The sequence below is a fragment of the Pseudobutyrivibrio sp. AR14 genome (assembly GCF_900101325.1).
Lineage (GTDB): Bacteria > Bacillota > Clostridia > Lachnospirales > Lachnospiraceae > Pseudobutyrivibrio.
Genome location: NZ_FMUY01000016.1, coordinates 1 through 54,201 on the forward strand (window position 1 = coordinate 1; position 54,201 = coordinate 54,201).

Genomic DNA, 54,201 nt, shown 5'->3' on the forward strand with positions numbered 1-54,201 from the left:
GGATCTACATTTGCATGAAAACTATCCTGCATGTGAGTATATAGAGATAGTCGATTCTTATGAGCCTCTACCATTAAATCAAGTAGCTCTACCTCCTTATCGGACATATAGGATTTGGAAGCTTCGGCACTCTCCCCGCGAAACTTATCATTATTTATGAATTTCATAATCTGATTGTAATAATCACTAGCCTCATCAATGTATTTTTGAGTCTTTTTAGTCATGTCATCAATCAGATTCTCAATCTTTTCGGCGTCATAAATCAAATTTTTCATAGCATTCTCCCAATATCATATGAATATAGTTAAGATATTAACACATATTTATTGGGTTGTCTATAAATACTTTGCTATCTCACTCCAAATCTGTATAGAAATTTTTTCCCTAAAAATCTAAGAAGCTTATCTGCCAATAAGCCAATTAAGCCAAGAGTAAAAATACCAGCAAAAATCCAATCAGTTCTATAGAAAAGTCGAGAAGTATAAATCAAATATCCCAAGCCTTCTGATGCTGCAAGCATTTCAGCTGCCACAATACAGATAATGGCACTACTTAATCCAAGTCGCACCCCTGTAAAAATATTTGGAATAGCAGATGGAAAAACAACTGTAAAAAATGTTCTTCTTTTGCTAGCCCCCATAGATTCAGCGGCTTCAATCAATGAATGATCAACACTTCTAACTCCTGCAATTGTATTTACCATAACCGGGAAAATCACTGCATAAAAAATAAGGGCCACCTTAGATTTCTCCTCTACGCCAAACCATAGCAAGAATAATGTAATGAAGCCAATGGCCGGCACAAATCTAAAGAAATTTAAAAAGGGCTCAAATACATAACTTGCCCATTTAAAATTACCAACAACTAGGCCAACTGGAATTGCAAATAAAAGTCCCGCTGTCCAGCCCTTTAACACACGACTCATACTTACCAAAATATCAGTCCATAATTTACCACTTGTAACAAGGGTCTTCGCTCCATCAAGTGTAATGATAGGATTTGGTAAAAAATCTGGTGTATAAAACAATGAACCAATTGACCAAATTGCAAGTAATAATATCCAGGTAATTAATCCACTTTTTAATACTTTATTAATTGTCTTATTTATTTCCATAGCAGTCACCTCTAAATATAGTACATTTCTGGATTATCTTTAAGAATCTCATTGATTAACGTATATGCGTTATCATCATCAAAGGCATATAATCTCGTAACCTTAAAAAGAATATCATCACCCTTCTTTGCTTGGAAATCATCAATCTGATGAGCCGCCTTTAATTCAATACCTTCATATTCAATAGTAAGTTCCATACTATTGCCTCTAAATTCAGTATGTACTATCTTTCCTGGCATATATGCAGATGATTGTTCCTTGTTGCCACTGCTATGAATGACATTTACAAATTCAGGTCTAATGGCAGCTTTTGGAGCACCCTCCTGTCTCGTAAAGCCCTTTAGCTTCTCATACTCATAATCTTCAAGAATCACAGAATCACCAATAAACTGTGCCACAAAGGCTGTCTTTGGATTTCTATAAATATCAACAGGAGTGCCAATCTGCTCAACCTTTCCCTCATTAGTAATTATCAATTCATCAGCAACCTCTACAGCCTCATCCTGATCATGGGTGACAAAAATACTTGTAATTCCAAGTTTTTCTATCATTTCCTTTAGCCACCTACGAAGGTCCTTTCTTACCTTTGCATCAATAGCTGCAAATGGTTCATCCAAAAGGAGCACCTGAGGTTCTGTGGCTAGGGCTCTGGCAAAGGCAACTCTTTGCCTTTGCCCTCCTGACAACTGATCCGGAAATCTTTTACCAAGCCCTTTAAGTCCAACTAATTCCAATAACTCCTCTACTTTGCTGTCTATTTCATCCTTAGTCTTTTTTCTAATTTTCATTCCATATGCGATATTGTCATAGACATTTAAATAAGGGAAAAGTGCATAACTTTGAAATACAAATCCAATTCCTCGGTCTTGAACTGGAATTCCGTTTACAAGTTTTCCATCTATATAAATATCTCCAGAATCCTGATGTTCAAGACCTGCCAGCATCCTTAAGATTGTTGTTTTGCCGCTTCCACTAGGTCCTAGAAGCGCTACAAGCTTACCCTTTTCAATCTCTATATTTACATTATTTGATGCTTTGAAATTTCCAAAAGTCTTATTTATATTTTCTAATTTTATGTACATATGCCAGTCCTACCTTTTACACCAAATCCCTTATCTTTCTCCTATTTTTCTGTTGCTTCCCAGCTAACTCTATCAGGGAAAGCTTCTGCCAAAGCATCTGTGTTAATGTATTCTTCAATCTTGTAGTTTGTATCAAATCTGCCGTTCTCATAGCACCAATTCTTTATCTTTACCATGTCATCATATGCTTCTTGCTCAAATGAATAGTAATGACGTCTTGAATTCCACTCTGCCTTGAATATTTCCTTATCAAGACCTGTGTCTGCTTCAACCCAATCAGCAAACTCATCAAGATTTTCATCTATGTATTTAAATCCTTCTTCACTGGCCTGTAGATATTTTGCAACCTCATGCTGATGTGCCTGCAAATATGATTCATCTGCAACAAGGAATGTGTACATGTAAATTCCTAAATCATCAATACCAATAACAGGCTTCCAGCCTTTCTCCTCAAACTTTCCATAGTTTGCAGAGCCAGTCCAATATGCATCGCCACCATTATTTGCTGCAAGTGCAAGAGCTTCCTGAACACTGCCAACATTTGTAATGGTTACATCCTTTGGATCAATACCATACTGATTGAACAATTCACCATAATAATATTCGAATACTACACCTGCTTGAGATACACCAATATGACCAACCAAATCCTCAGGCTTTTTCACAGTATCAGGATTAGCGTATAGCTTGTAATTTGATGATTTATCAATCATCGCAAATGCACGCAACTTACTATCTGCTAGTGTATTTCCAATTCTATTAACACCTGCGTATGTTGCAAATAAACCTATATCAACTGTATCAGTTGTAATTGCATCAATTGTATTAATTCCTGCAGAGAACTCTGTGGTCTCTAATGTGATTCCCTTATCTTTTAAGAAATCTGTATGATTATCCAAAATCTTAAGTAAGAAATTGTTATCTAATGAATTAACGCCTATACGGATTGTAAATTCATCTGGATTGTCAGAACCAACCCCATCATTTGTTTTTGCTGAAACACTACTAGCATTACTACCGCAGCCTGTTGCTGATATTGACAAAGAAAATGCTAATAACAGGCTTAAAATCAATTTATATATTTTCATCTATATTTCCTCCTATGCTGTCTTCTCTACAGTTGCAGAACCCTCGCTTTTGCTTGCAACTGAATCTTCACCTACAAAATGAACTCTATCTGCCTCATGTCTTGGAATATCAAGGTGATCCCCATCAAGATCATAGAAGTAATCAAAGATTGAATTTTCTACATTTGCTGAGTGATATAAGTCCTTATGTGTTAAACCATTTTGTCTAAGTAAACTATATGTTTTCTGATACAAATTAAAATACCATTCTGGTGATGGAGCTCTATGGCCTTCCAGCTCAGAACCAGGATTTGGTGTCCAATGAAGTGGTATAGCCACGACGCCAAGCTCTGTAAGGTACTGAATACCTTCTAACAGAGTGGACTTAGGCTCGATACCAGCTACAAAGAATGAGCGAACATTACCTTTTCCAAATACCTCAACCTCTTTTTTAAGAGCGTTAATCCAATTTTCTCTTCCACCGCAAATCTTTTCTTTTCCAGGGCAGATTGTCTTAAAGAAATTTGCATCCCAAATCTCAAGGTTTGTTGATATAGCTCTATATCCTGCCTCCTTATATTTTTCGATAACAGACAAATCACTTGGTGCACCAACGCAAGCTGTTCCACCAAAATCTGTAAGGCCAGTAAAATCCTGAATTGCCTCAGCTACATCGATATAGTACTCTACCTCGCGACGCTCAGGAACAAATCCGCCTGTAATAGTGATTGATTCATATCCCTCTTCTCTTGCTTTAGCATAAGTTTCAGCTATCTGATATGGTGTCTTCCAAGAAATTCCTTGAATATCAGCGAAGCGGCTCTTTGTGGCATTTATATTACAGAACTTACAATCAAGACCTTTGTCCTTAAGAGCACATTCATTGCTATATGCAACTGTAACTTTTGTCTTACCTACTTCATTTGCAATAGTCTTCATATTGACACCATCAGATGTCTTAAAATTATAAAATGCAGGCTTCTCAACAAATGTTATTTCACTAATCTGATTGCCCTTTTCTGTAAGAAAATACTTTCCATTCTCATGCTCTATAGAAAATGGAGCATCATGTTTGTATGAGAATCTGATTCTGTAATTGCTATCAAGTCTTAAGGCTGTAGGAAGCTTTGATTTCAAATAAGTCTCATGATTCATATCAAAACATGTCTGCATCTGCTCCTGAACCTTATTTTCAAAATCAATTGTGGATATTACCTCTGGACTAATATATACGCCCTCATTAGTTATCCTGTTATCAAGTTCCAACTGCTGATATAACTCTTCTCTTGTAATTGCTCGTGACATTTTTTCCTCCTTATACATACATGTTTAATTTTGTCATTCAAAAAATTATTTACATAAAAAACTAGAGGCCTAAGGCCAGGATTTCTCCAAAGCCTTAAACCTCTAGTTGACTAGTCAGTATAATAATTCTCTGTGGCTTATTACCTATTCTTTTCTAAAATATACCCGCAACAACAAAGGGACTGACAACACTCCATTACTACAACTGTATTCTTTTTTATCATCATAGTTGTCTTCATGATAAATCCCCTTTCTCTGATTGCTGTTGTTTATTTTTGATTGATTGAATTATATTTTAGGACATATTGCAAGTCAATAGCTCTAGTTAATGAATATAATAATAGCCAGTTATAAATAAAAACTATATTACATATTGTAGCTTGGCATTCTCCTGAAATGCAGAGATTGCTGCTCCAAATGCACCTGCAAAAGTTGAATCCAGCTTTGTTTTTGTAATAGAACTTCCGATTTCTGTTTCAAGAGCTCTTACCATACCTTGGTTGTGGCTAACGCCTCCAGTAAATACTATGTCATTGTCAAATCCAACGCGACGAAGTAGTCCCTTTACTCTTCTTGCAGTAGCAAGATGAATACCTGCTGCAATATCCTCCTTTGATACCCCCTTTGCCTTTAAAGAGATAACCTCAGATTCTGCGAAAACAACACACTGGCTGCTTATCTCTGCTGGGCTTTCTGAGCGCAGGGCACACTCTCCTAGCTCATCTAAATCAAGGCTTAAAAGCTGTGCCACCTTTTCCAAAAATCGCCCTGTGCCTGCTGCACATTTGTCATTCATAATAAACTCTGTCACATTTCCATTGTCAGGGTCCACCTGAATAGCCTTTGAATCCTGACCACCAATATCAATAATTGTTCTAGTACCCCTATTCATATAATGTGCACCAAGAGCATGACAGGTTATTTCTGTAACACCCTTAAATGGAATATTTCCAAAATTAAGAGCCACTCTACCATAGCCTGTACCAACAATGAAATCCACATCCTTAGCAGAAATACCAGCCTCATTAACCAGTGTCTCCAACAGTTCATGAGCAGTCTCATCACTTGATACACCGCTAGCTTTAAGGACTGTGTACAGATATCCATTATTAATAAGTACTCCCTTAGCACCACGGGAACCAATATCTATTCCTGCTGCAGAGGCAACAGATAACTCTGCAGCAAAATCCTCATCTATAATGTCCGTTAATTTATATTTCATGCGGTTTTACTCTCCTTACGCTGTTTTGCCAACATCTCAACAAAGGCTCTGACTCTTGTAGTAACCTGTCCTGTGACAGTGCCTACATCAAAGGAGCCAATTAGAGAAAGTCCCGGAATGTTATGCTCCTTGAAATATTTTCTCTTAAGCTCAATATCTATTGTTGCAAAAGAGCATCCTAAATAAGCATAAAAAATTACACCTGTTGCGTTGTATTTTTCCATATCCTTTATTATGTAGCGGCTGGCATTTTCCGATGTGCCGCTAATAAGGTCACCGAGCTCAAATTCTACAAGAGCATCTATTGGATCAATTTCTGTATTAAACTCATGGACTGTGTTGTTTGGAATATTCCATGAAAGCACAGCTCCACCAGCTTCATCTATCGCCTCAAAAATATTAAACTCCTGACCACGTGCACCTGACCAGCAAAGAATTGCCTTTTCGTCATGGTACTCTCCTGGCTTTAAGTCACTAAGCTCTTCAATAAGCCTATCAAGTGTAGCCTCATACTCAAGTGGCTTGCCAAAATAATGAGCATTGCCCATTAAAAGAAGCATCATAGGAAGAGAGCCTATATATGTTGGATGATAAGCTCTTAGGTTAAATATTGTCCTTATTTTCCTCTGAATCTTATTGTAAAAAATAAGCTCTGAGCGAAGCTTTTCTGGGTCATATCTACCTGGCGCTGCCCATTCAATAGCCTTTATGTACTCATCTCTATAGTGCTTTTTAATATTATCGATTCTATCCTGGCTTGCTTTTTTAGGACCGAATCCCACATCCATAACATGGACATCATATCCATAGTCCTCTATAAGCTGAAATGCCACATTATATGGCTCACATGCCTTGCTTGAATAAAACAGTCGATTGGCAATTGTACCTCTTTGTAAGTAGAATTCTCCCAAATCTGACTTAACCATGGCACAAGTCTCATTTGGAACCTGGAAAAAATCCTCAGCGAGCACAACAGCATCTGCAGAACACAGTCTTCCAATCTCTGTAAATGAAGCAGGTATAATTCCAAGGCTGTAAAATAAGGAACTGTCTGTACCCATTCCGGAAGTCCATATTACTTCATTACCCTCCTGAAATGCTCTCTTACAATAATCTATATAATCAATACATAGATTTAATATATTCTGTGTAGCCTTAGAATGCTTATGGACTACGTCACGAGAATAAATTACATGATCAAGCTGGGTTTTGTTCTCTATGTTGGATTTGCTTTGCTCCGCCATCTCTTATACCTCCTAACATCTCTAAAAATGCCTCTGCTCTAATCTTTATCTGGCCCTCATCCCCCTTAGAATAATCACTTGTAACAACAAGTACAGGCACATTAATAGCCTGAAGGGCTTCTGTATATTTCTTAATAAACATACTGTAGGTTGGGCAGAACTTAAGATAATAAAATACTGCTCCATCCACCTTGTATTTCTTAGCTAGCTCTACAGAAGCTTCGATTACATTATCAAGTGGCTTCATTCTGGCACAAGGAGCCTGACCTCTATATCCTCTGGCAATATCCTTTTTCCAGTCTCCAGTATTTGGAATATCTCGGGTAAATGGTCTAAGTCCCGCACAGTTATCCTCTGCCACAATATCAGCTTCTAGATTCTCTATAATGGATGTTAATTTGTTATCTCCATCGGCAAGAATTCCACCTGCTAAAAGAATACGTGGCCTATGACTTTTTCCTTTGTCATATGCGTTTTCAAGCTGGTCTAAAATCTTTTGTAATTCATTTATCAAAACATCTACCGGCAAATAGAAAAAGCTGTGTGCGATAGTCTGAAATTGGCTACCAGTCAAAAGAGGAGTCCCTTTAATTCTGTACTCAGAGATTTCTCTAAGTAATCTTCTAGCCTCATTGTAGAGAGCTATATTTTTGCTTATAGTGGCATCCTCTATCTTTTCTCCTGTAAGCTCCTCTAAGTCCTTCTTGAAAGCCTCAATCTCTGTTATATAGTACTCTTCCTGGCTTTCATCTTTTAAAAGGCGAGGCATGTTGTAAATTGTAGCTGGCACGTAATTACTATTTACCGCCTCAATTGTTTTTCTCATACAGTCGCAGGTAAAAAACGTATATACGTGATCAAGAGCAGCAGCAATTGGCTTTTCAGTAATAAAGCTTCCCAAAACACTTTTTGTTAAATCACAAAAAACACTCTGAGTTAAAGACTCGCCAGCCATAATCTCATCCTGATTACCTGCATGCATAATTCTATAGTGGGCAACATTAGCTGATGCTAAAATTTCAATTGGCACGTAAGCACAGGTATAGGCTACAGTCTTTTTCTTTCCTGTATCCTTTTTTACTATGAGCTCCTTCTGATACTCTACTGCGTTTTCAATTGAAGAAATATTAAGCTTAAATGAGTTACCTTCCGCATTTTTATCAAAATCACTTTCTAAAGCATACTCATCAGCATATACAGCAGCACCTATAGCTCCCGCATATACGGTATCAATACTACTTTGTGATATTTCAAATCCAAGGAGTTCCTCAAAGGCTCTTTTTATACCTACATTTTTCGAAACACCACCTGTAAAAAGTACATTTTTTTCTATGCCAACCCTACTTAAGAGAGAATGAACTCGTCTTGCCACTGATTTATGGATTCCATAAGCGATATCACTAACCTCTCTGCCTTTTGCCCTCTCAGATACCACCTCTGATTCCGCAAATACGATACACTGGGCACTGACATCCATTGCATCATCTGACTTTAAAGACTCTGGACCAATATTATTAATATCAAGTCCTAGTACATTGGCAATTCTCTCAAGAAAACGTCCTGTGCCGGCGGCGCACTTGTCATTCATTGCAAAATCCAATACTTTTCCTGTCTGAGAATCTATTTTAATAGCCTTAGAATCCTGTCCGCCTATATCGATTACAGTTTTAATGTCATTTCCTAAATAATATGCTCCCATACCATGACAGGCGATTTCTGTCACTATACGATTTGGTATGTCATCATATTTAAGAGCGATTCTTCCATATCCTGTACTGACAATATACTTAATATCAGATCTATTTATCCCGCTTTTATCTATTAATGTTTGAATAAGTTCATCAGCAGTTTCCTGCATAAAAAAACCTGTAGGTACAAGTGCAGTATATAACTGATTATCATGAAGCAAAGCGGCCTTTGATTGCCTTGAACCAATATCAATTCCTAAAACTGTGTTATTTGACAATCTATCCACTTTTTTCTTTTCGAATATATCTATGAGCTTTCCTTGCCCGCTCCAATCATTTCGAGTCGAACTCATTTTTAGCTCCTTTCATCTATTATCTTGCTTTCAATAATTGGGTTTCTGGCATTTTGAGATAATTTGGCATATCTCAAATAGCCAGTTGCCAGCCCAACCGCCCAGCCTACTGGCCAAGCATAAGGTATATATCTTAATCCAAGGAAATAAGCCAAGGCGTATCCGCATGAAACTCTAGCAAAAAGATTTAAGGTAAAGCTTCCCATAAAGCCTTTTACATCAGAGGCGCCTCTAATAACTCCGTTATACACCTGAAGTATTCCCTGAATTATCTGAAATACACATGTGATTCGTATATATCTAAGCCCGAATCCTATAGCCTCCACATTGCTATCATTTGATATAAAGAAAGTTATAATCTGTCTTCCAAATCCAAAGACCAGTACCAGGATGAAAATTGAAAAACAGATATCTAAAACAATAGCTGCCAGTATTCCTTCCTTTACTCTATTTTTCTCGTTTGCTCCTATATTTTGAGCAGTAAATGTAGTTACGGCGTTTCCTATATCCATTACTGGCAAAGATACTAGACCAAACAACTTTGTGGCAGCTGTGTATCCTGCCATAATATTTACTCCGTAACTATTTATAAGTGATTGCATTAGTGTTACTCCAATGGCAATAACACTTCTTTGCAAAACAGCAGGAATGCTTTCATTAATTATCTTCTCCTGCTCATTAAAATCATATTTATAGACCTGGTTTCCCTTGATTTGTCTTAGAAGCTTAAAAAGCATCACAACACCAAATAAAAAACACAAGGTCTCAGCAATAACTGTAGCTATAGCGGCCCCTTTAATTCCAAGTCCACGATATTTAATCAGGTAAACATCTAAAAAAATATTTATTAATGTTGAGAGAATTAACGAACAAAATGTAGTCTTTGAATCTCCAAGAGCCTGAGAAATAGCTATGATGATGTTAAATAAAAAGAGAAATATCAAACCACAAAAATAAATACGTAAATACGTATTTGCATCTTTAATAAGTTCTATTGGTGTATTAGTTACAAGCAGTATCCATTTTGAAAATATAATTCCTAAAATTGCAAATGCTACGCCAATGACTGTGGCTATGAGAATTCCCGTTTTTATTCCATTTCTTACTTGCTGTATATTCTTTTTGCCAAAGGATGTTGCTATAACTACGTTAGTACCCATATTCAGTCCAACAGCTATATTAATCAGTAGTACAACCGAATTACTAGCTGCACCTACAGCTGCCATAGCATTCACTCCGGCATAACGTCCAAGTATATAAATATCAGCCAAATTATATAGCTGCTGGAGCATATTTCCAGCAGCTATATACAAGGAAAATTTAAATAATACTTTATACGTATCTCCCTTTGTCATATCAGATATCATAGTTTTTCCTCTATTAAACAGCTAAAGCCTCATCGATAAACTCTTCTGCTGTTATTATGCGATTTGTACCTGTTACAATCTCACTTGTAGGAATTCCCTCATATAATCTAAATAAGTCATGAGCAACAGAATCACTGCCCGCTGTAGCATCTGCAAACTGCTGCCATGTAAGTCCATTATTTCTATAAAGAGCAACTGCCTTCTCGAAAACATCCCAGTGCCACTCAGCATTAGGTGTTCTATGACCCTCAAGTGCAGAACCACAGTTAGGATTCCACTGGCTTGGAAGAGCAACAATTCCATGCTCAACAAGATACTGTAATCCTTCTAATGTATCCTGCTTTGGCTCAATACCAGATACCATAGTAGAACGAACATTGAATTTACCAAATACGTCTACCTCATATAAAAGTGCTTTAATCCAGTTTTCTCTACCACCGCAGTACTCTGTCTTACCTGGGCAAATTACATCAAACATCTTAGGATTCCATATTTCGATGTTGCTGGCAATTGTCCTAAATCCTGCCTGTTTATAGTTTTCAAAAACAGAAAAATCCTTTGTTGCACCTACGCAGGCTGTTCCATTAAAGTCCTCTAATCCAGTAGCTTCCTGAATTGCCTCTGCCACATCGATGTAGTACTCTACCTCACGACGCTCTGGAATAAATCCACCGCTGACAGTCATCTTATTGAAGCCTTCTTTGTAGCCTTCGGCAATAGTCTCGGCAATCTGCTTTGGTGTCTTCCATGAAACATGATCACGGTCACCATAGAGTGCCTTTGTAGCATTGATATTGCAGAAAAGGCAATCAAGCCCCTTATCCTTAAGGAAGCATTCATTGCTATATGAAACAAACATGTGACCATAACCATAGTCAACAGCAACAGTCTTCATAAGTGTGCCATCAGATGTCTTCTTGTCGTAATACTTAGCTCTCTTAGCAAAGCTTAGATTATCTAGAACAATAGCTCCCTGATATTCAATAAAGAATCTTCCATCTTCATACTTAAGTGTATATGGGCTGCTCTTGTCCCATACCACCCGTATTTGATATCCGCCCTTTGGTGTGATTACACAAACTGGGAAGTTATATGCCACATGTGCATGTCTATCACCAGAGAACAGTACATTTACCTGTTCCTTATACTTTGTTCCTAGCTCAAGGTCTTTAAAAATATCAGGCGGAAAATTAATTCCATAAACCTGCAATTCATTTTTCAACTGAATCTCTGCAAGTAGCTCTTTATCCAGCTCTATATTTTTCTCTGCCATTACTATCCTCCGTCTTAAATTACATACTCTGCTAACTCTTCTGTCTCCTCAAAGAATTCTGCAAATACCTGTCTTCTGATATATGCAAAATCAGTACCTGTTCTATTTCTCTTTCGAGGAAGTTCAACTGGAATTACCTTCTTTACAACACCTGGCTTGCTAGACATAACAACAACCCTATTTCCCATATAAACTGCCTCATCAATATCGTGAGTTACTATGATTAGTGTTGTTTTCTTTTTCTCCCAGATTTTTAGAACTTCATTTTGCAAGTTAATTTTAGTAAACGCATCAAGTGCACCAAATGGTTCATCCAAAAGAAGAGCCTTAGGTTCATTAATAAGGGAGCGAGCAATATTAACTCGCTGTTGCATACCACCTGATAATTGATGAGGTAGAGCTTTTTCAAATCCTGTAAGGCCTACCAAATCAATGTAATACTTAACCCTTTCCTTTTTCTCTTCCTTGCTAAGTTTATCTGTGATTCCAAACTCTATATTTTTTTCTACTGTGCTCCATGGAAAAAGTCTTGGCTCCTGAAAGACAACTCCGATATCTTTCTTTGAAGAACCATCTACCTGTTTACCGTCGATTACTACCTCCCCGTCTGTAGCTGTATCCAGGCCTGAGATAATTCTAAGCAAGGTACTTTTTCCACAACCGCTTCCCCCTACAATAGTTATTATTTCACCATCAGCGATTTTTAAATCTACATTTTTAAGTACTTCAATACTGGAATTCTTTATAGGAAACACTTTTTTTACATTTCTTATTTCAATACTCATAATGTCCTCCTATTACTTTGAGCTTGGTACCCAATAAATTGCTTTCTTTTGCAAATTGATTACCAAAAGTTCAATTATAAGTCCGTAAATTCCCATGGAGAAAACTCCAATAAATAATGTGGCTGGCTGAGCCATTTCTCGACCATATGAAATCAAATAACCAATACCAGATGAAGCTGCAATCATCTCTGCTGCCACTACGCAAGTCCAGGAGCTACTTACTCCAAGTCTAAGTCCAGTAAAAATATATGGTGCAGCAGAAGGGAAAATGATTTTAAAAAGCACCTGTCTTCTTGATTTATCAAATATTGTTCCAACTTCAAGCAGCTTAGGATCTGTTGTAGAAAGTCCAGCTATGGTATTTATAAGTATTGGCCAGAAGCTGCCAAGCACGATAACCGCAACCTTTGATGTCTCACCAATTCCAAGTGACAAAATAAAAAGTGGAATAAGTGCAATAGCTGGAATCGGTCTAAGCATACCTATAAGAGCAACCGTTGATTTCTTTGCCGCTGCAAATAAGCCAATAATTATTCCAAGAGATATACCTAGAAAACTTCCAATGAAAAAGCCCTTTATTACACGGCCAAAACTTGAAAGAACATGGGTTAAATATTTTCCATTAAGTATCATTTCCTTCCAAGCCCCAAAAAGCTTTTGAGGCGTTGGAAAAATTGAATTGCTTAGAAAATTAGTATTGGTGCCTATAGCCCAAAATACCACTAGAATTATGGGAATCCAGATTGCAAGTAAAAATGAACTTAATATGTCTTTTATTCTTGAATCTTTCATTTTTCACTCCTAACGCAAGCCTGCTAACTCTAGATATTCATAATTAATATAATCATTTACATCAAAATCATTTTCGATTAAGCCATACTTATATGATTGCTCTTCACCAGCTACAATTGCCTTTACATCTGATTCAGTTAAATCAAGATGTACTTCTGTTGTTTCGAAATATTTAAGTGTAGTTTCTTTATCTACTCCATCTGCATCATATACAATCTGTGCTGCCTCTTCCTGATTTTCATTTGCCCATTCAATGGCCTTGTTCCATGCTCTAAGAAGCTTTGCAATCTGCTCAGGATTTTCCTTAGCATAATCTGTTCTAAGAACCTCTAAGGTTACATAGTCTTTGTAGCCCTCAGCATCTGTAACTACATGGACTCCATTTTCCTCTGTAGCAACACTTGTAAAGTGTGGCTCGTAAACTACAGCTGCATCAATGTCTCCTGCAATAATACTTGTCTCAGCATCTACAACACCTAAATTTACAATCTCAACGTCGCTGTCTGTAAGTCCTGCAGACTCAAGATAAATATAAAGTAAAGGCTGTGCATTTGAACCAACTGGTACTGCAACCTTTTTACCCTTTAAATCCTCAAGTGACTCAATGCCAGAATCATCACGAGCTATAAGTCCATGTCTCTGATTTGATGAACCTACTGCTGAGAATATCTCAATTCCAACCCCATTTGAAATAGCTGAAAATGCTGGCTGATCTCCTAAAAGTCCAACATCCAAATCTCCTGATGTAAGAGCCTCTACAATTGGAGGTCCATAACTAAATACACTTACCTCAACATCAAGGCCTTCCTCTTCAAAGAATCCTTTTTCAAGAGCAATTGTTGTTACCACGTCTCCCGGTTGACGTCCAATTTTTAGTACATTATCTGAGGCATCAATTCCAGCCACCTGGTTAATCTCTGCTTCCTTCTGTGAAGTATTATCGCCGCATGCAACAAGCGAAAATGAAAGTGCTGTTGCTAGTAATAAACTTGTTATCTTTCTCATCTTGTTCTCCTTTTATCTTTATTTATTCATTTAATAAGGGGACAACACCGGCTTATACCTCCGCATGACAATTTCAAATAAGTTTTCATATATTTCTCCCTATGTAAGAAAAAACAACTAGATGCCTTGTTGAAGGCCTCTAGTTGTCTAGTCAGTCGTTTTTATTTATTCGTTTCCAAATAATCTATTATTAACTTTGCAGGTATCTTAAATACCACTTCTCTCAGTTTCTTTTCAGCTTCATTTACCTTATCTTTTTTACTGAGTAATCCTATTGTTTTCTTGTTTGCCATATCAGAAAAACTTCTGATGCCAACAAAATCGATTTTCTTTGCTGTTGCTACCTGGGCTACAGCCGCAGTTTCCATATCAAAGGCAATTGGATTAAACTCCCTTTTTATTGCCCTTCTTTTTTTTCTTTCGTATAAAACAAAATCTCCTGTGGCAATTCTGCCAGCCCTGTAGCTAATATTATTAGCCTTTGCCACCTCTAATATTCCATCAAGAATATGCTCTGGTGTAGAATCAATTACAGGACTGTTTTCTGGCAAAAGTGTCTTCATATCAACTTGAACATAATCTGTTCCAATTGCCACAGACCCCCTTTTTAAATCATCAGCCAATCCACCTGCCACTCCTACATTTACAATTAAATCAGGATTGGTATCCCTAATGGCATCGGCTGTCTGAAAGGCAGCATTTACTTTGCCTACTCCAAGGACCTTTACATAAAGGTGGATATCTTTAATCATATTTACGAAGTCTCCATCCTTCTGCTTAATCCAGTCGTTTTTATCTTTTAAATATTCCTCGATGTACTCTGTCTCCTGGGGCAAAGCACTGACTACCAATACATTTTTCATATCTTACCTACGCCAACTCACTTGCTGGAAATACAACCTGTTTATCTTCCTTTGAGAAATCAAGAACCTTTACAGACTCGCTTTCAACTCTATAGATAATATTTGCCTCTGGAGTGTATCTAAGCTGAGGTCTTCTTATTTTAATAAGGTCAACAGCCTTTTTTGTTTCCTCCTCATCAAGCTTTCTTGCCTTTCCGTATAAGGTTACATTCTTAAGCTCCTGCTGGCCCTCGTGCTGGAAAAGAAGAGCTACATTATTGTTGTTAGCAATTTCTCTAGTCTTATCAGTATCCTTGCCTGTAGAAAAAAGAATATCTTTTCCATCAATTGTATAACCACCTATGTGGCGAATCTGAGGGTTACCTGCCTCATCAACCGTTGCTAATACCAAGCTCTTGTTTTCGTATATATAATCCTTTATTGCTTTTGACTCTGCCATAACCGTCTCCTTTCTCGTACCAGATTTCTTTGTTAAGATTCTTTAAAGACTTTTGGATTTCAAGCTTTCTCTCATATTCAAAATCTCTTACAACTGTAAAGTATTCTTCAATAATAGATACTAAGCCTCTAACACCTGCATTGGACTTACCAATAATAAGCTTGTTGAAAATTGGATATGATGCTTCCACTAGTGGAATATTAAGCTTGTTTGCAATTTCTTTTTCAAGAGAGCTTCCAAAGATAACTTCTGGTCTGCTGCCTCTAATGATGTCATTTATCTCTTTTTGATCAACTGACTTATATACATTGTTTGAAAAGCTCTTTAAAATCTCTTCATTGTCAGTCTCATGCTCTTCGTCTTTTTTAAGGGCATCTGTAAGAATAGTTCCTACAATTTCTACCCCTACCTGGTTCTTAAGGAACCGGCCTATTCTAATTGCCTGCTCTTCATCTCCTACGATGATAGCCTTTTTAGAAAGACCATTTTCTATAATTTCATCTCTTACTCTATATAAGAGATTCTTCTCATAGGATTCTTCCTTTTCTATAAAGGACTGAATCTTATCCTCTTCCAAAGATAACTTGCCAATAAGAGCTTTGGCTAAATCCTTAATATCTTCTACACCTACTGGTAAAGAAGGTCTTAAAAGTACTGGAATGTCATACTTTTCATTTAAAACTTTTGCTGGAAGCTCACCCCATCTTGAAAATACAATTGAAATAGCTGCATTTTTAGCATTACCTAAATCAGCTGCATCTCCATTTGCTCCAAAAATCAAATTAGCTTCAAGTCCAAAACCTTCAAGAATTCTCTGAATCTCATCAAGATTTCCTTGCCAGTATGGATCCTTGCCTGGAATGATTCCAAAAACATTTACAAGCTTAGGATTTTTAACAGCATCTGTATGCTTTACCTGATCAATCGACTTAAAAATGTCCGCAAGTACATGCTCGTATCCAAAATGTGTACCGCCATTAAATCCAGCTACAAGAGTGTCTACAACAGGCTCACCCTGCTCAACAATTTCTCTAGTCATAGCATCTACATCATCACCTACCATAGCAGACTCACAGCTATTTAAAATAACATACAAATCACCGCTAACAACCTTGATAGTATTTTTGATTTGTTCTCTAAGTCTAGATGCTCCTCCAAAAATAACATGTCGCTCCTGAGCTGCTGTTCCTGGGATAGAATATCCTGAAAACTTTGAGTTACCACCTGATGCATTTGAATTTGCCAAATAATTAATTACACCACAACCTGCATTAGCGTGAACAACCGGAACTACTCCTTTTATTTCCTGGACTGTCTGTAAAGCACCATGGAGTGCACAGCCATTTCTTGGATTTTTTATAACACTTGACATACTAGCTTACCTCCTGCTTTACATACCAGTTACCGGATTTTTTCTTCCATGTTGCCTTATATCTGCTTTCATTTAAGGCTGCAACTTCAGAAAATCTAAGGGCTTTTAAAATGGTATCATGTAATACCTGAACACCCTTAAAGCCAAATGTGGCTATATTTTTTGTAGCTACTACTGCTACTCCTTCATCAGCAGCAAATGAGCTGCCTTCGAATTCACTAATATATATATCTGTCTCAGTCTTAGTAAGTGCATTGGCCTTTTCAAAATATTGACCATTACCGATTACAACTGTTGTACCCTTTGATAGGAAATCAAGCTTTGAAAGCTGCTTTTTATTTTCCAAATCAATAAATGGTGAACCAATACCTACCACTGTTCCACCAAGATACTTGAAGAATCTTGTTAAGGCTGGAATTTTGCTAAATGAAGCATCCACGAAAATGTTCTTTCCATCTAAAGCATCCTTAGAAAGACTTTTTGTAAGCTCTGCCTCAACTTCGTCTACATATTCAATGGCCTTATCCTCTATTCCTAAAAATGCTGCAAGCTTTAATAAGAAGTTTTTTGTACCTCTAAAACCTATAGGTGCTTCGCTTACAATGTATGGAACATCAAATACTTCCTCTAACTCCTTAGCCAGATACTCTCCTTCCTCTGGATTAAGTACCACCGTAGCCTTAGCTCTTGATGCAGCCTTAATATCATCAATTGAAGAAAAGCTTGGAATGATATGATAGTCAATTTTCAATTCCTTAAGACTTTCTACTACTGCACCTAAATCCTCAACACTCTCTGAAAAAGATACTACGTTAATGAAGTCTTCCTTTTCCTCTGGTGCCTTATCTACAAGGTATTTAAGTAAGCTATGAGTTACAATATCGTATCCTGTAACTGGAGTTTTGGACTTAAATCCATCTGTATAGATGCTAATGATTGGTACTCCAACCTCATCCTCAAGCTCTAAAATTACAGAATTAATATCATCATTATTAATAGCTACAACAGGAGTTCCAATAATGAAGATAGCTTTTGGGTGCTTCTCTTCATTAGCTCTAAGAACAGCTTCTCTAAGCTTGTCATCTCCGCCTAGGATAGTATCTCTTTCCACTAAGCTAGTACTGTACCAGCCAAAGCCTTCATCTGCATGAGAAAGGCCAAGATTTCCACATCCAACAGAGCCATTTACTATAATTGCAGCATCCTCAATCTTTGATAAAACATTAAAGGCATATATGGTTTCATCTACATGAATTTGAGAAAGAGTTCTAACTCTTTGCTTAATCTCTGTGCCAGATGTCTCATCAATAAGACCTTCTAACGTTCCATGAAAATGACTGAGGGCACTGAGTCTCTTTTCCCTTGTAAGGGCTTTTCTTTCATCTAAAAAACTCATACTATTTCCTCTTTCCTGTTAGATTGCCTCTGCAACTCCAACAACACCATTTTCAATATCGTATATACGGTCTCCCCAGCTTCTTGCCCAATCTCTTAGCTCTGATGAGCCGAGTGGATTAGGTACAACAAGATTCTCATTCTCTGCAATATATTTTGCTAAGTTTCTATAAATATCTGCCTGAGCGCTGTTTGGCTTTGCCTCAATAACTGTCTTACCGTAAAGTTCTGACTGCTGTACATCGATTGAACGATTTACATAACCTGCAATGCTTGTGCCAGTCTTTGCAACAAAGTCCTCAACGATTTCTCTGTGATATCCAGGCTTCATGCTGTTTGCAATAACGCCACCAAGCTTTGCTCCACCTGTTGGCGCATATTTGTTAATGGCTTTGAAAAGATTGTTAGCTGCATATAAAGCCATAAAATCAGATGAAGATACAACATAAGCTCTATCTGTAATTCCATCACGGATAGGAACAGCAAAACCACCGCAAACAACGTCGCCAAGTACATCATAAAGTACGTAGTCAGGCTTGAACTCTTCAAAAAGATTAAGCTCCTGAAGAAGGTTAACAGCTGCGTTAATACCACGACCTGCACATCCAACACCTGGTACTGGACCGCCTGACTCAATACAAAGCACTCCACCGAATCCCTTTACTGAAATATCATCAAGGTGGATTTTATTACCTTCTCTAAGGCTATCAAGAACTGTTGGAAGGTAGTTATTTCCACGAAGAGTATTTGTTGAATCACTCTTTGGATCACATCCAATTTGGATTACTCTATAACCAGCCTCTGCAAGTGCAGCACTGATATTTGATGTTGTTGTTGATTTTCCAATTCCGCCTTTTCCATATATAGCTATATGCTTGCCAATTTTCTCTGCCATGTCTTATTTCCTTTCTAAATAACGTAATCCTCAACTATTTCCTTATCCTCAAAGAAATAATCAAAAATTTTCTTTTTCTTCTTTACAAAATAGAACTCGTTTCTACTTCTAGGTCTAGGTAAATCTACCTCTACTATTTCTTTTATCTTTCCAGGTCTCTCTGAGAGAACAATTACTTTATCTGCCAAATACACTGCTTCTTCAATATCATGAGTTACCATTATCATGGTAGTTCCTTCTTTTTCCTTGATTGAAAGCAACTCATCCTGAAGCTGAATCTTTGTAAATGCATCAAGTGCTCCAAATGGCTCATCCAAAAGCAAAACAGGTGGATTATCTACTAAAGCTCTTGCGATATTAGCTCTCTGTGCCATACCTCCTGACAATTCCTTTGGATAAGAATTGGCAAAATCAGAAAGATGAACCAGCTCTAGAACTTCTTTTACCCTCTTTAGCTTTTCTTCCTTTGTGCCACTATCAAGGGCAAACAAAACATTTTGCTCAACTGTCATCCATGGAAATAATCTTGCTTCCTGGAATACTAAGCCTCTTGATTTAGAAGGTCCTGTAATTTCATTGTCCTTGACTAAAAGCTTACCTTCATGCTCTAGATCAAGACCTGCTATAGTTCTAAGGAGTGTGCTTTTACCGCATCCACTACCACCTACAATACAGATGAACTCTCCTTTTTTTACAGAAAAGCTTATATCATCTAAAACCTGAAGCTTATTTGAATTTTCAAGTTCAAATGATTTGTTGAGATTTTCAATATCTATTATTACTTCATTAGTATTTAAAGCCATGTTTACACCTCATCTATGACACATTCCATGCCAAAGCTTTACTTTCAATCCACTTTAGGAGCACATCCATAAGTTTTCCAACTACACCGATGGCCAACATTCCAACAATTACTGTATCCATCTGACCATAGTTTCTAGCATTTGATATCATGTATCCAATTCCACTTGTTGATGCAACAAGCTCAGCTGCAACTACACAGCTCCAACAACTTCCAAGTGATACTCTAAGTCCTGTAAATATACTAGGAAGAGCTGCAGGAATTATTACCTGTGTTACAACCTTCCACTTTGGAGTTTCAAGTACTTTTGCTACCTCAAGTATCTTGCTATCTGTGTAATATATTCCCTCACTAACATTTATTAGGTTTGTGAAGAAGCCTCCTAAGAATATTAAAAAGACCTTTGAGCCTTCACCAATTCCCATCCACAAAATTACAAGTGGAATCCATGCAATAGGAGGAATAGGTCTAAGAACTTGGATGATTATTTCTGTTAGTTTCTGCATATTTTTTGAAAGACCAACCAAAATTCCAAGTCCTATTCCAAAAAAGGCTGCTAAGAAATATCCCTGTAATACTCTTACGATACTTACCAATAATTCAGAAAAAAGAGTTCCATTTAAAACCTTTGTTGTCAGTGTGTTCCACACCATTGCTGGTGTAGGAAGCACAACTGTATTAACTTCTCCTTTTCCTGTAATGTAGAACCAGAAAAAAGCTATAACAACTATTGGTAAAAACCCTTCAAAAGTAGAGCCTAAAAATGTTTCATTCCATGTTTTTCTCTTACTCAACTAACTCAATCCCTTCATCTAATCTAAGCAAATCATGAATAACTGTATCTGGTTCCGCTGTAGCATTTCTAAGTGTCCAGAAATCTAATCCATTTCTCTGATAAATTGCCTTTGTCTTCTCGAATACATCCCAGTGCCAATCTGGATCTGGAGTTCTGTGACCTTCAAGGGCTGAGCCAACGTTTACATACCACTGACTAGGCAGAGCGCAAATTCCTTTTGAAACCAAAGTATCAATACCTTCGATTAATGACTCCTTTGGCTCGATTCCAGATACAAGTGTAGAACGGACATGGAATTTTCCAAACACCTCAAGCTCTCTATCAAGTGTTGCAATCCAGTTCTTTCTACCACCGCACATCTGTGACTTGCCTGGGCAAATTACCTCAAACATCTTCTCATCCCAGATTTCGATATTAGTAGCAATTGAACTAAATCCCGCCTCTTTGTATTTTTCAATAACAGATAAATCTTCAGGAGCACCTACGCAAGCAGTACCATTGAAATCCTCAACTCCAAGCTTGTCCTGAATAGTCTCCGCAATATCAGCATAGTAATCAACTTCACGTCTTTCTGGTACAAAACCACCACTGACAGTTAAATGATTGTATCCATTGCCATAGCATTCCTGAACTGTCTCTGCAATTTCATTAACATTCTTCCAGTTGATATTCTGATCTTCACCATACAAATCCTTTGTTGCATTGATGTTACAGAACAAGCAATCCTGGCCTTTTTCCTTTAAGCAACACTCATTTGAATATACGATAAAAATATTTCCATAACCGTAATCCTGAGCGATAGTTCTCATATCTGCGCCATCAGATGTCTTCTTTGAATAATAATCTGCTCTCTTTGCAAATCTAATGTTCTCAACTACTCTCTTGCCATCTTTTACAATATTGAATACTCCGTCTTCCTTAACAAGTACGAAATGGCTTCCTAAGTTCCATCTAATATGCACTCTGAAGTTTCCAACAGGTAGATAAAATAATGCAGGAAATTCAATCTTTTTATGTGCATGTCTATCACATGTAAATAATGCATTTACTCTTTCAGCAACATCATTTCCTACACCGGAATCATCAAAAATGTGTGGATCAAAATTAAGTCCTTCTACTTGAATTTCATTCTTTAACCGGATAGATTCTAATAACTGTTCATATGTGTAACTCATCTAAATTCTCCTCTTACTTCACTCTCTGTGCTCCATTATTTAAATCAATTGTCTCACCATTAAGATATACCGGAGCATCTGTTGCCAGCCAAACAATTGTATCTGCTATCTCATCAGCCTTTGCTATTCTTCCAAGAATAGTTCTATTCTTAATGCTTTCATATCTGTCTGCATATTTTGAACCGGCTATCATTGTTGTCTCTACAGGTCCTGGAGCTACTGCATTTACCTGCACACCATCTGGTCCCAAAAGACCAGCAAAGCTCTTTGTTGCATTTATAAGTCCTGCTTTTGTAATGCCATACCAGATATCTCTGTGGCCAACTTGTGCAGCCTGTGATGCTACATTTACAACACGTCCGTTTCTCTTTTTAAGAGATGGTGCAAATAAAGTTATTAATTCTACTGGAGTCTTTAGATTTACATTAACTATCTTTTCAATATCCTCATCAGGATAGGCATCATAGTCTTTTCTGATGCCTATACCTGCATTGTTTACAAGAACATCAATGTCACCAACTTCTTCTACTAGAGAAGGAATCTCATTAACATTGCTTAAATCAAAACTAATAGTTTTAACTCCCTCGATATCAAAATTTGAAAAATCTCTTCCAACAACAGTTACATCAAATCCAATTTCTTTTAGCTTTACTGCTGTTGATAAGCCAATGCCTTTTGTTCCGCCTGTTACTAAAGCCTTCTTCGCCATTTTATTTTTCCCCGTTTAAATAAGCCTTAACTGTTTCATCATTTACAAATGTATCAATAACGTTTTCCTTAACATTTACCTGTACACTTGCTTTGCCTGTCTCGTATAAGAAATCTGCTGTTCCCTGTAAGTCATTAATATCTGTTTCTGTAATAACGATAGGAAGATTAGCATCCTTAAGTGCCTCGTATAATAACTCTTCAGTAAGTCCGTATTTATCAGCATACTTCTTTGCATACTCTTCTTTGTTGTTAACAACTTCGTAAGCTGCACGTGCATACTGCTGAATAAAAATCTGAACAATTTCAGGATTCTGTTCTACATACTCTCTGTTACCAAAGATTGTGTTTTCAGCAAGGAAGACTCCATTTGAACCATCTGCAAGAATTACATTTTTTCCATCTGCTGTAAGCTTTGCGATTGTTGGCTGCCATGTTGCAACAGCATCTACCTGCTTAGCATCAAGAGCTGCCTGCTGCTCACTAGTAGCTAAATTAATGAGCTCTACATCTTCAATTGAAAGTCCCTCTTCCTTCAGGAGGTTGTATAAAAGATTCTCGCAAATAGAACCAACTACAAGTCCAACCTTCTTTCCCTTTAAATCTGCTACAGATTTAATATCTGAATCAGCTGGTACAATGACTGCCTCTGTCTTCTCGCCATTTTCAGAAATACCAAGGTATACTCTATCCTGGCCTGCGGCCTTTCCAAGAATTGATGGAACATTTCCCATTACACCAACGTCCTGCTGACCAGCTGCGAATGACTCATTCTCAGGTGGACCTGATTCAAATTCTGTAAATGTTACTTCAATATCTGTATAGCCTGCCTCTTTAAGAGCCTCTTCAACCCAGCCATTATCCCAAGCTACCTGAATTGGTAAATATGCTGGTGCTGGCTGTGTAGCAATATTAAGATGTGTTGCTGCGTTTAACTCACTTGATGAACCAGTCTGATTTGTACCATTTCCTTCAACACTAGCTGTTCCACCATTTCCATCTGAACTACCGCAACCAACAACTCCTACAAGAGAAAGTCCTGCAACAAGTCCTAATGCTAAAATCTTCCGTCCTACGTTACTCATTATTTAAATCCTCCAAAATTCCTTATATTCTTATACTGTTGTAGCTTCCTTAGCTTCTGAAATAAACTGAACTGCGATGTCTACCTTGATGTCATCAAAATATTTTTTAATCTCATCTACCTTATCTAAATGCTCCCAAGGAAGGTCAACATCTGTTCTTCCGAAGTGGCCATAAGCTGCAGTCTGCTTGTAGATTGGCCTACGTAAATCAAGGGCATCAATGATTGCTGCTGGTCTGAGGTCAAATACTTTTTCAATAATCCTGGCAATCTTCTCATCATCAATTACTCCTGTGCCAAATGTATCTACTGCAATAGATACTGGCTTTGCTACTCCAATGGCATATGCAAGCTCAACCTCAAGTCTCTTCGCCACACCTGCTGCTACCAAATTTTTTGCTACCCAGCGAGCTGCGTAGGCTGCAGAACGGTCAACCTTTGTTGGATCCTTTCCTGAGAAAGCACCGCCGCCGTGACGACCTGTGCCACCATAGGTATCCACGATGATTTTTCGTCCTGTCAGACCTGCGTCTCCCTGTGGACCACCGATTACAAATCTACCTGTTGGATTTACATAGTAGATTGTATCCTCGTCCAATAACTCTGCTGGAATTACCGGCTTGATAACATGCTCGATAATATCAGCTCTTATCTGTTCAAGAGTTACATCCTCTGCATGCTGTGTTGAAATAACAATGGTATGTACTCTCTTTACAGTCTGTCCATCCTCTGCAAATTCTACTGTTACCTGTGACTTTCCATCTGGTCTAAGGTATGGAAGTGTTCCATTCTTTCGAACTTCTGTAAGCCTTCTAGTAAGGCGGTGAGCAAATGAAATGGCTGGTGGTAAAAACTCTTCTGTTTCATCTGTTGCATATCCGAAGATAATTCCCTGATCTCCTGCGCCTGTTCCAAAGTCCTCTGTCGCTCCTTCCTGTTTTGATTCAAATGCCTTGTCAACTCCAAGTGCAATATCTGCTGACTGCTCATCAATTGATGTAAGTACTGCAATTGAATCCGCGTTGTATCCATCTACATTATTTACATAACCAATCTCTCTGATTGTGTCTTTTGCAACCTTTGCTATATCCACATATGCCTTTGTAGTAATTTCACCAACTACAAGTGCTAGTCCTGTTGCTACTGTTGTCTCAGCAGCTACTCTAGAATATGGATCCTGAGCAAGTAGCTCATCAAGGATTGCATCAGAAATTTGATCTGCGATTTTGTCTGGATGTCCCTCTGTTACTGATTCTGATGTGAATAACTTTCCCATGTTCTTTTTACTCCTTTTCTTGTTACATTTTTTTGTTTTATAAAAAAGAGGCCCAAAGTCACAGCTAATGGAACCGTAACTTTGAACCTCTAGTTTTCTAGTCAGTTCGATAAGTCCTACAATCTTATCTTTTCACTTTTGTCAATTTGGATGATTTTTCCATCTTGGATGATTATATTTACCGAGCCATATTTTATTGACTCTATATAATCTTTGATTTGCGCCAGTTGATTTTCACTAACCTCTTTTAATGTTGCCATTTTTTTCTCCTTTTACTTTTGTGTAAACCATAAGTGGTGCTAGTTGGATTCGAACCAACAACTTCAGTGCTGCCGCACCTATGCCATTCCAGCGGCTATAGCACCAAAAAAGCCACCGCCTAGGTGGTCCCAAGCAGTGGCTCGAAATTCGTATATACGAATTTGTTCATCATGGTGCAAGACAACAAGCCATGCACCCTTCAGCACTCACAACCTGGGAGTATAGCATTCTACACATACACATATTCATACAACAACAGTTCTCAGATTTTAATATATGTCTCATTGTTGTCTTGCTCCTTTCTTGTTATTTCTGATTCGTTGTTGATACTATATCTTTAATAACCTACTAAGTCAATAGGTTTAACAATAGTCAAAAATAATAGCTAGTTATAAATCAGATTTATAACTAGCTATATATACTACCACTTCACTTTCCAGCGATTGGAATACTCGCCATAAGAACCATCTTCACATAATGTTTTAATATGTTTTTCATGATTGCTATTTTTTATACTTTGGAGAAAATGCAAGTATTCATCTTCATCAAGTGGTAAGTTAACAAAATCATTTTTCCACCAGGATAAATAGGCGGCATTTGCCAAGCTAAGTCCATATATTCCCTCTTCACCTGGTGATATTAGCGGCTCCCCTTTTCTTATGGCATTAGAAAAGTTTTGTAAAATGCCTATGTGAGCACTCTCTGGTTCCTCTTGGATAATAGTCCTTTCGTCCACATCAATCTTTGGCATAAATTCCTTAGAATTTTTTGTGTACTCCATCAAATCTTCTTTTAAAAGAGTGATGGTAAGCTTTCCATTTTCGATAACAGCCTTGCCTCTTGTACCCGATATTTCCATTCTGTTTGTGCCAGGATATTCTCCTGTAGAAGTTTGGAAAATTCCGATTGCTCCATTTTCATATTCTGCAAAAATTTCAGCAGAATCTTCCACATCAATAGGATGAAATAATCCTTTGTGACAAAAGGCTCTTATCCTAATTGGCATACCAGTAATCCACTGCCAAATATCAAGATTATGAGGGCACTGATTCATCAGCACGCCACCACCTTCTCCATCCCAGGTAGCTCGCCAATCTCCAGATGCATAGTAGGCATCTGTCCGATACCAGTTATTAATTATCCAATTAAATCTAACAAGCTTACCTAAATCGCCATTTTTAAATACTCTTCTAAGCTCTTTATATAGAGGATTAGTTCTCTGATTATACATAATAGAAAAAACTACTCCACTCTCTTTTGCCACCTGATTCATGTGAGTAACTGTCTTAACGTCCACTCCTGCAGGCTTTTCAGTCAGCACATGAATCCCATTTTTACAAGCCTCTTCCACAATAACAGGATGCATAGGATGAGGAGTTGCAACTACAATTGCATTGACTATCCCACTATTGATTAGCTCATGATAGTCATTAAAGCACTTTACACCTTTTAGATTAGATTTCGCCCACTGAAGCCTTTTTTCGTCGCTATCGCAAACCGCCACCAGCTTACATCCCTTGACTTTATTTTTATAAAGACTCATTCCATGGGCTGAACCCATATTTCCTATTCCTACAACTCCAATATTCACTATTTGTTCCATAGCGCCCCTACTCTCCCGTTTTTATATACTATTGATTTTTATATCTTCCTCTGAAAGTTCCTCAGCAGATACTGTCTTTTCGTAAAAATGAATAGCATGTTTTTCGATTCCACCGGTACGATAATATTCATCAATCTTTTGAATTGGCAAAGATACTCTCATACCTGTAAATCCAGATTTGTAAATGGCTGTAATAAGCTCTAAAGTACGCTTGCCATCTACGCCTGTAATAAGCGGCCTCTTTCCATTTTCAAGTGCCGTTAAAACATCATCAATCTCACCTGTGTGTCCTTCATATTTTAAATCAGGAATGGAATCCATATACTGATTCAACTCAGCTAAAAGCTTTTCATTCTTTTCTTCCATAGGAAATCCATTGTCCATAGATACCTCTGCTTTTGGGTCCCAAGGAGCTGAAAGCTTAGCATCTGCACACTGGACAATGATGCTTTGCTCCTCACCGTGATGAACAACGGATGCAGTTACATCTGCAAGGCTTCCACCATCGTATGCCATAATTGATTTTGAAATATCCTCTACCTCAGAATTATCATGCATCACATTTGAAAGGATGGAAGTAACCTGATTTGGCAGTCCTCCCTCAAGCCAGTTTAAAAGGTCAATATGATGAACTGCATGATTTAAAGTAGGTCCACCGCACTCCTTTTCCCATGTGCCTCTCCACCATAAATCGTAGTAGCTATGACCTCTCCACCAGTTTGAATTGATTTGAACTGAGCATATCTTTCCTGCTTTATTACTATCAATCACTTTCTTTAATTTCCAATATGGATTTGTAAATCTATTCTGAGCAATCTGTCCTAGAACAACTCCGTTTCGCTTCTCCGCTTCAAGCATTGCATCACACTGTTCAAGTGAGGATGCCATTGGCTTTTCACAAAGTACATTGCAGCCTGCATTCATTGCGTTAATAGAAATCTCAGCATGAGAAAATGGAGGAGTTGCCACATGGACTAAATCAATGTGAATTCCAGATGCAAGCATCTTCTCATGATCGTCAAATACAGGACAATCAAGTCCATATTGTTTTTTTATTTTTTCTGCTTTTTCAGGCTTTATATCACAAAGAGCCACTATCTCACATCTCTCAGGAAATGTTTGTAGACCTTTTATGTGAGCATGACTAATTCCACCTGTTCCTACAATAGCAACTTTTATCATTTTACTTCTCCAATCCGTATACTCTTTCTGCTTGTAATTCCGCCTTAACGCAAAGCTCGGCAGCCTTGAAACAATGGGCCTGAGTCATAGCATTTTCAGTGCGATTAATACAATCCAATATCAACTCACCAAAGAATGGGAATCCAACCTTGCCCTCCACTGCAAAATGCTGTTCACCATCTTTATTTACCAAATAAACATGTTCTGCGCCCTCGTCGGTTGCAATATTAACGTATTTACGAAGCTCAATATATCCTTCTGTTCCTATAATGAAAGTTCGTCCATCACCCCAGGTAGATAGACCATCAGGGGTAAACCAATCCACTCTAAAATGCTGAGTTGTACCGTTGTCTCCAAGAAGAGTAGCCTCTCCCAAATCCTCAAGCTCGGGCTGGTCAGGATGATTGTAGTTACCTACCTGGCTGTATTGAACTGTGGCATCTTTGCAATCGCAGTAATAAAGGAACTGCTCAATTTGATGACTTCCAATGTCGCAAAGAATTCCACCATAATATTCTTTTTTAAAGAACCAATCAGGACGTCCTTTCACATCCCCAACTCTGTGAGGACCAAATCCATCTACATGAATAGGTTTTCCAATGGCACCTTCCTTTATCAACTGGCCGGCAAAAACTGCTGACTCCACATGAAGTCGCTCGCCGTAATAGCACATATATTTTCTGCCAGTTTTTTCTACCATTTCCTTAGCTTGTGCTAGCTGTTCTAGGGACGTAAGAGGCGCTTTATCTGTAAAATAATCCTTGCCTGCGGCCATTACTCTTAGACCAAGAGCACATCGCATACTTGTAACTGCTGCGCCGCATACTAGCTTTACTTCTGGGTCAGATAATATCTCCTCCTCACTGCTTGCAGCCTTTACTCCTGGATAGGCGTTGCAGAAATTTTTTACTTTTTCAGGGTCCCTGTCGTACACCCACTTAAGTGTTGCTCCTGCTTCTATAAGCCCATTACACATTCCATAAATATGACCGTGTTCAAGTGCAATAGCTGCAATAACAAATTCCCCTTCCTTTACAACTGGTCTAGGTTTTCCCACTGGTGCATAATTCATTCCGTCTTTCCTATTCATCAATCAATCCTCACATTCTATAGTTTTTTGAAGTCTAATTTGTTACTCCAAAGTACTCCATTCTCTCGTCAACAACTGTCTTGATGCCAGCATCCTCTAGCTTGCTCATATATTCATCAAATGTTTTGTCAAACTCACTAGGAGAAGCTGTTATACATTTAACCTGATACTCATCCTGAACAATCTTTAAATCAGTGATGTACTCAGATGTTGATGGCGCTGTGTAATAACTATCTGGAAGAATATTTCCTTTAAGAGCATTCTCATAGTTATTAATTACGTAGTCCTCATATCCTGGACATTCCTTTGATGTACATGCATTAAAAGCATCTACTGTATCAAAATAACCCTGATTTCCTGTAAGGAATAAATCTGTACGAATCCAATCCTTGTCCTTGGCGTTGTAATCAGAATCCTTTACAACAGGAACACCATCTACTAAATCGTAGTGTTCTCCTTCAAAGCCGTGATATAAAACATATCCGCCATCCTTTGAGCACATCCAATCAAGATATGTCATACAAGCCTCGACTTTTTCAGCGGAAGCTGTTTTTGGACAAAATGCAATGAGACCACCTGTAGCATAGGCTGCACTATTCTGCTGTCCAGTATTTACATTTTTAAGTGGCTCAATTGATACGATATCTGCATTTGGATCATTTTCCTTTAGAGTCTGAAGTAATCCACCTCGCAGTACGTCAACGTTACCATTTACGTTGTACTCACAGAATCCAATGGCACCTGAGCAGAATAAGCTCTTGAACATATCTTCATCTGTTGTCATTGTGTAGTATTCCTTGTGCAAAAGTCCCTCGTTGTAAAGAGTGTTCATGTATTTGTAGAACTCTCTCATACCATCCTGGTCATAGTAGTCCATTATGCAGTCTTCTGAAGCTGCTACCTGCCACTGATTCTCATCCTGAGTTTTTGTTGAAAATGCAGCACGCATATTCCACATTTGTACTAAATGAGCGGCAACAACATCTTTTCTTCCATCAGGATTTTCCTTTGCAAATGCTGTAAGCACCTCATGCAATTCCTCTGGTGTTGTTGGCACTTCCATTCCAAGAGCATCCAGCCAATCTTTTCTGATAAAGAAATTCGTCTTTGCGGTAGTAGCTCGGCGAGCTACAATACCATAGAGCTGTCCATCACCATTTCGTCCAATATCAAGACAATCATTTCCAATATAGGCCTTTAGATTTCTAGCCTGATCCTCTCCATCGATAAACTCAGATAAATCCCATGTTCCACCTAGATTAAAATAATCCTCTGCGTATGGATATGTGTAAGTAATTGTAATATCCGGTGCAGTCTGAGAACCTACCATAGTCTGCATCTTTGTTACCTCATCACTTCGAGGTACAGTAACAAACTCAACATTGATTCCTACCTTATTCATTTCCTGGTTCACATAATTGGTCCACTTATTGTCTGTAATAGTAGAACCCTCTGGCGCATTACTTCTATCAAACAACTCAACTGTGATAGTCACATCGTCAAATTGCTTGTCTCCATATGTGGTTTTATAATCGCCACCACCTTCATTGCTAGCTGAAGCAGTTCCTCCTCCACATCCAACAAAGGTGGACATTACCATAGCAGCAGTGGCTGCTAATGCAATAAATCTTTTTTTCATATTACCCTCCATGTTTCTTTACATTTATATATCTTTACTGGCCAGTAAAAAAACTCTATTAACCCTTCACAGAACCTACCATTACTCCCTTTACAAAATACTTTTGGAGCCATGGATATACCACGAGAATAGGCAGTGTTGACACAGCTACTGTCGCCATCTTAAGAGACTGTGACAGCACCATACTGCCTCCTCCCTCTAGGTTTGCTGTACTATTTAATTCTCCTCCGAAAAGCAGAGATCTAAGTCTAAGCTGAAGTGTGTACTTTTCAGGTGTTGTTATATATAAAAGTGCGTTGAAGTATGAGTTCCAATATTCAACTGCATAAAATAGTCCGATTGTAGCTATAATTGGAAGGGACAAAGGCAAAATAATCTTTACAAGTACCTGCAAATATGATGCCCCATCAATTCTTGCCGCCTCCTCAAGTGAAGGTGGAAGACTCTTAAAAAATGTTCTCATTACAATAAAGTTAAATACATTGATTGCATTTGGAATAAACAAAGCTCCAAGAGAATCGTATAGTCCTACATTTTTTACAACCAAGAATGTAGGAAGCAATCCACCGCCAAAGTACATAGTAAAAAGAATCATACCTGTAATAAACTTTCTTCCCACTAAGTCTTTTCTTGAAAGCGTGTATGCTGCAAAAATAGTAAGCAACATACTGACAGTTGTTCCCATCACAGTAACAAATACTGTAGTTTTCATTGCCTGCCATATTTGTTTTTTAGCTAAAATATCTCTATATGCATCCAAGCAAAAGTCCTTTGGTAAGACCGTAACGTTGCCTGTTAATACTGCATTGTATCCACTTAATGAATAAGCTATTACATTTAAAAATGGATAAATGCATACGAATGTCAGCACCAACAACAAAACACCATTTAAAACTCGCCCAATACTCAATTTATTTTTCATGTAAAATACCCTCGCCTTATAAAATTCCTTCTTCTCCTATAAACTTTGCAAACTTATCTGCAAAAAACAGAATTACAATATTTACAACTGACTGGAATAGTCCAATTGCCGTAGATTCACTATATTTTGCCTGCTCAATACCCATTCGATATGTATAAGTACTAATAACCTCTGATACTTCCATTACTTTTTTATTTCCAACTAAAAGTGGCGCATCAAGTCCAATGGTCATCATTTTTGAAATTTGAAGAATGAGCATTACCACAATTACTGATTTAATGGCAGGAAGGGTAATATATATGAGTCTTTGAAACTTACTTGCCCCATCCAAATAAGATGCCTCATATAATGTTTCATCAACCCCTGTTAGGGCTGCCAGATAAATAATTGTTCCCCAACCTATTTCTTTCCAAACATTACTGATTACATATGTAAAAATCCACCATCCATTGTTAGATAAAAATGGAATTGAGGATAACCCCATCTTGGATAAAAACAGGTTGATTGTTCCTCCATTCTGAGAAAAGAGATTTACAACAATACTTGCCACTACAACCCATGAAATAAAATGTGGAAGATATAGAATTGACTGAATGACTTTTTTAAACTTTCCGCTTACCACTTCATTAAGCATAAGGGCCACAATAATAGTGAATGGAAAACTTATTGCCAGAGTCAAAAGATTTAAAAGAAAAGTATTTCTTATACTGTTCCAAAAATTTTGATTAGAAAAGATTTTCCTAAAGATGTCAAAACCAACCCACTGGCTTCCTGATATACCTTTAAAAACGTTGTAGTCCTTAAAGGCCATTACAAGACCGTACATTGGAATGTATTTAAAGATTACAAAATACGAAATTACAGGGACAAGCATTATATATAACCACTTGTAATTCCAAATTTTATGCATAGTTTTAGACATGTGTCGCATATTCCCCCTTTGTTTATTATCTATAGCGTATCTAGATAATAGCACGTTTATCTATGCACAAATACATATATTAATGCCAAAATTATTGCGTTTTTAAACCTAGGTAAATATAATGATATCAACAGGTAAAAAATAAACTATTGTTTTTTAGGAGAAATCTTATGAAAAAAGAAATGCCAAATTACAAAAAAATAATGGAGACTCATGAAAATGATTTTATCTGCGCCTACAAGAATTCTCCTATTACAGAGACCGGTATTTATCACAGCCATGACGGTTATGAAATCTATTTATTTCTTCACGGAGACACAAAGATACTATTAGAAAATGACGGTAAAATTATGGAGCCAGGGGATTTAGTCCTGTTCCCTCCATACGTTTTTCACCATGCCTGCCCTATGGGAACTGAGGACTATGGACGAGTTGTTATTAATATAAAAGAGGAATACTTCGAGAACAAAGGGGATGACTACAAGCATTTTACTGATTGCTTCAAGCAGGAGGATATGACAAAGCTTAATATCATACACTTAAATCAAGAACAGATAGATACTTTTGTTGGCTATACTGATCTTCTAGAAAAATCACTAAATGAACATGAGCAAGAATTCGGTTCCACTGTACTTGCGGAATCTATTCTTAATATCATTCTTATCACCATAAATAGACTTGCAAATAAAAAAAAGACACCTACATACGTAGATGTCCTTCCAAAAACCATTACTGATGCATTTAATTATATCAACCTGCACCTATCAGACTCTATTTCCGCTAGCAGTGTAGCTGAAAATTTGCATTTACATCCTGTGTATCTCAATCGAATATTTAAGGCAAACACAGGCACCTCTATCCAGCAATACATAATCGAAAAGAGACTAGCACTTGCCAAAAAACTACTGAAAGAGGGAAATGCGCCAATAGATGTATGTTTCCAATCAGGCTTTAACAATTATTCCAACTTTTCACGAACATTCTCTAATCACACTGGTACATCACCAAAACAGTACCAGATGTCAGTTAGAAGTCCATTCGTAATCCACTAAGCTTTTGCTGCGCCCTCAAGCATAGCAACTATAGAATCCTCATCCATATTTGCTGAATTGATAATGAGATCAAAGTATTCTGGAGAGCCCCATTTACCGCCAGAGTGAGTGGTGAAGAATTTCTCACGCTTTTTATCGAACTTCTTCATTACCTCATCGGCTTTATCTGCTGGATTATTTTCTACATTAATAGATCTATCCATTCGATAATCATCATCGGCTGTGATAAATACCTTAAGGCACTTTTTATCCTTAAGAATCTCACTTGCGCATCGACCTACAAATACACAGCCAGGCTGTTCAGCAGCCTCTTTAATAATATCTGCCTCTGTATTGTATATCTTCTCAGCTATGGTAGTATAATCGATTCCAGGTGTCTTAAAAATAGGCTTAATCGGTGTCTGCTCATCCATATTGGCAACTTCCTCATAAGACAACCCCATTTTCTTACAAGTCTGCTCAACAACACCACGGTCATATAGACGATAACCCAACTTTTTTGCAAGCTTTTTTGCGATTTCATGACCACCACTGCCATATTTACGCTCTATGGTAATATAATCGTACATAAAAACCCTCCTCTCAATACAAATTATTATACCATATTGCAAAAATGAGTACATACAATACAAAAAAGCTACACATTTTTTTATTCGTAAGCAAATGTCTTTAGGAACTTCTTTGCTCTTTCTGTTTTAGGCTCAATAAAGAATTCCTTTACATCTCTGGTCTCTTCTACAATATCACCCTTATCTATGAAAATAATTCTGTCTGCAATAGCCTTAGCAAAAGCCATCTCATGGGTGACAATAAGCATAGTGGAACCAGCCTTAGCAAGAGCTATCATAGTCTCTAATACCTCATGAACCATCTCTGGATCAAGTGCTGCTGTAACCTCGTCAAATAATATCACCTCAGGGTGCATTAAAAGTGCACGAACAATAGCCACTCTTTGCTTTTGTCCTCCAGAAAGCTGTCTTGGATAATAATCCTTTTTGTCCACGAGTCCCACCTTATCAAGAAGTTCTATAGCCTCCTTGGTAGCCTCCTCTTTATCCCTCTTCTGTACCTTTGTAGGGGCGAGAATGATATTTTCAAGAACTGTTTTGTGAGGGAACAGCTCATAGGACTGGAAAACCATTCCAATCTTCTGACGTAACTTTGTAATATCCCTTTTACCGGCCTCAACTGGAAGTCCTGATATTGTAATCACACCTCCCTGAATCTCCTCGAGACCATTTAAACATCTTAAAAATGTGCTCTTTCCACAACCCGATGGACCAATTATTACTACTACTTCCCCCTTTTCTACAGACAGATTGATATCATTTAAAACTGTATTCTGTCCGAACTCCTTGTGTAAGTGTGTTACTTTTAATAATTCCATTTACTCCCACCTTTTCTCTAAATATGTTGCGAGCCGGCTGATTGGCCAGCATACAATGAAATATAGTAAAAATACAACTGCAAATACGCCAAAGGCTGCGTTAGGCGACGAATTTCTATTTGCCTCTATAATTTGCTGCGCCACCTTAAGCACCTCAACGATTCCAATCATAAGTACAAGAGATGTTGTCTTAATCATTCTTGTAATTAGATTTATAGAAAGTGGAATCAGTCTCCTAATTGTCTGTGGGAAAATGATGTAGAAATATGTCTGCACCTTGTTAAATCCCAAAGCCATTGCTGATTCAAACTGGATTACTGGAATACTCTTTATAGAGCCTCTTACCAGATCTCCCATCTCTGCAGTTCCCCAAAACGTAAATACGATAATTGCCGATGCTTCTGCTGAAACATCCCAACCAAAAACTCTAGTAGTTCCAAAATATACAATGAATAAAAGTACCATCTGAGGCATGATTCTTACCACCTCAAGATACACTTTGAGTATTGCCTTTAAAAATGGGTTGTTTAAAGTCATCAACATTCCAACAACTAGTCCAAGAATGATGCTGAGTACAACAGCAATCAAGCTAATTTCCACCGATACCCATAATCCTTGAAGTAATCTTAAAAAGTTGGTTCCTTTAAATAGAACATCAATCCCCAAACTGTCCATAGCGCATCCTCCTTTCTACAATTGCACCTATTATAGAAATAGGAAGAAGCATTACCAGGTAAAAGATAACCAAAAGGAATAAGCATTCTATTGTCTTTGCATACATGCCTATCAAATCCTTTGCTGTAAACATCAAATCCATCAAACTGATTGTGGAAAATACGGATGTCTCCTTCAAAAGGAAAATAACATTTGCAAGAATTCCCGGAACACTTATAGAAATCGCCTGTGGCAAAATAACATGCCACAATGTTTGGAAATCACTCATTCCAAGGCTAAGTGCGCTCTCGGTCTGAATAACAGGCACTGCTTCTAGGCCACTTCGAAATGTCTCTATCATATATGCACCGCCTAAAAGCCCAAGTCCTAGCACACCACAGGTCTTTGCTGTTATTTGAATTCCCACCTTTGGAAGGGCAAAATAAATAAAAAATAACTGTACCAAAAGTGGTGTATTTCTAAATAATTCAATGTATATTCCCACAATCTTCCTAAGCACTGGTGTCTTAAAATGAATAATGGCAGAGCCAATTAAGCCTATTACAAAAGCCAAAATAATGCCCTGCCATCCAATTTTAAGTGTTAAAAATAGTGCATCCTTATAGAGTGGGAAATATTCAATAAGAATATCCTTATCCATTACTATAGGTTACAAATCCTTTCGTATAATACTTCCTACTTGCTAGGCTCTACTACAAGCTCATCCTCGTAATCAGCACCATATGTATCAAGAAGTGTTGCCTCGTAATCAGCATGGAAGAAATTCTCGCTTCCGAGAGATACAAGCTCGTCATTTAACCATGTTAAAAGTGTCTCATTACCCTTTGTTACAGCAGGAGCAATTGTATCCTGATCACCAAGTGATGGGATGCCTACTGTATAGCCTTCGTTTTCAATTGCAAAAGCAATAACCTCTGTATTGTCATTAGCCCATGCTACGCCGTTGCCATTTTCAAATGCTGTCTTTGCCTCAGCGTAAGCATCATACTTCTGAAGCTTGATATCTGGGTAATTCTTAGCAAGATATGTCTCTGCTGTTGTTCCTGAGATAACGATAACCTCGTCATCAGCACCTAAATCATCGAGGCTTTCGATTACAGCTCCATCAGGTGAAACAACACCAAGTGCTACGTTCATGTATGGTAAAGCAAAATCAACTTCCTGAGCACGCTCTTCTGTAACTGTAAAGTTAGCAAGGATGATATCAACTTTTCCTGTCTGAAGATACTCGATTCTGTTAGCTGCCTCAGTTGATACATAGTTAATATCTACTCCAAGGTCCTCACCGATTTTCTCAGCAAGATATACATCATATCCAGCGTACTCACCATTTTCATCTACATAGCCGAATGGGCTCTTGTCCGAGAATACACCGATATTGATTGTGCCGCTTTCTTTAATTTCATCAAGTGTTCTAAAACCTGCTGCGCTTTCACCTGCCTCTACAGCGCTTCCATCAGCACTGCTGTCAGCCTTGTCAGATGAACCGCAACCAGTAAGTGAAGCTGCTAAAAGTCCTGTCACTAAAAGTCCACTTGTTAATGTCTTTACTAAATTCTTTTTCATATTAATTTCCTCTTTTCTATTAATTAAGCTGCAACGAGCTTTTTGTATATTGCATTCGCTAGTGCAAGATGTCCCTTTTCATCCAAATGCTCCTGATCTGTTTCTGATGGCTTAGCCACATCAGATGCTGCCAAAAACATACAATCAAACTCCTCTGCAAGCTTTGCAAACACTGCCTTAAGCTCCTTTGAAGTGATAACTGATTTCTCATCAAACTCAGGATCAAACTCTTCCTTCCATACTGTATCTCCCAAGTGGATTGGGGAAAGAAGTAGGATTTTCGCTGCGCTATTGTTGTCTCTAATCTGTCTAAGTAAAATCTCAGCGCCTCTGGCTATAAGCTTTGGTGAAGCATTATAGACAGCCTTACAATCATTTGTTCCAAGCATGACCACTACTGTGTCAACAGGTCCATGGCTCTCAAGAAGAATTGGAAGTAATTTAGAGCCATTTCTTCCCTGTCTTGTGCTGTCCTCAAAAACTGTAGTCCGTCCTACCAGTCCTTCCTCTATCACTTCATAATTCTGGTGACCAAGCATCTCGGAGAGCACCCCGGTCCATCTTTCAGTTTTTTCAAATCTGCCACTACCGTCTGGCTTTAATCCATATGTGTTTGAATCGCCAAAGCAAAGTACACTCTTCATCTTGGTCTCCTTTCTGTGCCCTTTTGTATGGGCTTTTGTCTTGCATGTTGGTATATTAAACCTACTTGCCTACTGAGTCAATAGGTTTAATAATAAGCAAAAATTATAGTCTGCTATCAATTCTATTAATAGCAACTTCAACCTCTATAAATTATGCCTTTTTTGATACAGGCTATAAAAATCTGTTACTTATTGATTTGCCTATTAACCTATCGTATAATAGTACAAAACCAGCGATTGAATTAAAAAATTATGGAGGATTGATTATGTTCAGTACAAAGGGTCGATATGCACTGCGTGTCATGATAGACTTAGCTCAACAACATAGTGAAGAATACATTCCCCTAAAGGACATCGCAGAGCGTCAGGATATTTCCAAAAAATATTTAGAGATCATTGTTAAAGAATTAGTTCACGGCGGCTTTGTAAAGGGTGTCAGTGGAAAAGGTGGCGGATACATGCTTACTCGCTCTCCTGAGGAGTATTCAATTGGAGAGATAATCGAGCTCATGGAAGGAAGCCTTGCTCCAGTTGCCTGTCTAGCAGATGGCGCTGAGGATTGTCCTCGCGAAAAAGTATGTAAGACACTCCCTATGTGGACTGAGTTCTACATGTTAGAGCGAGACTTCTTCTACGGCAAGAAGCTCAGTGATATAGTAAATTCATAGTATTTTCTACTTGAAACAGTCATCTTTTGATGGCTGTTTTTTTATTTGCTTTTCATATTAAATACCACAATATAATTTAATAGTTGACGAATAAGTGCATTAGTGTTATAACTGTACTAGAACTTGTAACACAGTAATAAGGAGATTATTTATGAAAAGAAAATTAGTATTGCTTTCAGCAGCAACAATTCTCAGCCTTTCCCTTTTTGGCTGTAGTACAGAAGTAACAAATGATGATATTCCAGAAGATACAGTTTGCCAAGCTCCATCAGATGATTACTGTGGAGGCTGTGGTACATCTATTGAGGATCTTGAGACTTTAGAGACAAAAGATAAAATTGCCCAGACTACTGTAGAATACAATGGAGTTAGCTTTTCTCTATTCGCAGATGCTAATGCTATTCTTGACGAATTAGGCGAGCCAACTGAGACAAGTGAATTTGATTCATTCTACAATAACACTTATGAAAATTGCGTTATCGAATATGAGTCAACTAACGATGACCCTACTATTGATTATTTATTAATTAAAACTGATGAATTTACATCAAACGGCATTAAAATCGGTGCTTCTGAAGAAGAAGTAAAAAAAGCATTTGGTGAACCATCAAGCGAATATGATTGTGAAGACCAGCACTTCTTTGATTATTACTATGATGAATTCTCACAGTACTTTACTTTCAAAGATGGTAAACTTGTAGAATTCTCTTTCACAGCCAACTGTACTACCGAATAAACCTGTTAACACCCTACCCCTAATTAACATAAAAGGGAGGCCATAAGGCCTCCCGATCTTTTTGCAATTTTAATTATTTAGTAATTGATTTTCTAACTACTCCCTTTGGATCTTTTACTAAAAGATAAACAACCCAAATGATAAGAGCAAAGGCGATTACTGATAAGCCAAGAAAACTATCGTTAATCATATCTTCTAATGCAGGATTGAAATACTCTGCGCCAAGCTCAACGTACTCTGCAATAGCATCTACAAACCACATAAGTGATGCGCCCCAGAACATGTACATTAAAACATGAAGCTTCATATTGTCATTCTCTCTGTTGTACCATTTAACTGTTGTAATAATAGCAGCGAAAACTGTAAGTAATAAAGTCATCTTCTACCTCCTACTTTGCAGCTTCTGTATTTGCAACTGGACGCTTAACAATCACATCTGCAGCTACACAAATACCAATCCAAACAACAGTAACAAGAAGTGCCATACCAACACCTACTGTGCCCATCTCGTGAAGCATCTCTGCCTTGTCCTCTGGATTCTCCATAGCTGTTAAGAATGGGAAGAATGGCTTAACCTCACCATGCCATACGTGCTCATATGCTAAAAGCACAGCACCACCCCAAAGTAAGTTTGTTAACCACTTTAACTTACGAGAAAATGGAATACCTGTTGATTCTGCAGCCTTTTCGCCACCCTTATTCTTTTTTTCAATACTCTTCTTAACTATAGTTGAAACTATAGCCTCGCCAGCTGGCACTGTAAAACAAGCCATAATAGACCTCCTTATTAATCATGAATTCGAATGAAATTATATCAATATTATAATTAAATATGAACGTCTTTAAGAGCTTATTTCTATTCTAATTGTGATAGCATCTATTCCTCTATGGAATATCTAATTATTTTTCCCTTCAGCAGTGTATTTTACAAGCATTTCGATATAGTTTTTTGTCAGCTGAGACTTTGGGATACTGCTTGGAAGAATGTAACCAATTTCCATGTAATCATCTACCTTTAGGGGCTTAGCAATAATATTTGCGCCATTAAGCTCCTCACTTATAACGCCGCTACAGATAGTATATCCGTTAAGACCAATCAAAAGATTAAAAAGGGTAGCTCTATCTCTTACGATTATCTCCTTATCACTATCGATAGTGCTAAGTATCTCCTCTGAGAAATAAAAGGAGTTATGACTTCCCTGCTCATATGAAAGACGTGGATATTCCTTTAAATCCTCTAAACTTAATGATTTCTTTTTGGCCAAAGGGCTATTTTTTCCAATGAATACATGAGGCTTGGCCTTGAACAAAAGATGAAAATTCAGGCCGTTGTCCCTCAAGGTCTTTTTAATAACCGTCTCATTAAACTTATTAATATAGAGAATTCCTATCTCACTTCGAAGCTTCGCCACATCCTCGATAATATCGTAGGTCTGGGTCTCTCTCATGTGAAACTCATATTTATCTCCACCATATTTTTTTAAAAGCTCAACAAATGCCTCCACAACAAAAGAATAATGCTGGGCAGAGACACAAAATCTCTGCTTGATGTGGCTGACGCCTGTATACTTCTCCTCAATCAAATTAGCCTGATCTAAGACCTGTCTGGCATAACCTAAAAACTCATCTCCCTCAGGAGTGATTTCTATTCCCTTGTTGGAGCGGGTAAATATAGTAATATTGTATTCATTTTCAAGTTCTCTAATTGCAGAGGTCAAACTAGGCTGAGCTATAAAAAGTTTTTTTGCCGCCTCAGTAATATTGCCTGTTTCTGCAACTTCAACCACGTATCTAAGCTGTTTTAGTGTCATGTCTTCTCCTTATATTAAAACCACTCAATAGATTCTTCAGCTATTATAGCTTTTATTATAGGTAAAATCTATCAATCAGTCATAATTTTTTATATTTTACCTATCTACTCACTAGGCATATAATCCTCATATTGAACATATTGTAAAACATTGGTATTGCGCAGAACCGTTAAAACTAAACAAAAAGGAGAATAAGATGAGCAAAATACAGACACCTTACAGATATGATTTTGTAGGAAGTTTCCTTAGACCACAGGCTCTTAAGGATGCAAAAGCAGCTTTTCAGGCTGGCAAAATCACAAAAGAAGAATTCGATAAAGTTGTAAATGAAGAAATCACAAAGGTTGTAGCTAAGCAGAAAGAGCTTGGTTACCACGTAATCACAGACGGAGAATTTAGAAGAACATTCTGGCACCTTGATTTCATGTGGGGCTTTGAAGGAGTTGCCCACGAAAACACAGGTGGCGGCGTTAGCTTCAACGGGGAGCTTGCATTACTTGATGACACATATCTTGTAGGAAAAATCAAAGCAAAGGCTCATCCATTTGTTGAGTATTTCAAGTTCTTAAAGCAGTTTGAGGATGAGAATACTGTTGCAAAATATACTATCCCAGCTCCTGCTCAGACTTTCCAGCAGATGATTGTCCCTGCAAACTATGAAACTACAAGAAAGTTCTATCCTACAAATGAGGAATTAATCCAGGATATCGGAGTTGCATACCAGGATGTTATTAAGCAGTTCTACGAGGCAGGCTGCCGCAATCTTCAGTTTGATGATTGTACATGGGGTGCCATCGTAGGAGATGCTGCAAAGCAGAGATATGCAAGGCTTGGTATTGATCTTGAAGATGTTAAAAAGCAGCTTCTTGAAGTTAATAACCTTGCACTTGAGAACAAGCCAGCTGACATGGTAATCACATCACACATTTGCCGTGGTAACTACCATTCTACATTCTTTACAAGTGGCCCATACGACTCAGTAGCTGACTACGTATTTGCCAAGGAAAATGTTGATGCTCTCTTCCTTGAGTACGATGATGCACGCTCTGGTGGATTTGCACCACTTGCTAAGGTATCACCTGATAAAAAGGTAGTTCTCGGTCTTATTACAACAAAGACACCACAGCTTGAGAACAAGGAGACAATCATTAAGCGTATCAAGGACGCATCAAAATATATTCCACTCGATAGACTTTATCTCAGCCCTCAGTGCGGATTTGCTTCATGCGAAATCGGTAACAAACTTACTGAAGATGAGCAGTGGGCAAAGCTTAAACTAGTTAAAGAAATCGCAGAAGAAGTTTGGGGTAAATAATCCATACATAAAAAGGCAGATGCTTGATGCATCTGCCTTTTACTATCTAAATTAATATTTCAACATTAAACATTCCATTTTGAGATTTTATATTTAGTATTCCATCATATTTATTTACAACTGCTTTGATGTTACTTAAACCATGGCCATGATAGGTCTTGTCATTCTTAGTGGTTTTAATCTCTCCATTATTTATGAGTATTTCTTTATTAGTAGGATTATTCGCCATAATACATAGAGAATTATTATAAGGGTAACTAACCAGTCTTATGGTATCACCCTTTTTACATGCCTCAATCGCATTACTAAGTATATTTGAAAAAATAATACACAGATCATAATCCTGCACTACATTTTTGCCTATTAACTGTACCTGCATCTGCAAACCAATACCAGTTTCCTCACATTTAGCCTTATAACTTCTCAATATTCCATCTACAGCTACATTTCCTGAAATTACTGTATTATTAATTGGTTTTGCATTATCTAATAATGTTTCACAATAGTCCTTTAGCTCATCTATTTTGGATTTTTCAGCCATATGATGTATGGCATTTAAATGAGCTGATAAATCATGTCGATATTGATGATACTTCTTTTCACTTTCAAGTATAGCATCTACTTGTTCTTTCTGTGCCTCCAAAGTCACTTTTTGGTATAGTAGTTTTTCCTCTTCATTTTGAATTTTTCTGTTCAAAAAAATTGAATATACCGTCAACAAATATATAACGCTACAGAGCATTGTGGTAAAAAACACATAAAGTGTTATAACATATCTACCTACATTTCCCTTTTGAATGTTACCAATCGCTCCCATAGAAAAAGCGATAAATACTGTCAAAACATTAATTATTATAAGCTCAAGATTTGTTAAATCTATACTACTCAAATAAATCTGCTTTTTCTTCTTAATAAAATACAATAATAAAATTAATGCCCAAGTAATCAATACACAATAGAAAATTCTGTAATGTATTTTTAATGCAAAATAATACGATAAATATCCCCAAACCGTGTTTAATGATATACATACTCCAAAGGCTGGAAAATATAAACCTATTATATTTCTTTTTTCCCCACTGAATGCCGGTAACAACAAGGTCCCTGCTATTAAAGATATCTGTGTTGATCCAAAATGATAAAAAATACCTAGCAATACTATTGCAATCTCAATTAATCCAACAACAATCCAATAAGTAATTTTCATCCTTTTGAATTTTATATCTAATAACTTTACATACACCCATATAAATTGCCCAAGTAAAAGAATTATAAATACTAGTTTTGCCATCCTACTCTCCACTTTATCTTTTCAAGCATAAATTCATTGTGGGCATTTTTTGTATTATTAACGTAGTTCCTTCCCAGTGGAACACATGTAGCCCCCTCTAATTCAACTTCCTTATAATTTATGCTCGTAATATAATTCATATTTACCAAAAAGGATTTATGGCATCTTACAAAAAAACCATCTAATTGTTTTTCCCAATTTGCAATTGTGCCTCTTTGGAGTATACCTCCACTACAATCAACTAGCACAATCCTTACATAATTACCTTCAGCCTCAATATATTTTATTGAGTCTTCTTTTATCTTTGCATTCTTGTCTAGAACAATATATCTAGTATCTTTATATGTCTTATACGCAATATTAACCCAATGAATAATCTGTTTTTCACCTACTGGCTTTTCTATAAATCCAATAACATTTTTACCGAAGGCTTCTTTCATAAATCCTATATGGTTAGTAACGAAAACTATATTTGAAACATTCGTTTTTGTAGTTAAAATATCTTTTATTTCGATACCACTTCTCCCTGGCATTTCGATATCTAAAAACAACAAACTTATCTGCTCATCATTTGCATTTTTCAATAAATCCTCTCCGGATTTATATTCTTTTATCTCTGCTTTTATTCCTAAATTTTCGAAATGGTTAAGTACTATTTCACTAATAGTTTTTCTGTTTTCTTTGTCATCGTCACATACAGCCACAAGAAATTTTGTTTCCATTTTCTACCCCTTTACCTCACATATAATAATACTACAAAATAGAGCTCAAACAAAAGAAAAAAGCCCAGTAAATACCGAGCTTTTTTAGATAATCATTAAATAAATGGCCAGCCGTCATCCCACATGATGTGTCCTCCTTTGTTGTGTCATATATTTTCTGTGGGTACACAATACCTTATTCGTCTATTAGTTTCAAGTCTTTGTGACGAACAACGTTATTTTTGTGATGAACAACGTTATTTGCTACCAAAACAGATATCTCTTCTTTGTAAAAATGTATACTGCAACTAATATCCCTATAAAACCTACTCCTATAAAAAACGCATTTACGTATTTTTTTTCTAACTTAATTTTTTCATCAGAAAACTTATACTTTCCTGCTTTTGTAATTAAGATATTGTCTGCACCTCTGTATTGTATTTTTTCATATGTCTTTTTTGACACGTTATAAAGATATAGATCTTTACCTGTTACATCAATTAAACTTTCATCATCAATAGATAAAGTTATTTCACCGCACAGATTTTTACCTGCATTTATTTCAAATTCCACATCCCCATCTTTACCCTTAGTGAAATTGACTTTTGTATTTAATTCATTATTGTAATTAACAATATTTTTTCCTTCTACCTTTATAGAATATCCATCGCCCACAACAATATAGTTTTTCTCATTCTCATATATATATTTGAGCATATCTTTCGTTAATAATGAATATTCTGCTGCATCTATTATTCTTCCAAATTCATAACTCGTTTCATTATTTATATCATTTTCGCTTAAATCATTGCCCTCAGCCTTTCTCTTACCGGTTTGGTTTACTATAACAGTTACCAAAACAGACAAATCTTCATTAGAAACAATAATCGAAGTATTACCCACTTTCTTAGCAGTGATAACTCCTTCTGGAGTAACACTTGCTACACTTTCATCCATGGATTTATATTTTATTTCTTGATTAGATTCTTCAGGCACAACACTTGCATTTATATTTCTTGTATCACCTGGCTTTAATACGAAATAATCCTTGTCGATAGATATCTTCTTGGTCGCTACTACTACTTCCAACTCTATTTTTTTGCTAATATCTCCTGCCGAAACTGTAATAGTTACCTTTCCTTTACCTATACCTTTTACTTCGCCTGAAGAATTAACAGTTGCCACTTTTTCATCAGAAGATTTAAATTTTAACTCTGTACCTGAGGCTTCCATAGGCAATATCTTGGCATTAATAACTATTACCTCATCAATTTTAATTTTCTTCTTATAAGAAGATATTTCAATATCCTTAACCTCAGTCTTTTTTTCTGACTCCTTTTCTTTAACTTTCAGTGTAAAAGATACTTCTTTTTCTCCACATTTAACAGTTATAACCGTCTGTCCAGCAGCAAGAGCTGATATTCTCCCTAACCCGTTTATAGTAGCTATCTCTTCATTAGATGAACGAAATTCAACTGTATTCCCCTCTGCATCTGTAGGTATCAAAGTAACCATTAATAGCTGCTTTGTCCCAACTAGCATTTCTGAATTATATTCGCCTAAATCTATATCTGTAACTTGCTTCGAGTCATCATTCTCACTTGGTACTACTTCCTCTTGAGGTGTCTCTTGAGGTGTTTCTTGTGGTTCGTCATTTGCTGTTTGGTTTTCAGATAACTCGTCTTCTTTACCTTCACTAGTGGACTCTTCAATAATAGTTGATTCCTCAACAACGTTAGTTTCTACCGAGCCTTCCCCAACAGATACGTTTGGCTCCGCTATTTCCTCCGCATATACGGATGCACTAAAAATACTCATTAGCACAGCTAAGCTTGTAACATATATAGCAAATAATCGATATAGTTTCTTCTTCATTGTTACTTTCTAGTCCTTATCCCTAATTTTTCCAACGCATAATTAAAATATGAAACCTTATCGTAAGTTATCCTACTTACTGTTGTCATTCCGTTCACTATATCAACCTTATCTCCTGATTTACTAACCACATAATTGTTGCCCATAGCTATAATCACTTTAAATGCTTGGGTTTTAGTACCATCTGAACTTTCTTGACTAGTAACATTACTATCGATTCGTTTTATAGTTCCATCAATCGTTCCATATATATTTTGTGACAAACCATCTACAACAATTTGAACTTTATCTCCCTCATGGATTCTAGCCATATCGGCTGTTGACACATACGCTTCTATGATATTACTAGAATTCGCTGGTGTGATAATAGCTACGGTCTGGGTAGTTTGAACAACCATACCGTTCTTGTAATCAGCAAGCAAATGTACCGTTCCTGAAGCAGTTGCTACAACAGTATATTCATTTTTTCCAGAGCCTATAGCTGAAAGTTGAGAATCGATTGCCTCAATCTGAATTTTTGCTTCCGAAATAGCACTTTCCGCAGATGCAATAGCATCATAGTATAGCTGCGATATTTTACCTTCACTCTTTTCTAACTCTATCTCTATCTGCTCATCTGTATATCCATATGCTTCATAAGTACTTGTATCTATAGTGTTTTGCTTTACCTGCGATTTATAAGATTCATATGCGCTGTAATACAATACGTCATCTGGATCACTATCATTAAAATAGTTCACATCATCCTTTATTGATTTTACAAGCAATTCATTTTTTTCTATTTTATCCTCGTATGCCTCTTTGGTAAGTTGCAACTGCTCAGCTTGAATATTGTACTCGGTGCTCTTGACTTTAAATAATTCATCGCCTTCTTCTACTAGTTGTCCCTCATACAAATTACAATCTGTAATCTCTCCAGTATAAGTGCACATTACATAGTTGCCCTCATCACTTGTGACTGTCCCAGTTGCCTGAATTATATATAATTTCGGAGTTCTAATACTCCATACTACAGCCAATGCAATAAATATTGTTAGTACAATAATCAGCATATAACCAAATCCAGGTGGATTTTTATCAAACATTATTCGAGAATCTTTTAGTTCTTCAAGTGTCTTTATTTTTTTCATACTAGTCTACTTTTTTATTGGCATAAATATGTCTGCCACCATTGTTTCTTCCTCAACATTTTTACTAACATATATTGTGTAGTTTGAGCCCTGCAATTCTATATCATTCTCAAAAGCATAGACTCCTATTTTATCAAAAGCGAATTTCACTTTACTTTCTGGTCCCTTATATCTTGCGTATAGACAATCTGTCACCCTGATAGTAGGTTCCATAGGATAATCCTTATCACTAGAATGTAAATATTTGTCACACTGAAGCATAAACTTTAATTCAAAATTCATTTCATTTTTTTCATTCAAATCTACACCTGTATACTGAATCAAAGGTCCTATTTGCTTCGCTCCATGAGTCATTATATATGTGTTCATTTTATTTATTTCCAAATCAAAACTCCCTGGATTATCATTTGATAAATCCATTGTTTTAGAAATTACATTTTGAAGTTTTAATGTTTTATTCACTGAAATCTCTATGCTGTTCATTATTAAATCCTTCCATCAAAAAATATAAACCTACTTATGTATAGACTAATATATCTTCGTCATCAGCCCCTTCCAGGACACTGTTATCTTCTGGCTCATTATCATTAACAGTATTCATAAAATTGCCCTGCTGCATTTCCCATAATCTATAGTACTGTCCTTGCTTTTCTAGCAATTCTGAGTGTGTTCCCTCTTCGATTATTTCTCCTTTATCTAACACAATTATCTTGTCGCAATCTTTTATTGTCGCCAATCGATGTGCAACTATAAGCATTGTCTTTTCTCTAAACTTGTTATATATCATGTCGAATATTATGTTTTCTGTAGCAAAATCTAGATTACTTGTGGATTCATCCATGATATAAAATTGGTTATCTTTCAAAAAAGCTCTAGCTAAAACGATTCTCTGTTTTTCGCCACCACTTAATCCATTTCCAGCTTCCTCGAGATAGGTATGATATTGCATAGGTAAGCGTTTTATAAATTCATGGGCGTCAGCCTTTTTTGCGGCTTCCTTTACCTCATCAAGCGTTGCTGTCATTTTGCTTGCTCTTATATTGTCATATATACTTTTTGAAAATAACTCTATGTTTTGAGGGACATAAGATATAGCCCTTCTCAATGATGTATTTGTATAATCTTGTATATCTACACCATCAATAGTTATTTCTCCATTTTCAGGCTCATAGTATTTCAATAACAATTTAGCAATCGTCGATTTTCCGCTTCCGCTAGCTCCTACAAGTGCAACTTTCTTTCCCTTTGGTATTGTGAAACTAACATTATTCAAAGCAGGTTTTCTGTTACCATATCTAAATGTGACATTTTTAATTTCAATATCACCATCTACATGATTTATTTCTTCATACCTATTTTCTATTTCCAAGCTTCCTGCATTCGCGCCAGCACCGTCACCATTGACTTGCTGTTCTCGCTCATAATCCATTATTTCCGATAATCTCTTCATTGATATATTTGCTTCTTGGATTTGAAGTTGCAAACCTATTAAATTACTAATAGGATTCATGAAATAGCCTGAAAGGGTCATGAAAGCCATATAACTTCCCAACGTCAAATCATTATTAATTACAGAACTAATTCCAACATATAACAGAATTAAATTACCTATTCCCGATATAACACTTGAAATAGTTCCCTGAACATTGGATAACATACTCTCCTTGTATCCAATTCTTAGCGATTTAATGTATTCACGCTCTATATTTTCTAATTCAATATCTTCATTTGCGTTTCCTTTTATTGTCTCAACAGCACGTAACCCTTCAATTATCTCTGAGTTTAGGATTGATGCCTGTTGCATCTGTTGCTCGTTAATCTTTTTATATGGCTGTTTAAATATAAACACCAAAATTACACTTACAATCATCATAAAAACTATTACTACAAATAGTTTTGTATTCATCTGAAATAAAAATGCTCCAGATGCCAATGCCATTGTTATATCCATAACTAAAGACAACGCAATACTGGTAAATATATTTTTAATCGTAAATGCATCTGAAAATCTTGTGGTAATGTCTCCCGTTTTTCTTGAAGCAAAAAACTTCATCGGAAGCTTATATATATGCTCAAAGTAACCCAGCATAAGTGGGATATCTATTTTTATTGATAAATGCATTAGTATCCATTGCCTAATGAAACTAATGATTGTTGACGTCAAATTTACAACTATAAAAGCTATTAAAACTGTCCGTAGCAGTTCTTTTTGCTGATATGGGAGTATTTCATCATAAATAACATTGTTAAATAAAGATGAGATAATTCCTAAGAAGGTTACAAGAACCGAAGCTAGAAATGCATAAATAAAAAGCTTTTTCTGAGGTAACAATAGTCTTATATATCGGTCGAATATCTTGTCACCTTTTATCTTGCTCTTTTCGAACTCATTATTAGGTGCTAACAGTAATAGATTTCCGGTAAAATTCTTATAAAATTCCTCAATTTCAACACGTTCTAAATCTTTTGCCGGATCCCCAATTACAATATATTTATCATTCTTTTTAAATATAACGACAAAATGAGCAAGCCCTTCTTTTGTCACTATATTTGCTATACAAGGCAAAGTATAGTTGCTAAGAAAACCTTCTTTATCAACTTTTACTGCCTGTGTTGTAAACCCCAATGTTTCAGCACACTTGGACAAACCTATTAGATTTGTACCCTTTATATCTGTACCCATCATATCTCGAAGACGGGTAATTGTTGTTTCCTTCTTGTAGTGTAAACACACCATTGCCATACAGGCGGCGGCGCAATCCGTATAGTCATGTTGCTTAACAAATGTGTATCTCATGCTGCTGTCCCATCCAATTTTTTTATAATTATATCTGATGAAATTTGTCCATTAAACTACAATGTGATGAACAACGTTCTTTTTGTGATGAACAACGTTCTTGATATATTTATTCCATAAAATATAAAACATCCGCCCAATAAAAGAGCGGATGCTACTACATTAACTATTACTATTATTTCTACGACAATGCCCAAATTGTATTCCATACTATCTGGTATCTATCTACAGCATTATCTACATCAACACCATTTGCGACATGTGAATACACCGCATCATTTAATAGTGGGACCTTACTTAAAAATGCAGCTTTATAATATACAGCTGCATGACCGTAAATTTCTTTAGCCAACTGATCGACTGTTACCTTTGTCCAACCATAATTTCTTATTACCTCTTTTGCCTTTTCTGTAGCTTTAGTCTTGTCTAAATAGCCTGGAAACATTCCGAGGTTAACACCACCACAAATTCTTTCCATAGCTTCTTTGTCAAGTGAATAAAACTTGCTAGGTAGTTCAATTGAATTAATTTGTTTCATTTGTTTTCTCCTTTTAATTTTTTATTGATTATTACGTGCGCACTTTTAAATCCATATAATAAAATCACATGAAATTATTATCTATTAACTTTTTTCATTTTATCCAACCAATATTTCCACAACAATATAAATGTGACGAACAACGTTCATTTTGTGATGAACAACGTTTTCTCCATTAAAAAAGAAGTGCAAACAGCCATAACATGCCTGTTAGCACCTCTTTTGCACAACGAATTATTAAACAGTTAAGTTAAGAATTCCAAAAATAATCAGCATCAATGAAAAGGCGCACTGCAAATATCCGCGTTTCATTTTCTTACTAATATTTGTAATCCCTCTCCATACAAATAATGCTGCCACTATGATTGGACCGCCACCCCATATTACTCTATCAATAATTGGTATCTTTGTCTTAGCACCCCAAGAAATATCATCTGGCAAATACTCACGAGGAATTATTTTTTTGTAGTCTTCTCTAGGTGAAGATCTAGGAAACTCTAATTCCACGAATATAATCTGATTATTTCCATCTGTTAATGCGTAAGTTAAACCATTTAGTTGATCTCCATTATTAGCTTCAGGACTGCAAGACTTTATCGCCAACACATCCCATCCATCTATTCCTGAGTTGTCAGTAATATTGTAAGAATCCACAGAGTCTATTTCCTTAAGTCTATTGACTTCTCTGCTGTAATCCTCTTCTTTATATTCAACACTCATATAACCTGTGTATGCTGTAGCATCATCATAGTAGGTTACAATTTTATAGCCATCAACACTGGAATTAGATGCTATTGATTCAGGCCATATTTCTTTCATCCTATCAGTAAATAATTCGTTCCTTGTATCCTTATATATAGATGAATCCGAATAAATATTTTTATTATTTTTTTGATCGTAAACTAATACTAGTATTAACATCATCGCAATAATAAAAAGAACCATCATTACAGTGGCAACTAACTGTATAGATTTATATAACATTTTTTTTGAAAAATTTTTAAAAGACTTTGCTTTTTGCAATTCCAATTCTTTGTTGAAATATACTTTTTCTACATCATTAGATTCTTTTAAATCCTCTAAATATTTTCTGCACTCTTGGCATTCTTCTATATGCTGTTCAACTATTTCCTTGCTCTCCTGACTACAAGCGGAATCATAATACAATGGTATTAAATCTTTAATTACATTACATGAATACTTCATTCTAATCCCTCCTTTACCATCATCTTTGCTCTGTGATATGTCACTCTCGCCCACCCCTCTGTTTTACCGTGGATTGATGCTATCTGTGCAAATGAAAGCTCCGCAAATGCTCTCATCCAAAAAACTTCTTTATATGGATCTCCTATCTTATGAAGAATCTCTTGAATTTTTATATATGCCTCTTTATCAGAGACTACTTCTTCTACACTTTTTCCAGTAATCTCCTCATTAAGCAATAAATCCGAATTAACCGTAATCTTTTCTCTTCTCGCATAAGTATAAAAACAGTTTTTTGCAATTTGACATAACCAGGTGCTAATTTCACAATCACCTCTAAATGAATCTATACTCTTTAACGCTCTGAAAAAAGTTTCTTGTGTCAATTCTTCTGCACAATCTTTATCCGAAGAGAGTTTTAACAAGTAATAATAGATTTGCGGATAATACTCTTTATATATTTCTTCAAAGTCGGCCACAATTACCCTCCTTTCGTTTTTATACTAATAAGACTCTTTAATTTATTTTTCGTTACAAAGTTTTTTAAAAATTTTTCAATTCTATATTCTATTTTTAATACAACTAGCTTTCCAAAAAAGGGAACCTTCCTCTTAGAAGGTTCCCCTAAAAACTAATAGATACTATAATCGAATTTTTCCAATTCCTCTGCATCATAGTTATTTGGTCTATATGATTCTTCTATAAAACTCCAATCATCCAAAAATGTATTACAAACATATATTATCTGCAAATTGTCCACATCTAGTAAAGCATACTCATATCTATTTTGGTAACTGTATGCCGCTACAATTGCAGGTAACGAAAATAAATCCTCAGTGTAATATACTTTTTCACCATTATTAGCTACTTCTTTCAGTCTCGCAACTTCAGACTCATACTCGTCCTTTTCATATGTTTTAACATTATATATCTGATGAGATGTGGAAAAACCATATATCTCTTCTTTGGCATAAACATCAGAATAATAATCATCTCTGTCAGGAAAAATGAGCATCCCTGTATGAGCTTCTCGCATATCTTCCCTTACATCAGATACTATTTTATAAACCTCTTTGGGATCATTAGTTGTATATGGCTCATTTGTTGAACTATTATTTCCACATGCCGTCAACAGTAATATGCATAAAGCGCTCATTATTAATGAAATTATTCTTTTTCCCATAATTGTCTACCCCTAGAATTAAATTATAGATGGAGCTACTACATAAAATGCATCATAAACAACCCATCTTTCAACACCAGCAACTGTAGCTGTATCCTTATGATTTTCTACATCAATTCCGTTGTTTAATGAATTTGCAATTTGATTTGCCTTACTTCCAACAGTTCCACCTGCTAAAGATAATAATTTAGCTACAGCTCCTACGCCTCTATAATATAATGCAGCGTGAAAGAAAATCTCTGCTGCCAAATCATAAAGCGAGATATTACTCCAACCCTTCTGGCTCTTATATACGCCAGCGAATGCTAAAGCTCCTGCTTTTGTAGCTAATGCTGGATTGTAAGAAATTGTTTCTCCACCATATGTGATTACTTGTTCTTCTTCATTTAATACTACAAACTGCTTTGGTAATTGTAATTCTTTCATATTTTTCCTCCTCTTTTTTGTAGATTCAGATTGATATATACGCGCTTTTTTCAATCAATATAATAAATTCACATGAAATTATTATCTATTTTCATTCTAGCAAAGCAATAAATATACATAAATACAAATGTGATAAACAACGTTGTTTTTGTGATAAACAGCGTTTATTAGAACTTATCAATAGAATTCCACAATAAATTAAGGACCCCAAAAGAGGTCCTTAGCTTTTTCATTTACTTAGAATATTTTATTCACATTTGACATATCCATATCTTTCAACTGATATTTTTCAGGCAAATATTTACCAAGTATCATTCCCAAATTTCCCGGTACTATAACTTCTACATATGTAATAGAAGTTCCTTCTGAATCCGGTTTAATAGCATATACTAATCCAAAATCTTTATCTGCATCGATTGCAAGAATCGAATAATTCTCTGGTTCTCCTGACACATTAAACAGGCCTTTACCTTCTTCCACAT

Annotated in this window: 56 protein-coding genes and 1 tRNA gene; 4 read left to right on the forward strand and 53 right to left on the reverse strand. The window is 36.5% G+C overall.

The genetic code is table 11. The annotated features are described in order from the left end of the window. The 32 genes from BLP50_RS12170 to BLP50_RS12320 all read right to left on the reverse strand — a co-directional run. Positions 1-275: T7SS effector LXG polymorphic toxin (locus BLP50_RS12170; RefSeq protein WP_143001149.1), on the reverse strand; the 275-nt coding region annotated here is incomplete at its 3' end. 74 nt (positions 276-349) lie between these two features. Then, positions 350-1,114, reverse strand: a complete 765-nt coding sequence (locus BLP50_RS12175; RefSeq protein ID WP_090155143.1) for an ABC transporter permease — start codon at positions 1,112-1,114, stop codon at positions 350-352. Positions 1,115-1,125: 11 nt separating this feature from the next. After that, complete coding sequence (locus BLP50_RS12180) at positions 1,126-2,196, reverse strand: sulfate/molybdate ABC transporter ATP-binding protein (RefSeq protein ID WP_090155145.1); 1,071 nt, start codon at positions 2,194-2,196, stop codon at positions 1,126-1,128. A gap of 41 nt (positions 2,197-2,237) precedes the next feature. Beyond that, positions 2,238-3,284: an ABC transporter substrate-binding protein gene (locus tag BLP50_RS12185; protein ID WP_090155147.1), complete on the reverse strand. Its 1,047-nt coding sequence runs from the start codon at positions 3,282-3,284 to the stop codon at positions 2,238-2,240. A gap of 12 nt (positions 3,285-3,296) precedes the next feature. After that, on the reverse strand, positions 3,297-4,568 hold the full coding sequence (locus BLP50_RS12190) for a radical SAM protein (RefSeq protein ID WP_090155149.1): 1,272 nt from the start codon (positions 4,566-4,568) through the stop codon (positions 3,297-3,299). 361 nt (positions 4,569-4,929) lie between these two features. Then, positions 4,930-5,790: an acyl-CoA dehydratase activase gene (locus tag BLP50_RS12195; protein WP_090155151.1), complete on the reverse strand. Its 861-nt coding sequence runs from the start codon at positions 5,788-5,790 to the stop codon at positions 4,930-4,932. Beyond that, positions 5,787-7,034, reverse strand: coding sequence for a 2-hydroxyacyl-CoA dehydratase family protein (locus BLP50_RS12200; protein ID WP_090155153.1), 1,248 nt, complete (start codon positions 7,032-7,034; stop codon positions 5,787-5,789). The genes BLP50_RS12195 and BLP50_RS12200 overlap by 4 nt, the downstream gene beginning before the upstream one ends. Next, positions 6,988-9,075 (reverse strand): 2-hydroxyacyl-CoA dehydratase, encoded by a 2,088-nt coding sequence (locus BLP50_RS12205; protein ID WP_090155155.1) that lies wholly within the window; start codon positions 9,073-9,075, stop codon positions 6,988-6,990. Before BLP50_RS12205 ends, BLP50_RS12200 begins: the two co-directional genes overlap by 47 nt. Before the next feature lie 2 nt (positions 9,076-9,077). Continuing rightward, positions 9,078-10,442 carry an MATE family efflux transporter gene (locus BLP50_RS12210; protein WP_090155157.1) on the reverse strand — a complete coding sequence of 455 codons (1,365 nt, stop codon included), beginning with the start codon at positions 10,440-10,442 and terminating at the stop codon, positions 9,078-9,080. Positions 10,443-10,455: 13 nt separating this feature from the next. Next, a complete protein-coding gene (locus BLP50_RS12215) occupies positions 10,456-11,715 on the reverse strand; it encodes a radical SAM protein (protein WP_207645743.1) in 1,260 nt (419 codons plus the stop codon). Positions 11,716-11,729: 14 nt separating this feature from the next. Then, a complete protein-coding gene (locus tag BLP50_RS12220; RefSeq protein ID WP_090155159.1) occupies positions 11,730-12,500 on the reverse strand; it encodes an ABC transporter ATP-binding protein in 771 nt (256 codons plus the stop codon). Positions 12,501-12,512: 12 nt separating this feature from the next. After that, a complete protein-coding gene (locus BLP50_RS12225; protein ID WP_090155161.1) occupies positions 12,513-13,292 on the reverse strand; it encodes an ABC transporter permease in 780 nt (259 codons plus the stop codon). Between the two features lie 9 nt (positions 13,293-13,301). Further along, entirely contained in the window at positions 13,302-14,297 is a 996-nt protein-coding gene (locus tag BLP50_RS12230; protein ID WP_090155163.1) for an ABC transporter substrate-binding protein, read from the reverse strand. Between the two features lie 161 nt (positions 14,298-14,458). Continuing rightward, positions 14,459-15,160, reverse strand: coding sequence for a 5'-methylthioadenosine/S-adenosylhomocysteine nucleosidase (locus BLP50_RS12235; RefSeq protein ID WP_090155165.1), 702 nt, complete (start codon positions 15,158-15,160; stop codon positions 14,459-14,461). 7 nt (positions 15,161-15,167) lie between these two features. Further along, positions 15,168-15,599: a pyridoxamine 5'-phosphate oxidase family protein gene (locus tag BLP50_RS12240; protein ID WP_090155167.1), complete on the reverse strand. Its 432-nt coding sequence runs from the start codon at positions 15,597-15,599 to the stop codon at positions 15,168-15,170. Next, positions 15,532-16,971, reverse strand: coding sequence for a nitrogenase component 1 (locus tag BLP50_RS12245; protein WP_090155169.1), 1,440 nt, complete (start codon positions 16,969-16,971; stop codon positions 15,532-15,534). Before BLP50_RS12245 ends, BLP50_RS12240 begins: the two co-directional genes overlap by 68 nt. Position 16,972: 1 nt before the next feature. After that, positions 16,973-18,367 carry a nitrogenase component 1 gene (locus BLP50_RS12250; protein ID WP_090155171.1) on the reverse strand — a complete coding sequence of 465 codons (1,395 nt, stop codon included), beginning with the start codon at positions 18,365-18,367 and terminating at the stop codon, positions 16,973-16,975. Between the two features lie 18 nt (positions 18,368-18,385). Then, on the reverse strand, positions 18,386-19,261 hold the full coding sequence (locus BLP50_RS12255) for a nucleotide-binding protein (RefSeq protein WP_090155173.1): 876 nt from the start codon (positions 19,259-19,261) through the stop codon (positions 18,386-18,388). 14 nt (positions 19,262-19,275) lie between these two features. After that, a complete protein-coding gene (locus BLP50_RS12260) occupies positions 19,276-20,064 on the reverse strand; it encodes an ABC transporter ATP-binding protein (protein ID WP_090155175.1) in 789 nt (262 codons plus the stop codon). Positions 20,065-20,077: 13 nt separating this feature from the next. Continuing rightward, a complete protein-coding gene (locus tag BLP50_RS12265) occupies positions 20,078-20,857 on the reverse strand; it encodes an ABC transporter permease (protein ID WP_242869269.1) in 780 nt (259 codons plus the stop codon). After that, on the reverse strand, positions 20,850-22,034 hold the full coding sequence (locus tag BLP50_RS12270; RefSeq protein ID WP_090155177.1) for a radical SAM protein: 1,185 nt from the start codon (positions 22,032-22,034) through the stop codon (positions 20,850-20,852). The genes BLP50_RS12265 and BLP50_RS12270 overlap by 8 nt, the downstream gene beginning before the upstream one ends. Before the next feature lie 13 nt (positions 22,035-22,047). Beyond that, positions 22,048-22,743: an SDR family NAD(P)-dependent oxidoreductase gene (locus BLP50_RS12275; protein ID WP_090155179.1), complete on the reverse strand. Its 696-nt coding sequence runs from the start codon at positions 22,741-22,743 to the stop codon at positions 22,048-22,050. Position 22,744: 1 nt separating this feature from the next. Next, complete coding sequence (locus tag BLP50_RS12280; RefSeq protein ID WP_090155181.1) at positions 22,745-23,827, reverse strand: aliphatic sulfonate ABC transporter substrate-binding protein; 1,083 nt, start codon at positions 23,825-23,827, stop codon at positions 22,745-22,747. 30 nt (positions 23,828-23,857) lie between these two features. Continuing rightward, positions 23,858-25,102, reverse strand: a complete 1,245-nt coding sequence (gene metK, locus BLP50_RS12285; RefSeq protein ID WP_242869270.1) for a methionine adenosyltransferase — start codon at positions 25,100-25,102, stop codon at positions 23,858-23,860. A 116-nt stretch (positions 25,103-25,218) separates the two neighbouring features. Beyond that, positions 25,219-25,362: a YezD family protein gene (locus BLP50_RS12290; RefSeq protein WP_090155183.1), complete on the reverse strand. Its 144-nt coding sequence runs from the start codon at positions 25,360-25,362 to the stop codon at positions 25,219-25,221. A 34-nt stretch (positions 25,363-25,396) separates the two neighbouring features. After that, positions 25,397-25,467 (reverse strand) — tRNA-Pro (locus BLP50_RS14350). A 317-nt stretch (positions 25,468-25,784) separates the two neighbouring features. Continuing rightward, a complete protein-coding gene (locus BLP50_RS12295; protein ID WP_090155185.1) occupies positions 25,785-26,966 on the reverse strand; it encodes a Gfo/Idh/MocA family protein in 1,182 nt (393 codons plus the stop codon). A gap of 21 nt (positions 26,967-26,987) precedes the next feature. After that, the gene (locus BLP50_RS12300) at positions 26,988-28,148 is read right to left on the reverse strand and encodes a Gfo/Idh/MocA family protein (RefSeq protein ID WP_090155187.1); all 1,161 of its coding nucleotides are present in this window, start codon (positions 28,146-28,148) and stop codon (positions 26,988-26,990) included. A gap of 1 nt (position 28,149) precedes the next feature. Beyond that, a complete protein-coding gene (locus BLP50_RS12305; protein ID WP_090155189.1) occupies positions 28,150-29,238 on the reverse strand; it encodes a Gfo/Idh/MocA family protein in 1,089 nt (362 codons plus the stop codon). Positions 29,239-29,272: 34 nt separating this feature from the next. Further along, positions 29,273-30,877 (reverse strand): extracellular solute-binding protein, encoded by a 1,605-nt coding sequence (locus BLP50_RS12310; RefSeq protein ID WP_090155191.1) that lies wholly within the window; start codon positions 30,875-30,877, stop codon positions 29,273-29,275. Between the two features lie 58 nt (positions 30,878-30,935). Then, positions 30,936-31,799 (reverse strand): carbohydrate ABC transporter permease, encoded by an 864-nt coding sequence (locus tag BLP50_RS12315; protein WP_090155193.1) that lies wholly within the window; start codon positions 31,797-31,799, stop codon positions 30,936-30,938. A 16-nt stretch (positions 31,800-31,815) separates the two neighbouring features. Continuing rightward, positions 31,816-32,709 (reverse strand): ABC transporter permease, encoded by an 894-nt coding sequence (locus BLP50_RS12320; RefSeq protein WP_242869271.1) that lies wholly within the window; start codon positions 32,707-32,709, stop codon positions 31,816-31,818. Positions 32,710-32,891: 182 nt separating this feature from the next. Between BLP50_RS12320 and BLP50_RS12325 the strand changes: the two genes are divergently transcribed. Next, a complete protein-coding gene (locus BLP50_RS12325; protein WP_090155198.1) occupies positions 32,892-33,773 on the forward strand; it encodes an AraC family transcriptional regulator in 882 nt (293 codons plus the stop codon). Here the strand turns inward: BLP50_RS12325 and BLP50_RS12330 are convergent. The 6 genes from BLP50_RS12330 to BLP50_RS12355 all read right to left on the reverse strand — a co-directional run bounded on the left by BLP50_RS12330 (position 33,770) and on the right by BLP50_RS12355 (position 38,045). Continuing rightward, positions 33,770-34,342: a cytidylate kinase-like family protein gene (locus tag BLP50_RS12330; RefSeq protein ID WP_163927168.1), complete on the reverse strand. Its 573-nt coding sequence runs from the start codon at positions 34,340-34,342 to the stop codon at positions 33,770-33,772. The two genes, BLP50_RS12325 and BLP50_RS12330, sit on opposite strands and share 4 nt — an antisense overlap. Positions 34,343-34,422: 80 nt before the next feature. Further along, entirely contained in the window at positions 34,423-35,160 is a 738-nt protein-coding gene (locus BLP50_RS12335) for an amino acid ABC transporter ATP-binding protein (RefSeq protein WP_090155202.1), read from the reverse strand. Then, entirely contained in the window at positions 35,161-35,835 is a 675-nt protein-coding gene (locus BLP50_RS12340; RefSeq protein ID WP_090155204.1) for an amino acid ABC transporter permease, read from the reverse strand. Beyond that, positions 35,816-36,475 carry an amino acid ABC transporter permease gene (locus BLP50_RS12345; RefSeq protein WP_090155206.1) on the reverse strand — a complete coding sequence of 220 codons (660 nt, stop codon included), beginning with the start codon at positions 36,473-36,475 and terminating at the stop codon, positions 35,816-35,818. The genes BLP50_RS12340 and BLP50_RS12345 overlap by 20 nt, the downstream gene beginning before the upstream one ends. A 35-nt stretch (positions 36,476-36,510) precedes the next feature. Beyond that, a complete protein-coding gene (locus BLP50_RS12350; protein ID WP_090155208.1) occupies positions 36,511-37,401 on the reverse strand; it encodes a transporter substrate-binding domain-containing protein in 891 nt (296 codons plus the stop codon). Between the two features lie 23 nt (positions 37,402-37,424). Next, the gene (locus tag BLP50_RS12355) at positions 37,425-38,045 is read right to left on the reverse strand and encodes an SGNH/GDSL hydrolase family protein (RefSeq protein ID WP_090155210.1); all 621 of its coding nucleotides are present in this window, start codon (positions 38,043-38,045) and stop codon (positions 37,425-37,427) included. 266 nt (positions 38,046-38,311) lie between these two features. Here BLP50_RS12355 and BLP50_RS12360 point away from each other — a divergent pair, with 266 nt between their 5' ends. Both BLP50_RS12360 and BLP50_RS12365 read left to right on the forward strand, forming a co-directional pair. After that, complete coding sequence (locus tag BLP50_RS12360) at positions 38,312-38,713, forward strand: RrF2 family transcriptional regulator (RefSeq protein WP_090155212.1); 402 nt, start codon at positions 38,312-38,314, stop codon at positions 38,711-38,713. A 151-nt stretch (positions 38,714-38,864) separates the two neighbouring features. Then, positions 38,865-39,449, forward strand: a complete 585-nt coding sequence (locus BLP50_RS12365; RefSeq protein WP_090155214.1) for a hypothetical protein — start codon at positions 38,865-38,867, stop codon at positions 39,447-39,449. A 73-nt stretch (positions 39,450-39,522) separates the two neighbouring features. Here the strand turns inward: BLP50_RS12365 and BLP50_RS12370 are convergent, their stop codons facing one another. The 3 genes from BLP50_RS12370 to BLP50_RS12380 form a co-directional block, all read right to left on the reverse strand. After that, complete coding sequence (locus BLP50_RS12370) at positions 39,523-39,828, reverse strand: hypothetical protein (RefSeq protein ID WP_090155216.1); 306 nt, start codon at positions 39,826-39,828, stop codon at positions 39,523-39,525. A gap of 10 nt (positions 39,829-39,838) precedes the next feature. Further along, positions 39,839-40,222, reverse strand: a complete 384-nt coding sequence (locus BLP50_RS12375; RefSeq protein ID WP_090155218.1) for a hypothetical protein — start codon at positions 40,220-40,222, stop codon at positions 39,839-39,841. 123 nt (positions 40,223-40,345) lie between these two features. Further along, positions 40,346-41,260, reverse strand: coding sequence for a LysR family transcriptional regulator (locus BLP50_RS12380; protein ID WP_090155220.1), 915 nt, complete (start codon positions 41,258-41,260; stop codon positions 40,346-40,348). A 196-nt stretch (positions 41,261-41,456) separates the two neighbouring features. On the opposite strand from BLP50_RS12380, the gene BLP50_RS12385 reads away from it, so the two are divergent. Beyond that, positions 41,457-42,575, forward strand: coding sequence for a 5-methyltetrahydropteroyltriglutamate--homocysteine S-methyltransferase (locus BLP50_RS12385; protein ID WP_090155223.1), 1,119 nt, complete (start codon positions 41,457-41,459; stop codon positions 42,573-42,575). 46 nt (positions 42,576-42,621) lie between these two features. On the opposite strand, the gene BLP50_RS12390 is transcribed toward BLP50_RS12385, so the two are convergent. From BLP50_RS12390 to BLP50_RS14355, 12 genes are all read right to left on the reverse strand, one after another. Continuing rightward, positions 42,622-43,866 carry a sensor histidine kinase gene (locus BLP50_RS12390; protein ID WP_090155225.1) on the reverse strand — a complete coding sequence of 415 codons (1,245 nt, stop codon included), beginning with the start codon at positions 43,864-43,866 and terminating at the stop codon, positions 42,622-42,624. Next, positions 43,854-44,588 (reverse strand): LytR/AlgR family response regulator transcription factor, encoded by a 735-nt coding sequence (locus tag BLP50_RS12395; RefSeq protein WP_090155227.1) that lies wholly within the window; start codon positions 44,586-44,588, stop codon positions 43,854-43,856. Before BLP50_RS12395 ends, BLP50_RS12390 begins: the two co-directional genes overlap by 13 nt. A gap of 243 nt (positions 44,589-44,831) precedes the next feature. Then, positions 44,832-46,442: an Ig-like domain-containing protein gene (locus BLP50_RS12400; protein ID WP_090155229.1), complete on the reverse strand. Its 1,611-nt coding sequence runs from the start codon at positions 46,440-46,442 to the stop codon at positions 44,832-44,834. Between the two features lie 2 nt (positions 46,443-46,444). Continuing rightward, positions 46,445-47,572 carry an HlyD family secretion protein gene (locus BLP50_RS12405; RefSeq protein WP_090155231.1) on the reverse strand — a complete coding sequence of 376 codons (1,128 nt, stop codon included), beginning with the start codon at positions 47,570-47,572 and terminating at the stop codon, positions 46,445-46,447. Between the two features lie 6 nt (positions 47,573-47,578). Next, complete coding sequence (locus tag BLP50_RS12410; protein WP_242869272.1) at positions 47,579-48,034, reverse strand: hypothetical protein; 456 nt, start codon at positions 48,032-48,034, stop codon at positions 47,579-47,581. A 55-nt stretch (positions 48,035-48,089) separates the two neighbouring features. Beyond that, positions 48,090-50,369 carry a peptidase domain-containing ABC transporter gene (locus BLP50_RS12415; RefSeq protein WP_090155234.1) on the reverse strand — a complete coding sequence of 760 codons (2,280 nt, stop codon included), beginning with the start codon at positions 50,367-50,369 and terminating at the stop codon, positions 48,090-48,092. A gap of 181 nt (positions 50,370-50,550) precedes the next feature. Beyond that, the gene (locus BLP50_RS12420) at positions 50,551-50,907 is read right to left on the reverse strand and encodes a hypothetical protein (protein WP_090155236.1); all 357 of its coding nucleotides are present in this window, start codon (positions 50,905-50,907) and stop codon (positions 50,551-50,553) included. Positions 50,908-51,144: 237 nt separating this feature from the next. Further along, entirely contained in the window at positions 51,145-52,113 is a 969-nt protein-coding gene (locus BLP50_RS12425; RefSeq protein ID WP_090155238.1) for a zf-HC2 domain-containing protein, read from the reverse strand. Further along, complete coding sequence (locus BLP50_RS12430; RefSeq protein WP_176753775.1) at positions 52,110-52,589, reverse strand: RNA polymerase sigma factor; 480 nt, start codon at positions 52,587-52,589, stop codon at positions 52,110-52,112. Before BLP50_RS12430 ends, BLP50_RS12425 begins: the two co-directional genes overlap by 4 nt. Before the next feature lie 152 nt (positions 52,590-52,741). Further along, entirely contained in the window at positions 52,742-53,293 is a 552-nt protein-coding gene (locus BLP50_RS12435) for a hypothetical protein (protein ID WP_090155243.1), read from the reverse strand. A gap of 18 nt (positions 53,294-53,311) precedes the next feature. Next, a complete protein-coding gene (locus BLP50_RS12440; protein ID WP_090155245.1) occupies positions 53,312-53,719 on the reverse strand; it encodes a hypothetical protein in 408 nt (135 codons plus the stop codon). A gap of 237 nt (positions 53,720-53,956) precedes the next feature. Next, positions 53,957-54,201 (reverse strand): hypothetical protein (locus BLP50_RS14355; protein ID WP_176753776.1); only part of this gene is annotated, 245 nt, incomplete at its 5' end.

What these genes read in the sequence shown, in the direction of transcription:
- BLP50_RS12175 (WP_090155143.1), bottom strand. Translation starts at nt 1,114, where the DNA reads ATGGAAATAAATAAGACAATTAATAAAGTATTAAAAAGTGGATTAATT.
- BLP50_RS12180 (WP_090155145.1), bottom strand. Translation starts at nt 2,196, where the DNA reads ATGTACATAAAATTAGAAAATATAAATAAGACTTTTGGAAATTTCAAA.
- BLP50_RS12185 (WP_090155147.1), bottom strand. Translation starts at nt 3,284, where the DNA reads ATGAAAATATATAAATTGATTTTAAGCCTGTTATTAGCATTTTCTTTG.
- BLP50_RS12190 (WP_090155149.1), bottom strand. Translation starts at nt 4,568, where the DNA reads ATGTCACGAGCAATTACAAGAGAAGAGTTATATCAGCAGTTGGAACTT.
- BLP50_RS12195 (WP_090155151.1), bottom strand. Translation starts at nt 5,790, where the DNA reads ATGAAATATAAATTAACGGACATTATAGATGAGGATTTTGCTGCAGAG.
- BLP50_RS12200 (WP_090155153.1), bottom strand. Translation starts at nt 7,034, where the DNA reads ATGGCGGAGCAAAGCAAATCCAACATAGAGAACAAAACCCAGCTTGAT.
- BLP50_RS12205 (WP_090155155.1), bottom strand. Translation starts at nt 9,075, where the DNA reads ATGAGTTCGACTCGAAATGATTGGAGCGGGCAAGGAAAGCTCATAGAT.
- BLP50_RS12210 (WP_090155157.1), bottom strand. Translation starts at nt 10,442, where the DNA reads ATGATATCTGATATGACAAAGGGAGATACGTATAAAGTATTATTTAAA.
- BLP50_RS12215 (WP_207645743.1), bottom strand. Translation starts at nt 11,715, where the DNA reads ATGGCAGAGAAAAATATAGAGCTGGATAAAGAGCTACTTGCAGAGATT.
- BLP50_RS12220 (WP_090155159.1), bottom strand. Translation starts at nt 12,500, where the DNA reads ATGAGTATTGAAATAAGAAATGTAAAAAAAGTGTTTCCTATAAAGAAT.
- BLP50_RS12225 (WP_090155161.1), bottom strand. Translation starts at nt 13,292, where the DNA reads ATGAAAGATTCAAGAATAAAAGACATATTAAGTTCATTTTTACTTGCA.
- BLP50_RS12230 (WP_090155163.1), bottom strand. Translation starts at nt 14,297, where the DNA reads ATGAGAAAGATAACAAGTTTATTACTAGCAACAGCACTTTCATTTTCG.
- BLP50_RS12235 (WP_090155165.1), bottom strand. Translation starts at nt 15,160, where the DNA reads ATGAAAAATGTATTGGTAGTCAGTGCTTTGCCCCAGGAGACAGAGTAC.
- BLP50_RS12240 (WP_090155167.1), bottom strand. Translation starts at nt 15,599, where the DNA reads ATGGCAGAGTCAAAAGCAATAAAGGATTATATATACGAAAACAAGAGC.
- BLP50_RS12245 (WP_090155169.1), bottom strand. Translation starts at nt 16,971, where the DNA reads ATGTCAAGTGTTATAAAAAATCCAAGAAATGGCTGTGCACTCCATGGT.
- BLP50_RS12250 (WP_090155171.1), bottom strand. Translation starts at nt 18,367, where the DNA reads ATGAGTTTTTTAGATGAAAGAAAAGCCCTTACAAGGGAAAAGAGACTC.
- BLP50_RS12255 (WP_090155173.1), bottom strand. Translation starts at nt 19,261, where the DNA reads ATGGCAGAGAAAATTGGCAAGCATATAGCTATATATGGAAAAGGCGGA.
- BLP50_RS12260 (WP_090155175.1), bottom strand. Translation starts at nt 20,064, where the DNA reads ATGGCTTTAAATACTAATGAAGTAATAATAGATATTGAAAATCTCAAC.
- BLP50_RS12270 (WP_090155177.1), bottom strand. Translation starts at nt 22,034, where the DNA reads ATGAGTTACACATATGAACAGTTATTAGAATCTATCCGGTTAAAGAAT.
- BLP50_RS12275 (WP_090155179.1), bottom strand. Translation starts at nt 22,743, where the DNA reads ATGGCGAAGAAGGCTTTAGTAACAGGCGGAACAAAAGGCATTGGCTTA.
- BLP50_RS12280 (WP_090155181.1), bottom strand. Translation starts at nt 23,827, where the DNA reads ATGAGTAACGTAGGACGGAAGATTTTAGCATTAGGACTTGTTGCAGGA.
- metK (WP_242869270.1), bottom strand. Translation starts at nt 25,102, where the DNA reads ATGGGAAAGTTATTCACATCAGAATCAGTAACAGAGGGACATCCAGAC.
- BLP50_RS12290 (WP_090155183.1), bottom strand. Translation starts at nt 25,362, where the DNA reads ATGGCAACATTAAAAGAGGTTAGTGAAAATCAACTGGCGCAAATCAAA.
- BLP50_RS12295 (WP_090155185.1), bottom strand. Translation starts at nt 26,966, where the DNA reads ATGGAACAAATAGTGAATATTGGAGTTGTAGGAATAGGAAATATGGGT.
- BLP50_RS12300 (WP_090155187.1), bottom strand. Translation starts at nt 28,148, where the DNA reads ATGATAAAAGTTGCTATTGTAGGAACAGGTGGAATTAGTCATGCTCAC.
- BLP50_RS12305 (WP_090155189.1), bottom strand. Translation starts at nt 29,238, where the DNA reads ATGAATAGGAAAGACGGAATGAATTATGCACCAGTGGGAAAACCTAGA.
- BLP50_RS12310 (WP_090155191.1), bottom strand. Translation starts at nt 30,877, where the DNA reads ATGAAAAAAAGATTTATTGCATTAGCAGCCACTGCTGCTATGGTAATG.
- BLP50_RS12315 (WP_090155193.1), bottom strand. Translation starts at nt 31,799, where the DNA reads ATGAAAAATAAATTGAGTATTGGGCGAGTTTTAAATGGTGTTTTGTTG.
- BLP50_RS12320 (WP_242869271.1), bottom strand. Translation starts at nt 32,709, where the DNA reads ATGCATAAAATTTGGAATTACAAGTGGTTATATATAATGCTTGTCCCT.
- BLP50_RS12325 (WP_090155198.1), top strand. Translation starts at nt 32,892, where the DNA reads ATGAAAAAAGAAATGCCAAATTACAAAAAAATAATGGAGACTCATGAA.
- BLP50_RS12330 (WP_163927168.1), bottom strand. Translation starts at nt 34,342, where the DNA reads ATGTACGATTATATTACCATAGAGCGTAAATATGGCAGTGGTGGTCAT.
- BLP50_RS12335 (WP_090155202.1), bottom strand. Translation starts at nt 35,160, where the DNA reads ATGGAATTATTAAAAGTAACACACTTACACAAGGAGTTCGGACAGAAT.
- BLP50_RS12340 (WP_090155204.1), bottom strand. Translation starts at nt 35,835, where the DNA reads ATGGACAGTTTGGGGATTGATGTTCTATTTAAAGGAACCAACTTTTTA.
- BLP50_RS12345 (WP_090155206.1), bottom strand. Translation starts at nt 36,475, where the DNA reads ATGGATAAGGATATTCTTATTGAATATTTCCCACTCTATAAGGATGCA.
- BLP50_RS12350 (WP_090155208.1), bottom strand. Translation starts at nt 37,401, where the DNA reads ATGAAAAAGAATTTAGTAAAGACATTAACAAGTGGACTTTTAGTGACA.
- BLP50_RS12355 (WP_090155210.1), bottom strand. Translation starts at nt 38,045, where the DNA reads ATGAAGAGTGTACTTTGCTTTGGCGATTCAAACACATATGGATTAAAG.
- BLP50_RS12360 (WP_090155212.1), top strand. Translation starts at nt 38,312, where the DNA reads ATGTTCAGTACAAAGGGTCGATATGCACTGCGTGTCATGATAGACTTA.
- BLP50_RS12365 (WP_090155214.1), top strand. Translation starts at nt 38,865, where the DNA reads ATGAAAAGAAAATTAGTATTGCTTTCAGCAGCAACAATTCTCAGCCTT.
- BLP50_RS12370 (WP_090155216.1), bottom strand. Translation starts at nt 39,828, where the DNA reads ATGACTTTATTACTTACAGTTTTCGCTGCTATTATTACAACAGTTAAA.
- BLP50_RS12375 (WP_090155218.1), bottom strand. Translation starts at nt 40,222, where the DNA reads ATGGCTTGTTTTACAGTGCCAGCTGGCGAGGCTATAGTTTCAACTATA.
- BLP50_RS12380 (WP_090155220.1), bottom strand. Translation starts at nt 41,260, where the DNA reads ATGACACTAAAACAGCTTAGATACGTGGTTGAAGTTGCAGAAACAGGC.
- BLP50_RS12385 (WP_090155223.1), top strand. Translation starts at nt 41,457, where the DNA reads ATGAGCAAAATACAGACACCTTACAGATATGATTTTGTAGGAAGTTTC.
- BLP50_RS12390 (WP_090155225.1), bottom strand. Translation starts at nt 43,866, where the DNA reads ATGGCAAAACTAGTATTTATAATTCTTTTACTTGGGCAATTTATATGG.
- BLP50_RS12395 (WP_090155227.1), bottom strand. Translation starts at nt 44,588, where the DNA reads ATGGAAACAAAATTTCTTGTGGCTGTATGTGACGATGACAAAGAAAAC.
- BLP50_RS12400 (WP_090155229.1), bottom strand. Translation starts at nt 46,442, where the DNA reads ATGAAGAAGAAACTATATCGATTATTTGCTATATATGTTACAAGCTTA.
- BLP50_RS12405 (WP_090155231.1), bottom strand. Translation starts at nt 47,572, where the DNA reads ATGAAAAAAATAAAGACACTTGAAGAACTAAAAGATTCTCGAATAATG.
- BLP50_RS12415 (WP_090155234.1), bottom strand. Translation starts at nt 50,369, where the DNA reads ATGAGATACACATTTGTTAAGCAACATGACTATACGGATTGCGCCGCC.
- BLP50_RS12420 (WP_090155236.1), bottom strand. Translation starts at nt 50,907, where the DNA reads ATGAAACAAATTAATTCAATTGAACTACCTAGCAAGTTTTATTCACTT.
- BLP50_RS12425 (WP_090155238.1), bottom strand. Translation starts at nt 52,113, where the DNA reads ATGAAGTATTCATGTAATGTAATTAAAGATTTAATACCATTGTATTAT.
- BLP50_RS12435 (WP_090155243.1), bottom strand. Translation starts at nt 53,293, where the DNA reads ATGGGAAAAAGAATAATTTCATTAATAATGAGCGCTTTATGCATATTA.
- BLP50_RS12440 (WP_090155245.1), bottom strand. Translation starts at nt 53,719, where the DNA reads ATGAAAGAATTACAATTACCAAAGCAGTTTGTAGTATTAAATGAAGAA.